The 45878-nt window shown below is 66.9% G+C and carries 16 protein-coding genes; 6 read left to right on the top strand and 10 right to left on the bottom strand.

Going from position 1 to position 45878, the window contains the following annotated elements:
• Positions 1–114: 114 nt before the first annotated feature.
• Positions 115–1389, bottom strand: coding sequence for a TetR family transcriptional regulator (locus AB0L58_RS36005; RefSeq protein WP_364394381.1), 1275 nt, complete (start codon positions 1387–1389; stop codon positions 115–117).
• A gap of 131 nt (positions 1390–1520) precedes the next feature.
• Here AB0L58_RS36005 and AB0L58_RS36000 point away from each other — a divergent pair, with 131 nt between their 5' ends.
• Both AB0L58_RS36000 and AB0L58_RS35995 read left to right on the top strand, forming a co-directional pair.
• On the top strand, positions 1521–2324 hold the full coding sequence (locus tag AB0L58_RS36000) for an enoyl-CoA hydratase-related protein (RefSeq protein WP_364394379.1): 804 nt from the start codon (positions 1521–1523) through the stop codon (positions 2322–2324).
• 61 nt (positions 2325–2385) lie between these two features.
• On the top strand, positions 2386–3408 hold the full coding sequence (locus AB0L58_RS35995; protein ID WP_364394377.1) for an SDR family oxidoreductase: 1023 nt from the start codon (positions 2386–2388) through the stop codon (positions 3406–3408).
• A 21-nt stretch (positions 3409–3429) separates the two neighbouring features.
• Here AB0L58_RS35995 and AB0L58_RS35990 read toward each other — a convergent pair whose 3' ends face one another.
• The 8 genes from AB0L58_RS35990 to AB0L58_RS35955 all read right to left on the bottom strand — a co-directional run bounded on the left by AB0L58_RS35990 (position 3430) and on the right by AB0L58_RS35955 (position 41780).
• A complete protein-coding gene (locus tag AB0L58_RS35990) occupies positions 3430–4680 on the bottom strand; it encodes an Nramp family divalent metal transporter (protein WP_364394374.1) in 1251 nt (416 codons plus the stop codon).
• A 231-nt stretch (positions 4681–4911) separates the two neighbouring features.
• Entirely contained in the window at positions 4912–5901 is a 990-nt protein-coding gene (locus tag AB0L58_RS35985) for an alpha/beta hydrolase family protein (RefSeq protein ID WP_364394391.1), read from the bottom strand.
• A gap of 267 nt (positions 5902–6168) precedes the next feature.
• Positions 6169–16800 carry an amino acid adenylation domain-containing protein gene (locus tag AB0L58_RS35980; RefSeq protein WP_364394372.1) on the bottom strand — a complete coding sequence of 3544 codons (10632 nt, stop codon included), beginning with the start codon at positions 16798–16800 and terminating at the stop codon, positions 6169–6171.
• A gap of 166 nt (positions 16801–16966) precedes the next feature.
• On the bottom strand, positions 16967–32812 hold the full coding sequence (locus AB0L58_RS35975; RefSeq protein WP_364394370.1) for an amino acid adenylation domain-containing protein: 15846 nt from the start codon (positions 32810–32812) through the stop codon (positions 16967–16969).
• Positions 32813–32986: 174 nt separating this feature from the next.
• Entirely contained in the window at positions 32987–40357 is a 7371-nt protein-coding gene (locus AB0L58_RS35970) for an amino acid adenylation domain-containing protein (protein WP_364394368.1), read from the bottom strand.
• A gap of 257 nt (positions 40358–40614) precedes the next feature.
• A complete protein-coding gene (locus AB0L58_RS35965; protein WP_364394366.1) occupies positions 40615–40908 on the bottom strand; it encodes a hypothetical protein in 294 nt (97 codons plus the stop codon).
• A gap of 262 nt (positions 40909–41170) precedes the next feature.
• Positions 41171–41503, bottom strand: a complete 333-nt coding sequence (locus tag AB0L58_RS35960) for a hypothetical protein (RefSeq protein ID WP_364394364.1) — start codon at positions 41501–41503, stop codon at positions 41171–41173.
• A gap of 85 nt (positions 41504–41588) precedes the next feature.
• A complete protein-coding gene (locus tag AB0L58_RS35955; RefSeq protein WP_364394362.1) occupies positions 41589–41780 on the bottom strand; it encodes a hypothetical protein in 192 nt (63 codons plus the stop codon).
• A gap of 231 nt (positions 41781–42011) precedes the next feature.
• Here AB0L58_RS35955 and AB0L58_RS35950 point away from each other — a divergent pair, with 231 nt between their 5' ends.
• The 3 genes from AB0L58_RS35950 to AB0L58_RS35940 all read left to right on the top strand — a co-directional run bounded on the left by AB0L58_RS35950 (position 42012) and on the right by AB0L58_RS35940 (position 43701).
• Positions 42012–42905: a helix-turn-helix transcriptional regulator gene (locus AB0L58_RS35950; RefSeq protein ID WP_364394360.1), complete on the top strand. Its 894-nt coding sequence runs from the start codon at positions 42012–42014 to the stop codon at positions 42903–42905.
• Positions 42902–43111, top strand: coding sequence for a DUF397 domain-containing protein (locus AB0L58_RS35945; RefSeq protein WP_364394358.1), 210 nt, complete (start codon positions 42902–42904; stop codon positions 43109–43111). Before AB0L58_RS35950 ends, AB0L58_RS35945 begins: the two co-directional genes overlap by 4 nt.
• A 95-nt stretch (positions 43112–43206) precedes the next feature.
• On the top strand, positions 43207–43701 hold the full coding sequence (locus AB0L58_RS35940; protein WP_364394389.1) for a DUF397 domain-containing protein: 495 nt from the start codon (positions 43207–43209) through the stop codon (positions 43699–43701).
• Here the strand turns inward: AB0L58_RS35940 and AB0L58_RS35935 are convergent.
• Positions 43672–44493 carry a DUF6585 family protein gene (locus tag AB0L58_RS35935; RefSeq protein WP_364394355.1) on the bottom strand — a complete coding sequence of 274 codons (822 nt, stop codon included), beginning with the start codon at positions 44491–44493 and terminating at the stop codon, positions 43672–43674. The genes AB0L58_RS35940 and AB0L58_RS35935 overlap by 30 nt on opposite strands.
• A gap of 309 nt (positions 44494–44802) precedes the next feature.
• Between AB0L58_RS35935 and AB0L58_RS35930 the strand changes: the two genes are divergently transcribed.
• The gene (locus AB0L58_RS35930) at positions 44803–45678 is read left to right on the top strand and encodes a DUF559 domain-containing protein (RefSeq protein WP_364394353.1); all 876 of its coding nucleotides are present in this window, start codon (positions 44803–44805) and stop codon (positions 45676–45678) included.
• Positions 45679–45878 lie beyond the last annotated feature (200 nt).

Raw genomic sequence — 45878 nt, 5'->3', positions numbered from 1 at the left:
ATGTGCGCCCGGCGCTCGAGTCGTCGAAGCGCATGCGACGAAGTCGCGAGTCTCGACGGCTCGGACGCGAGACTGAAGGGGGCCGCGAACACGCAGCGCCGAAGGCGCTGCCATTCAACACAGCACCGCCTCCATCAGAGCGCAGACTCGGGCCAGTTGTTCGGGGCGTGGGTCGAATTTGGTCAACCGGCCCACGTCGATCACCTGAGCGATGGCGGCGTGCACGCGGAAGCGCGCCTCCACCGGATCGCCGTCGAGCAGGTTGGCCCACTCCAGCACATTCTGGCGCTGGATGGCGCGCAGCTTGTGCTGTTCGGTCTGCGGCAGATTGCCGAATTCGGCGTAGTAGACCGGCATGATCTCGGGCATCGAGAAGGTGAGGCGGGCCTGGCGGTAGGCGATGCGCCGGACCGCGTCCGGACGGCTGGTGGCCTCGGCGAGCGCCTCGGTGATCGCGATGGCCACCCGGTCGCCGGTGCGGTGGAAGGCGGCGGCGAGTAGATCGGCCTTGCTGGTGAAGTACCGGTAGACGCTGGATGCGTTGATGCCGACGGCCGCGCCGATCTCCTCGATGCTCGCCTCGTGATAGCCCTGGCGACCGAAGATCCGGATCGCCTCGGTCAGCAGCTGCTCACGTTTCGAGGTGACCGGCAACCCGCGGGTCGCGGGTCCGGGTTCGGGCTCGGTCGGCGCGGGCGGCAGCTCGGCGCGCAGGATCGACCAGCTCATCTCGCGCAGCAGTGGCAGCAGCCGGGCGGTGGCGAGCGCGGTGCGATGCGCGGAGATACTGGCGATGGCACTGAGTACCCCGGCGGCGAGCATTGCCACATCGGCGGGTGGAGCGGTGGGACGCAGCAGTCCGATCGGTTCGGCCAGCGTCGCGTTGAGCGCGTCGTAGACCTTCCGGATCCGGGCGCGGTCGTCGGCCTCGAGATAGCGCCGCTCCCAGCGGTACAGTCCGGCCTCGCGGCGGATATCGATGGTGTGCTCGCTGATCGCCTTGATCAGGGCGTCCAGCCTGGCTTCCGGCCCCAGATCCGGGTCGTCCGCGGCCCGCGCGACCTTCAGCAGATGCAGTGCGCCTTCTTCGGCGGCCGCAACCAGCAGCGCGTACTTGTTCGCGAAGTGGCGATACAGCGCGGGCCCCGAGATTCCCACCTCCGCGGCGATCTCGTCGACGCCGACCGGGTAATACCCGCGCTCACTGAACGCGCGCGCGGCGGCCCGGATGATCTGGACCTTGCGATCCTTCGGGCGCCGCCGCACCGACTGGGCCGGCTCGGCACCCGTCCTGCTCCCACCCGCGTCAGGCCGCGCGGAAGCAGTGTCGTTTCGAGCGACCCGCGCGCGATCGCCAGCGATGCCGACCTCGCTGCGATCCGCGACCATGTACCTCTCCGTTCCAGGACGGCGCCGCTGGTTGACAGCGCCGGACAAATCATCCTAAGTTAACCACAATTCGCAAAGTTAACCACCATTCATGGGAATGGCCCCGCCGAATTCCACATCAGGAGCATCAAATGCCGAACCCCGATTCCGCGACCACACCCGTGGGTTTCAGCGCCGTCCACGACGGCAAGGTGCTCCGGGTCACCCTCACCAACCCCAAACGCAAGAACGCCGTCGACTACGACACCATGGTCGCACTCGGTGACGCCTTCCTGGCCGCCGCACAGGACCACTCGGTGCGGGTGATCGTACTGACCGGCGAGGGCGGCGACTTCTGCACCGGCGCCGATCTTGCCGCATCAGCCGCCGAGGCGCAGCGCGGGATCACCTCGGACATGGTGATGGACGCGGCCAACCGACTGGTGAAAGCCATTGTGGACGCACCGATTCCGGTCATCGCGCGGGTCGAGGGCGCGGCCGCGGGCGTCGGCGTCGGCATCGCACTGGCCGCCGATCTGGTCTATGCCGCCGAGGATTCCTACCTGCTGCTCGCCTTCATCAATATCGGGTTGATGCCCGACGGCGGTGCGGCCGCCATGGTCGCCGCCGCGGCCGGGCGACCACTGGCCGCCGAAATGGCTCTGCTCGGCGAACGGCTCCCCGCGCCCGCGGCCAAGGCGGCCGGGCTGTTCACCGCCGTGGTTGCGGGGGACGAACTCGATGCCAAGGTCGAGGCGGCGGCCGCCAAGATCGCCGCGGGCCCACGCCGCGCACTCGAACTCACCAAGAAGGCACTCAACGCCGCAACCCTCTCGGCACTGGACGCCGCCCTCGCCGCCGAGAAGACCGGTCAGAGCGAACTCCTCCAATCCCCCGACTTCTTCGAAGGCGCCACCGCCATGCTCACCAAGCGCAAGCCGGTCTTCGCGGACTGATCGCGGCGGAGCGTGATCCCGGACACAAGCGCGTCCACACGAGGGACTATGTTGATCGGCTATGGCTTACCTGGTTACCGGAGCAACTGGGTTTATCGGTCGGTTTCTCATTCCCGAGCTGCTGAAACGAGAGGGGGATATTCATGTGCTGGTCCGGCCGGGAGTTGATTCGGCGGACCGGTATACCTGCTGCGCTCGGGAGTGGATGGGTGGCGAGCGGGTACGGGCGGTGCGCGGGGATATGGGCGCGCCCGGTCTCGGTATCGATCCGGCCTGGATTGCCGAACATCGGGGCTCGATCGACCACATCTTCCATTTGGCGTCGAGCTATGACCTCGTCGAACGCGGCGCGACCAGACATGTCGTCGATGTCACGGCGCGATTGAAAGCCACTCTGCTGCATCATGTCTCGACGGTGGATGTGGCGGGCGGGTTCGGCGGTGTGTTCACCGAGGACATGTTCGACGCGGGGCAGATACTGAGTTCGCCCATGCAGCGGGCAAAATACGAGGCCGAGAAGATCGTGCGCGAATCCGGTTCGCAGTGGCGAATCTATCGGCCATCGATCGTGATCGGGCATTCGCGCACCGGTGAGATCGATCGAATCGAGGGGCCCTACTACTTCTTCCGGCTACTGCGGATGGCCGCGCAGCTGCCCAGGATTCTGCCGGTGCTGGTGCCGAAACTGGGCGAAACCAATATGGTCCCGGTCGATTTCGTGGCTCGCGCCCTGGCCCATATCGCGCACCGCCGCGATTCGAATGCCACCACCTACCACCTGGTGGATCCGCGCCGACAGCGCGCGGCCGAGGCGCTCAATCTGTTCGCCGACGAGGCCGGCGCGCCACATCTGGTGGAGGTGATGCCCAAGCGCACCCTCGAAATGATGCTGCGGGTCCCCGGCACGAGCTGGCTGCTGCCCCGCGTCGGCGTACCCCAGAATGTGCTGGAGCACAGCGAATTCAGCTGCTGGTTCGACTGCCGCAATGCCACCGCGGCCCTCGCGGGCACCGATATCAAGGTGCCGCCCCTGGCCGCCTACGCCCCGCTGATCTGGAAATACTGGATCGAGAACTGGGTTTGATCACCAGCGCGGCATGTTCGGCTAGCTGCCCGTGACCGTCAGGTAGATCAGAGCCACGTTCAGCAGGCTGATGATGATGGCGACGAGCCAGGCCAAGCTGGTGGTCACGCGATGGTTGACATCGGCGCCCATCAGCATGCGGTCGCTGGTGAAGCGGACCAGGGGGATCAGGGCGAAGGGGATGCCGAACGACAGCACCACCTGCGAAATGATCAGCGCGCGAGTGGGATCGATGCCGGCGGCGAGGATCAGGATGGCCGGAATCAGGGTGACCAGCCGCCGGACCAGGAGCGGAATCTTGCGATGCAGCAGCCCCTCCATGATCATCGCCCCGGCGTACGCGCCGACCGATGTCGATGCCAGACCGGATGCCAGCAGGCCGATCGCCAGCAGCAGCGCGGCGACCGGGCCGAGCGCATCGCCGACAGCGGCGTGCGCGCCCTCGAGGGTGTCGACATTCTCCCGGCCGCGCAGGGTATTCGCGGCCATCAGCAGCATGGCCAGATTGACCGTGCCCGCGAGCACCATGGCGAGTCCGACGTCGTATCTGGTGACTCGCAGCAGCCGGGTCCGCAGCGGACCGACCTCGGGCTGACCGTGGCGATCGCGGGCCAGTCCGGAATGCAGGTACACCGCGTGCGGCATGACTGTCGCACCGATCATGGCCGCCGCGAGCAGCACGCTCTCGGTGCCCTGGAAACGCGGCAGCAGACCACCGACGGTGCCGGAGACCGATGGCGGCGAAATCACCACGCTGGCCAGGAATCCGATGGCGATGACCGCGAGCAGACCGGTGATGACCCGTTCGAACGGCTTCTGCCCGCGGTGGTTCTGCACCAGCAGCAGCACCATCGAGACCACACCGGTGATCAGCCCGCCCACCAGCAGCGGCAGATCGAACAACAGCTTCAGTGCGATGGCGCCGCCGACCACCTCGGCCAGGTCGGTGGCCATCGCGACGGTCTCCGCCTGCACCCAATAGGCAAGGCGCACCGGACGACTCGACTTGGACCGCACCGCCTCCGGTAGCGACATCCCGGTGACCAACCCCAGCTTCGCGGAGAGGAACTGCACCAGTCCGGCCATCACGTTGGCCATCACGATGACCCACACGAGCAGGTAGCCGAACTGGGCGCCCGCGCTGATATTCGAAGCCACATTGCCGGGATCGACATAGGCGATGGCCGCTACGAAGGCCGGGCCGAGCAAGACACTGACAGATCTCGCCCGGGTCGTCGCGTTCCGCGCCGACTCGACCAGGGTTGTACTCATAGAACAGAATTTTACGGACTCCCGAACTTTTTGTTTAGCCCCATCTATGAAAAACAGACCGCCCTGATTGTGCGATAGCGCACAGCAGGGCGGTCGGTAGGAACGCAGCCTACTGCGGCGGTGCCCGATTCTCAGCTATGGCGGGCGGACCGAGACGACTGACTTGGTGCCACAAAAAGCACCAGGGCCCCGATCGCAAGGATCGGAGCCCTGGTGACTGTCAGGTGTCGCTCAGAGGCCGAGGCCCTTGGCGAGGGTCGGCCAGGAGGCGTGCAGTTCGTCGTTCCAGTAGCCCCAGGAGTGGGTGCCATTGGGGCGGAAGTTGAAGGTGGCGGGAATGCCGAGCGAATCCAGCTTCGCCTTCATGTTGTTGGTGCAGTAGTTGGTGCCCGCCTCGATGACACCGCCGATCAGGATCTGGTTGGCCAGACCACCGGGGCCGGGCAGGGTGTACTGACCGTTGAGGGTGTCGTACGGGCCGGGCAGACCGTTGCCGGTCGAGATGTAGAGATCCGTACCGCGCAGACCCTCGGCATTCACATAGGGGTCGTTCGCCACCCAGTCCGGCCCACCGACGGGGCCCCACATGTTCTCGACATCGCCGCCGCCCCAGACCTCGACGGTCAGCCTGACGAATTCCGAGCCGACCGGATCACTGGTCTGGGCGCAGCCGCTGTAGGCCGCGGCGGCCTTGTACAGACCCGGCTTGGCGATCGGCAGTGCGAGCACGGTGGTGCCCGAGGTGGACAGGCCGGCGATGGCATTGGTGCCGTTGGTGCCGAGCGCGCCATCGATCAGCGGCGGCAGCTCCTCGGTGAAGAAGGTCTTCCACTTGTTGCGGCCGAGTACCGGATCGTCCTTGATCCAGTCGGTGTAGTAGCTCCATTTGCCGCCGATGGGCTGAACCACATTGACGTCCTTGTCGCCGAGGAACTTCAGCGCATCGGTCTTGGCCACCCAGGACGCGCTGTCCTCGCCACCGCCCGCACCATTGAGCAGGTAGAGCACCGGACGCGGCACCGAGGCGTCGGCGGGGCGCTGCACATCGACCGGGAAGGTCCGGTCCATGGCCGCGGAGTAGACGTGCAGGCGGAGGCTGCGCTCGTCCTTGTACTCGGCCTTGGTGATCTTCGAGCCGTCCGGCGCGACCGGATTCGCCAGCAGCGTCTTCGAATCCATGATCGGATCTGCCGTCGCGGTAGATGCGCCGAAGCCGGACATGACTCCCGCGAATGCCGCGGTTGCCGCCATTATCGCCGCCGCACGTGTGCCGCGACGCCGGATCAGACTACGCATCAATTTCACACCTTCAGTTCGTATCGGGACTACGGGTGGGGCTTCACCTGGCCACGGACAGGTATTGCGGCCGACCATACGGCCTATTCTGTCGTCACAATAGTGGACATCGTTACCGCAATGTTGCTCCATCATGCCTGAGCGACCGGACTGTGATCACGGTCGCCCCGGAATTCGCGACGCTATCGATGATCAACGCACGCGCACCTGCTGACCGTGTTCGGCCAGCCCGCCGAGGGCCCGGATCCAGTGTTCGGCGAAGGTCTTGACCTCGTCACCACCGAATACCTCGGCCGCGTAGTCGAAGCGCACGAGCAGGCCGTCGGCGGTGGCGTCGGCGGTGATATCGAGCAGCAGATCCGTGGCCGGTGCGTCGGTGTGCACGCGCGCCGGGCGCAGATCTCGATAGCGCAGCGCGCACCGGCCGGTGGGGAGTGCGGTCAGGGCGGTAGCGGTATCCGGATTGAGATAGCGCAGCAGGCCGTAGCCGACCCCATAGGAAGGAACGGCGCCGGCGATCCGCTTGACCTGCTCGATCGCGACGCCCGCGGCGCGCCCGCCGACCAGCGCCTCCTGGATGTTCAGTCCCTCCAGTTGCAGCGGGAGCGGATAGTCGGTGGTGAAGGCGCCCACGAGGCTATCGGTCTCGGCCATCACCCGGCTGTCGGCGTGCAGCCGGATCACCGGGCCGATGGCTTCGGCGACGGTTTCGCCCGCGGCGGTGATCTGCGCGATGGCGAGAGCGGTGAGCAGCACTTCGTCGACGCTGGCACCGTGTGCGGCGGCCGCGGCGACGACCGCGGCGGTGCCCTCGGTGGTGATGGTCAGCGAGACCCGGCGCCGCGCGTGCAGGTTCTCGTTGGTGGCACCGGCCTTGGCGGCGGGGACCGCGCTCAGCGTGTGGTGCCACCACGCCACTTCCTCGATTGCCGCCGGGCCGCTGGCACCCTCGGACAGCACCCCGAGCAAGGCGGACAGTCCGGCCTCCGGGACGGCGGGCGTGCGGTGCCTGCCGCGCGACCAGGCCAGTGACAGTTTGTCGACGATGGTGCGCCAGGAGGTGTCGTCCACGACGAGGCCATTGGCGACGATGACCATGGTCGATGGCACCTCACGACCGCCGACCAGGACGAAGCGGATATTCCGGCCCTGTGCCGGATCGAGTTCGGTGGCGACCGCGCGCACCACATCGTCGACCGGCGGCGCTGTCTGATCGGCGCCGTATTCCAGGCTGAGGAAGGCCTCGTCGAGACGCTGTGCCTCGGCCGGGATCTCGAACACCGGATCGGTGCCCGCACCGGCACGGTGCAGGCGGACCCACAGCATCGGATGTTGTTCGAGCACCGTATCGACGGCGAATTGCACCGCTTCCGGTGAGAAATTCGACGGGATCTCGAGGGTGACCACGCGCAATTCGACACCGAAATCCAACAGCCGCACGGCATTCGGGGTCAGCGAGAGCGGGATAGCGGCGTCGTCGGGTTCGTCGGGGCGGTGCGGGACGGCGAATTCGATCGGGTCGTCGTGGATGACCGCGAACGGGACGCGCTCGGGTTGGTGGGCGATCTCGAATTCATCGTCGTCGAGTTCCAGTGCCGGGGCCTCGACCGTGGGCGGCAGGTCATCGGCCGATGCCGTGTCCTCGGTCGGCGCCGGGCTATCGATATGTATCGGGACCAGGACCGATGTCGGGTAATCATGTTCGAAGGCGGCCGGATCCTCCAGCGGTGCCGCGTATTGATATCCCTCCGGTGCCGGATACTCGTATCCGACCGGCGGCAATGTCTCGGCTTCGGTCGGTGCCATGGCCGGCTCGTCGGCGGGCTCGGGCTGCTCCGCGAGCAGTGACGCCAGCACCGGTCCGATTTCGGCGAAGGCCGCCGGTGAGGTCATCAGTTCATGGGTCGCCTCGACCGGATGCTCGTTGATCGTGCCGTCGACATACGGCCGCCAGGCCCGGGATTCGGCGGTGTGGCCGGTGGCGCTGAAGAAGTCGAGCGTGCCGTGGAAAACCTTGTGCTGATGGTTGATTCCGAGCTCCACCGAACGCACCGCGCCACGGTAGCTCTGGCGCAGGCGTCCCGGGGTCAGCAGCGCCAGTTCCGGTGGGATGTTGGCGTACAGTATCGCGAGCGCCTCTTCGGTGAGGTTTCGGATATTGGTGTCGCCCAACATATCCGGTCCGATGCCGAGTTCGGCGAAGGCCGAGCGCAGCTCTCCCCAGAAGTCGGCGATATTGCCGCCGGTGCGGCTGTCCAACATGGCGAGCAGGGCGACTTCGGCACCCGCGGACTGCAATTCGACCGCGACCGCATGCGCCAGCGCACCACCGAGCGACCACCCGAGCAGCCGGTACGGCCCCTCGGGTTGGACCGCGCGGATCTCCTCGACATAGCGCCGCGCCATGGCGTCCAGCGAATCCGGTAGGAAGTCCGATTCGGACAGCGCGGGCGATTGCACACCGAAGATCGGGCGGTCGGCGGGCAGGTACTGCGCCAGACCCGTATAGCACCAGGACAAGCCGGCCATCGGATGGATGCAGAACAGCGCCGCACCGCTGCCGTGCCGGATCGGCAGCAGCACATCGAGCGCGGCCTCGGCGTCCAATCCGTATTCGTAGGCCTCGGTTTCGTCGGCGGCTATGATGCGCTGGGTCAGCGCAGCGACGGTCGGATCGGTGAAGAACCACTGCACCTGCACGGCGATACCGGTCAGCTCGCGCAGCTTGTGCACCGCGCGCATGGCGGCCAGCGAACTGCCGCCGAGTGCGAAGAAATCGTCATCGGAGCCGACGCGGTCGATGCCCGATCTTTGGAGATCCAATACGTCGGCGTAGACATCGGCGACGGCCTGTTCCTGCGCGGTCGACGGCGCGAGATAGGGGCGCGGGGCGAACTCGGGTGCGGGCAGCGCCGCGCGATCGAGCTTGCCGACCGGGGTCACCGGCACCTCGTCGAGTACCACCACCGCCGACGGCACCATATGCCGCGGCAGGCTGTGCGCCGCGAATTCGCTGAGCGCACCGGTATCGATCGAGCGCCCCGCCACCGGAAGCACATAGGTGACGAGCATCTTGTCACCCGTCGGGGCTTCCCGACCGATCGTGACGGCGAACTCGACATCGTCGTGGCCGCCGAACACCGCATCGATCTCGCCGAGTTCGATGCGCAGACCCCGGATCTTGAGCTGGAAGTCCGTGCGACCGATGTATTCGAGTTCCCACTCGCCCGCCTCGCCGACCCAGCGCACCAGATCACCGGTGCGATACAGCCGTGCGCCGGGCGGACCCCACGGGTCGGCGACGAAGCGTTCGGCGGTCAGCGTCGGACGGTTGTGATAGCCGCGCGCCAGCGCGGTGCCCCCGAGATACAGCTCACCGACCGCCCCCGGCGGCACCGGCCGTAGCCGCGAATCCAGTACCACCATCGGCGTTCCCGGCACCGGGGCGCCGATGGTGATGCGCTGTCCGGCGATCATCTCGCTCCAGGACGCGGCCACCGTGGCCTCGGTCGGGCCGTAGCCGTTGATGAAGTGCCGTCCCGGTTGCCATTTGGCGACCAACTCCGGCGAGGTGGAATCGCCACCGCAGCACAGGAATCGGAATTCGTCCAGTCCGGCCGGATCGACGGTGCCGAGCACGGCGGGGGTGAAGATCGCGTGCGTGACCCGCTCGGTGCGCAGCAGCGCGGCCAGATCCGGTCCGCCGAGGATGGTGGACGGCACGATGACCAGCGTCGCGCCGTTGCGGAAGGTGCACAGCCACTCCAGAATCGACGGATCGAAGCTCGGCGAGCACAGGTGTAGGAACCGATGCTGTGGACCGAGTTGGAATACGGCGGTGGCGTTCTCGACGGCACCGCCGACGCCGACCTGGCTGACGGTGACGCCCTTGGGTGTGCCCGTCGAGCCGGAGGTGTAGATCACGTACGCCGGATGCTGCGGCAGCAGCGTCGCCAGCCGCTCGGCATCGGTGATCGGCGACGGCGACTTCCCGGCCACGGCGGTGTGGATCGCGGGATCGTCGAGCTGTAGCCAACTGGTTTCGGTCGAGTCGGCGGGCAGCCGCTCGGTGTAAGTAGAGGTGGTGATGCCGAGGACGGCACCGGAATCGATCACCATGTGCCGGATCCGGTCCGCCGGATAGCTCGGGTCGATCGGCACGTGCGCGCCACCGGCCTTGGCGACCGCCCAGAAGGCGGCGACCATCTCCAGGGAACGCGGGAAGGCAAGTGCGACAAGGGTCTCGGGTCCGACACCGCGATCGATCAGGACCCGAGCCAGCCGCGACGAGTATTCGTCCAGTTCACGGTAGGAGATCGAGCGACCGGCGGTCCGCACCGCGACATGTTCGGGATCGACGCTGACCGCGCTGGTCAACAGGTCCGGCAGCAGCCGGACGGCGGGCGTCGCACCGCGGCGCACCGGTGTCAGAGCCTGTTCTTCGGCCGCGCCGAGCAGCGACAGATCGCCGATCGCCGCGTCCGGCCGGGCGACGATTTCGGTCAGCAGCCGGGTGAACCGGGCGGCGAACATCTCGATCGTCTTGTCGTCGAACAGATCCCGCGCGAAATTGAACTCGCCGCGCAGGCTGTCCTCGGCGGTACCCGGCGCCCACATGGCCAGCGAAAGATCGAATTTCGCGGTGTCGACGGCGAAATCGAAGGTCTTCGCGTGCAATCCGGGCAGTTCGAAGGTGCTGGCAGGCAGGTTCAGATACGACATCGACACCTGGAACAGCGGGTGCCGTGCGGTCGAGCGCGGCGGATTCAGCAGTTCGACCAACCGCTCGAATGGCAGGTCCGCATGCGAAAAGGCCTGTAGGTCGATGTCTTTGGCCTGGGCGAGCAAGTCGCCGAAACTGCGATCGTCGGGTACCCGCAGCCGCAGCACCAGCGTATTGACGAACATGCCGATCATGTCGTCGAGTTCGGCCGCGCCGCGACCGGCCACCGGGGTGCCGATGGCGATATCGTCGGTGCCGGACATACGCGCCAGGAACACCGACAGCGCGGCGTGCACCACCATGAACATGGTGACGTTGTGTCGGCGGGCCAGGCGCACCAGACCGGTGTGCACCAGCGGGTCGATCTCGAATTCGGTGCGCCCGCCGGTGAATGTCCGCAGCGCCGGGCGCGGCCGGTCGGCGGGCAGGTTCAGTTCATCGGGCAGGTCGGCGAGCGCGGTCCGCCAGTAGTCGGCCTGGGCCGAGATCAGACTCTCCGGATCGTCCTCGGAGCCGAGCACAGTGCGTTGCCAGACACTGAAATCCGCGTACTGCACCGGCAGCGGCGCCCACCCGGGCAGTTCACCCGCGCTGCGGGCCGAGTAGGCCAGCATGACGTCGCGGACCAGCGGCGTCATCGACCAGCCGTCGGCGCCGATGTGATGGGCGACGAACACCAGGATGTGCTCACCGCTATCGAGCCGGAACAGCGTGGCGCGGAAGGGCACCTCGGCGGTGACATCGAAGCCCGCAGCGACGATCTGCCGCACTTGCTCCAGCGCGGCCGATTCCGCGATCGGAATCGGGACCAGATCGATCGGCACTTCGTTGGGTGCGAGCACCTCCTGCACCGGTCCGTCGGCGGTCTGCGGGTAGACGGTGCGCAGCACCTCGTGCCGCGCCACCATGTCCGCGACCGCCGAACCCAGTGCGACGACGTCGAGTTCGCCGGAGAGCCGGATCGCCACCGGAATGTGATAGACCGCCGAGCCGGGGTCGAACTGGTTGATGAACCACATCCGCAACTGCGCCAGCGACAGCGGGATCTGCTCCGGCCGCAGCCCGGCCACCAGCGGCTGTTGCCGACCGGAACCGGCATGGGTTTCGACCTGGGCGGCGAGTCCGGCCACGGTCGGTGTCTCGAAGATCGAGCGCACCAGCACCTTGGTGTCCAGTGCGTCGCCGATCCGGGCCGCCACCTGCGTGGCAAGCAGCGAATTACCGCCCAAGGCAAAGAAATCGTCATCGCGGCCGACGCGCGCCGCACCGACCACATCGCCGTAGACACCGGCCACGATTTCCTCGACCGGTGTCGCGGGCGCGCGGTACGCCTGGGTCTCGAATGCCGGATCGGGCAGCGCGGCGCGATCCAGCTTGCCGTGCGCATTGCGCGGCAAGGCCGTCAGTGTGACGAATGCGTTGGGCATCATGTACGACGGCAGCACGGCGGCCAGCGCCGCCTTCAGTTCGGCCGCGACCACCGGGATCGCCGCATCGGCCGGTACGACGTACGCCACCAGCCGATCACCCATCCGCGCATCGGATTTGACTCCCACCGCGGCCTGCGCGAGCTCGGGCCGGGCGAGCAGCGCGGTCTCGATCTCGCCGGGTTCGATGCGGAAGCCGCGAATCTTCACCTGGAAATCGGTGCGGCCGTGGTATTCCAATTCGCCGTGCCCGTTCCAGGACACCAGGTCGCCGGTGCGGTACATGCGAGCGCCCGGTTCGAAGGGACTGGCCACGAACCGCTCCGCGGTGAGATCGGCCCGCTCGAAGTAGCCGCGCGCCAATTGCGCACCGGCCAAGTACAACTCGCCGGATACGCCGACGGGCACCGGTCGCAGGCGTGAATCCAGTACGTAGACATGACTGTTCCACTCCGGCGTACCGATCGGCACCGAGTGCGTGTCGGCCTCGGTCACCCGATGGCTGGTGATCGAGACCGCGGCCTCCGTCGGGCCGTACAGATTGGACAGTTGCGCGCCGTTGTCCTGGCGGAATCGCTGTGCGGTGCTGGCCGGTAGCGTCTCACCGATGGCCAGAACCCGGCGTAGCGATCGGGACAGCCGGCCCGTCGACAGGGCGTCCAGCATCGACGGCACGGCGTGCAGGGTCGTCACCGACTCGCGTGCCATCAATTCGTTCAGATAGGCCGGATCCCGATGACCATCCGGCGCGGCGATGACCACCGTGCCACCGCATACCGCCGCCGTCCAGAACTCCCAGACCGACAGGTCGAAGGTGGCCACCGTCTTCAGCAGCACCACATCATCGGCGCCGAGACCGAATTCGGCCGTCTCCCAGAGCAATTGGTTGACGATCGCGCCGTGCGGAACCGCCACCCCCTTCGGCTGCCCGGTCGAACCCGACGTGTAGATCACGTACGCGGTATTGCCCGGCAGCAGCGCGCCGCGGCGTTCGTGCGCGGTGAGCGGGGCATCCGAGTAGTGCGACAGGTCGAGCTCATCGATCGTCACGGAATCGACGGCGTCGGTATGGAAGCCGTCGGGTACGGAGCTGAGCAGGCAGACCGGTCGCGCGGCCCGCAGGATGTGCTCGACGCGTTCGGTGGGCTGATCCGGATCGATGGGGACATACGCCGCACCGGATTTCGCCACCGCGTACATGGCGACGATCAGATCGACGGACCGGCGGATGCCGAGTGCCACCCGATCCTCCGGGCGCACACCGCGCTCGATCAGATACCGCGCCAACCGGTTCACCCGGGCATCGAGTTCGCCGTAGCTGAGCTTGTGCCCCGGCTGATCGGCGACCACGGCCACCGCATCCGGCGCGGCGGCCACCGTCGCATCCAGCAGCGACACCAGGGTCGCCGTCGCATCGATCGGGTGCGCGGTGTCGTTCCAGTCCGCCAGCATCCGCGCACGCTCGGCACCGGTCAGCAGCTCGATCTCGCCGACCCGCACCGACACATCGGCGAGCACGGCATCGAGCACCCGGACGAACCGGTCGGCGAAGTTCGAGACCGTCGTCTCGTCGAACAGGTCGGTGGCATAGCCGAAGTCGGCCACCATCCCGGCGGGCGCGCCGTCCTCGGTGTAGTGGTCGGCCAGTGAGACGTGCAGATCCGTCTTGGCCAACTGCAGCTCGACATCGACCGTGGTGACCGAAAGTCCGGGCAGCTCCAAGGTGGTTTCGGCCAGGTTCTGGAAGGAAAGGCCCACCTGGAACAGCGGATTGCGGGCGATCGAGCGAACCGGATTCAGCGCCTCGACGATGCGCTCGAAGGGCACATCGGCATTGGCGAAGGCCTCGAGATCGCGTTCGCGCACATCGGCGAGCAGGGCGGCGAAGGTGTCACCCGGACGCACCCGCGTCCGGAACACCAGCGTGTTGACGAACATGCCGATCAGATCGTCGAGTTCGCGCTCACCCCGACCGGCGATGGGCGTGCCGACCGCGATGTCGTCGGTGCCCGACAGTCGTGCCAACAGCACCGCGAGCGCCGCGTGCACGACCATGAACAGCGAGGCGTGATGGGCCCGCGCCAGCGCATGCAGTCGCGCGTGCCGATCCGCCGAGATCTCGAACCGCACCGATCTGCCCTGGAATGACTGGGCCGGTGGGCGCGGACGATCGGTCGGCAGCTCCAACTGGTCCGGCAACTGTGCCAAGGTCCGCCGCCAGTAGGCGATCTGCCGTGCGGCGGGCGATTCCGGATCGTTCTCGTCGCCGAGAACCTCGCGCTCCCACAGCGCGTAGTCGGCGTACTGCACCGACAGCGGCTGCCACTGCGGCGCCTGCCCGTGCATCCGCGCGGCATACGCGACCATGAGATCGCGGGCGAGTGGGCCCATCGATGCGCCGTCGGCCGCGACGTGGTGCACGGTCAAGGCGATCACATGTTCGTCCGGCGCCAGGCGCAGCAGCGCGACCGCGACCGGAACCTCGACCGTGACATCGAAGGTCAGCACGGCGAATTCCATGATCCGGCGTACCAGTTCGTCCTCGGTCACCTCGACCGGCACCATGGCGAACCGCGTCTCCGGCACCGGATGGATGATCTGATGCGGCCGCCCGCCGGTGCTGGGATAGGTGGTCCGCAGTACCTCGTGTCGGGACAGCACATCGCCGATGGCCAGTCCGAGCGCCGTCGCATCCAGGTCACCGGTGAGCCGCACGGCGAGCGGGATATTGTCCACCGCCGACGTTTCGGTATCGAACTGGTTGAGAAACCAATATCGCTGCTGCGCCAGCGACAGCGGAATGAACTCGGGCCGCTCCCCCGCGACCAGCCGCGGCCGACTCCGGCCGGATCCCGCGGTGCGTTCGACCACGGCGGTGAAGGCGGCGACCGTCGAGGCGTGGAACAGATCGCGGACCGCCAGCTGGGTATCCAACGCGGCATCCAGCCGTGCGGTCACCCGGGTGGCCAGCAGCGAGTTGCCGCCGAGTTCGAAGAAGTCGTCGTCCAGGCCGACGCGCGCGACACCGAGCACGTCACCGAAGGTGCCCGCGACGATCTCCTCGACCGGCGTCGCGGGTGCGCGGAATACCTTGGCCGCCAAGACCGGCGCGGGCAGCGCCCTGCGGTCCAGTTTGCCCATAGGTGTCAGCGGCACCTTGTCGAGCACCGTAATGCTCGCGGGCACCATGTGGGCCGGCAATTTCCGCTCTACCAGGGCCTTCAGCTCCACCACATCGACGGTCCAGCCGTCGACGGGGTGCACATACGAGGCCAGTACGGTGCTTCCGCTGTCGAGTTCGTGCCCGACGGTGACCGCGAAATCCACGCGATCATATGCGCCGAGTACCGCGTCGATTTCGGTGAGTTCGATGCGGAAGCCGCGGATCTTCACCTGGGAGTCATTGCGGCCGAGGAACTCCAGTTCGCCGGTCGCGGTCCAGCGCACCAGATCGCCGGTGCGGTAGAGCCGGGTGCCCGGTTCGAACGGGTTGGCCACGAATCGGGTCGCGGTGAGCGCCTGTTGGCCCAGGTAACCGCGCGCCAGTTGCGCACCGGCGACATACAGTTCGCCGACCACCCGGTTCGGCACCGGCGCCAGCCGATCGTTGAGCACATATGCGGCGATGCCGTGGATCGGCGGACCGAGGGTCACCGGTTCCCACGGCACCATCGGCGCGGTGATGTTGGTGGCGATGGTGGCCTCGGTCGGACCGTAGGCGTCGAAGAATTCGCGCAGCAGCCCACCCGCGATCGGTAATACCCAGCGCCGCACCAACTGCGGCGGGCAGGCCTCACCACCGGTCACCACGACCCGCAGTTCGTCGAGTCCGGCGGGCTCCACCGAGGCCAGTGCCGCGGGGGTCACGAAGGCGTGGGTCACCCGCTCGCGCCGCAGCACCGCGGCCAGTTCCGCACCGCCGTAGACGGTCGGCGATACCACCACCATGGTGGCCGCACCGCCCAATGCCAACAGCAGTTCCAGCACCGACGCGTCGAACGAGGGCGAGGCGAAATGCAGTGTCCGGGCGGCGCTTGTCACCCGGTATCGGGTCCGCTGCTCATCGCAGAAACCGGATAATCCCTGGTGGGTGACCACTACGCCCTTGGGGACGCCGGTCGAGCCCGAGGTGTAGATGACGTAGGCCGGATGTGCGCCGTGCAATGGTCGCACCCGATCCTGATTGGTCACGCGGTCCGCCGGATACTGCTGTAGCAGTTGCGCGGTGATCGGGTCATCGAGCGATAGCCATTCCGCATAATCGGGCAGGTCGCGGCGGACCACGCTGACGGTCAGGCCGAAGCTCACACCGGAGTCGGTCAGCATATGCGCGACCCGATCCGCCGGATAGTGCGGATCCACCGGCACGAATCCGGCGCCGGTCTTGGCCACCGCCCACACCGCGAGCACCGAATCCACCGACCGGGGAACGGCCACCGCGACCAGATCCTCCGGTCCGACACCACGCTCGATGAGCAGGCGCGCCAGCCTGGTCGAACGCTCATCCAACTCGGCGTAGGTCAGCTCGCCGGAAGTGGTATCGGCATCGGCGAATACGACGGCGAGGCCGCCGGGATTCGCCTCGACGGCGGCCGCCAGCAACTGCGGCAGGGTGATGACGCGCGTGCGCTGTCCCCGTGTCCGTGCCGGTCGCACCCGGGCTTGGCGCGTCACTCGAGCACCGCTTCCTCATGCCGACGTTGTGCAACCACCCGAAACATGAAGGAGCTCACCTACCCTGTAATCCCTAAAAGTGCTCCCCACCCTGCGCGTTACTCAGAAGCATCGCATGGTCAGACGCCGATCGTTACCGCAATGGTCGCTTGTTCACGCCGACTATCTACCCGCTTTCCCCGCCCGATCGCAACCGCTCAGGGGTTTCGAGCAGCTCAGCGAGCCGGGGACCGATCTCGGCCAACGCTTCGGCAGAGGTCATCAACTCGTGCGTCGCCCCGATCGGGCGATCGATGATCTCACCGGATACGAAAGGCCGCCAGTCGGCGGGGGCGCGATCCGCTCGGGCCTCGGCATCGACCGTGGCGCGGAAGAACTCGAGCGTCCCGTCGAATACCGCGGGCCGATACCGCGACTCCAGCTCGACCGTGCGCATGGCCGTGCGGTAGACGCGCCGCAGGCGTTCGGGGGTGAGCACGTCCAGGCCCTGGCCCACGGCCATCGCGTGCAGCGCTGCCACGGCCTCGTCCCCGATTTCCTGCAGATTTTCCGGCGCGGGCAGCGCCGCGGCGTCCAGTCCCAATTCGGTGAAGGCCGCGCGGATCTGGCTCCGGAAATCGGTGAAGTCGCCGCCGGGGTAGGCGTCCAGGATCGCGAGCAACTCGACCTGTGCGCCGTCGGCCTGCAGTTCGGTCGCCACCGCGTGGGCCAGTTTGCCGCCGAGCGACCAACCGAGTATCCGGTACCGGCCCTCGGGCTGCACCGCCCGGATCTCGGCGACATAGCGGCGCACGATCTCGGCAACCGAGTCCGGGTAGTAGTCGTCCTCGGTGAGCGCGGGCGTCTGGATGCCGTAGATCGGCTGGTCGGCCGGAAGCACGCGGGCCAGTCCGGCATAGGACCACGACAGCCCGGCCAGCGGGTGCACACAGAACAGCGGCGGCCTGGTGCCCGCGGCGCGAATCGGGAGGAGTACGCCGAGTGCGGCGGCGGAGCTGGATTCGACATCGTGTCCGTGCTCGAGTACCGCGAGGATCTGCTTCGAGATGCCGAGCACCGTCGGCTCGGTGAAGAACCAGGCGACCTTGATCTGCGCGCCGGTCACCTTGCGTAGTCGACCGGCGACCTGGGCGGCCAGCAGTGAATTGCCGCCAAGGCCGAAGAAGTCGTCGTCGATGCCGACCCGGTCGACGCCGATGACCTCGGCGAAGATATCGGCGACGGTCGATTCGAGCGGCGTCGTCGGTGCGCGGAACTCCTTTGCCGCGAATGCCGGTTCGGGCAGCGCCCGGCGATCGAGCTTGCCATTGGGGTTCAACGGCATGACCTCGACTACGACGACGGCGGCCGGAACCATGTAGGACGGCAGATGTTCGGCCACCAGGGTCCGCAGTGTCTCGGCATCGACCGTGGCGCCGCTCGCGGGGACGACGTAGGCGACGAGCTGGTCGCCGACATCCGAACGCACCAGTGCCACCGCCTGAGCCACCGAATCGTGTGCGGTGAGAACGGTTTCGACCTCGCCGAGTTCGATGCGCAGACCCCGCAGCTTGACCTGGAAGTCGGTGCGGCCGAGATACCCGATCGAACCGTCGCCCTTGCGGGTGACCAGGTCGCCCGTGCGGTACATCCGGGAGCCGGGGGCACCGAACGGATCGGCGACGAAGCGATCCGAGGTCAGATCGGTACGACCGGCATAGCCGCGCGCCAACTGCGCACCGGCCAGGTACAACTCGCCGGCCACCCCCGACGGCACCGGATGCAGCCGGGAATCCAATACGAATGCTCGGGCATTCCAGACCGGCAGACCGATCGGCACCGCACCCGCGATATCGGCGGGAACCGGACTGTGGGTCGCGTGCACGGCGAATTCGGTCGGTCCGTAGAGGTTGTAGAGCTCGGCCGAGCTGACCTTGCGGATGGCCCGTACCGCGTCTGCGGTGCATGCTTCACCGGCGACCAGTAGGGCGCGCAGCGAGGCGAGGGCGGAGCCGTCGACCGCACCCGCGAAGACGGACAGCATCGAGGGCACGAACGAGGTCATGGTGACCCGTTCGGCCGCGATGACTTCCGCGAGGTATTGCGGATCACGATGGCCCTCCGGTGCGGCCACGACGATTCGGCCACCGGTGGACAACGGGCCGAACAGCTCCCACACCGACACGTCGAAGGTGGCCGGTGTCTTGAACAACACGATGTCATCGGCGCCGATGCCGTATTCACCGGTGATCCAACGAATCTGGTTCACCACCGCCGAATGCGGCACGGCCACCCCCTTCGGCCGTCCGGTCGAACCGGAGGTGAAGATGACGTATGCCGGATTGCCCGGCCGCAGCGGCGAAATCCGTTCGATATCGGTGACCGGCTGCTCCGGGTAGCCGGAAAGGTCCAGCTCATCGATCGTGATGGTGGGCAGACCGGTCTCGAAGTCGTCGCGCGAAGTGGTGAGTACGCATACCGGCGCGGCCGACTCCAGCACGTACCCGATCCGCTCCGCGGGCTGCCCGAGATCGAGCGGCACATAGCCGCCACCGGCCGCCTGCACGGCGTAGGCGGCGATCACGAAATCGACCGAACGCCGCAGACCAAGGGCGACAAGCTTTTCCGGTCCGACACCGGTCTCGATCAGCCGCCGCGCCAACCGGTGCACGCGCACCGCGAACTCGGAATACGTCCACGATGTGCCGGTCGCCGGATCCACGATCGCGACCGCGCCGGGCGTTTGCGCGGCCTGCCTGGCGAATTCGTCGACCAGCGTGCCGACCGCAGCGAGTTCACGTGCGGTGTCGTTCCACCGCCACAGCACCTCGGCCCGTTCGGTATCGCTGAGCAGATCGATATCGCCGACCGGTGCGTCCGGGCGCTCGACGAGCTGTTCCAGCAGGCGGACGAACCGATCCGCGAAACCCTGGACCGTGGCGTCGTCGAAAAGATCCCTGGCGAAGGACAATTCGGCGAACATACCGTCACTGCGTCGGGCCTCCTGAATGGTCAGCGCCAGATCGAATTTCGCGGCATCGATCTCCAGATCGACCGCACCGATGCGCAATCCGGGCAGTTCGAATGAACTGTCCGGCAGATTCTGGAACGACAGCATGACCTGGAACAGCGGATGCCGTGCGGTCGAGCGCACCGGGTCGAGCAGGTCGACCAGTCGCTCGAACGGAATGTCGGCATGTGCGAAGGCCCGCAGATCCGCATCCTTCGTCTGTGCGAGCAACGCACCGAAACTCCGCTCGCCGGATATCTCGCTGCGCAGCACGAGAGTATTGACGAACATGCCGATCACATCGTCGAGTTCGGCCTCACCGCGACCGGCGACCGGGGTGCCGATGACGAAGTCCTCGGTGCCGGACAGCCGCGCGAGCAAGACCGCGAATGCGGTATGCACGACCATGAAGATGGTCGCGTTCTCGGCGCGCGCGAGTTCCCGCAGCCCTTTGTGCAATGCGGTGCCGATCGAGAAGGCCACCCGACCGCCGCGGAAAGACTGCGTCGTCGGCCGCGGCCTATCCGCGGGAAGATTCAGTTCATCCGGAATTCCGGCGAGCGTGTTGCGCCAGTAGTTCGCCTGGGCGGTGATCACACTGTCCGGATCGGCTTCCGAACCCAGCACCTCGCGCTGCCAGCTGCTGAAATCGGCGTACTGCACCGGAAGTGGCGCCCAAGCCGGTGGCGCACCGGCCGAACGGGACGCGTAGGCGATCATCAGATCGCGGGTCAGCGGGCCGATGGACCAGCCGTCCGCGCTGATGTGATGCGCCACCAGCACGAGTACATGTTCTGTGTCGTTTCGAGCGACCTGCGAGCAATCGCTGGCGGTGGGCTCGACTCGGAAGAGCTCGGCCCGCACCGGAACCTCGGTTGTCACATCGAAACCGGCCGAGGCGGTGGCGATGACGCGCGTGGGCAGTTCGGCCGTGCTGACCGGCACCGGCGTCAGATCGGGCAGCGCCCGCACGGCGGGCACGATCACCTGCACAGGGCCGTCGTCGGTCTGTGGATAAACGGTGCGCAGTACCTCGTGCCGCTCGATCAGATCCGCGACGGCCAGGTCCAGCGCGGCCAGGTCCAGCGCACCGGTCAGGCGCACCGCGGCCGGGATATTGTGCACCGCCGAGGACGGATCGAGCTGGTTGAGGAACCACATCCGCTGCTGTGCCAGCGACAGCGGAATCCGTTCCGGGCGCGGACCGGCCATCGGCGCCCGGCGACCACCGGATCCGGCATGCTGCTCGATCTTGACCGCGAGCCCGCCCACCGTCGCGGCCTCGAACAGGGTGCGCACCGGCACCCGGCCGCCGATCGCGGCACCGAGCCGGGCCACCACCTGGGTGGCGATCAGCGAATTGCCGCCGAGGGCGAAGAAGTCGTCGTCGACGCCGACCCGCACCAGGCCGAGCACATCAGCGAAGACGCCCGCCACGATCTCTTCGACCGGTGTTGCCGGAGCGCGGAATTCGCGGCTGGCGAAGGTGGGTGCCGGCAGCGCCCTGCGATCCAGCTTGCCGCTGGTATTCAGCGGGAACGCGTCGAGCGCCACAATGGCGGCCGGAATCATATATGCCGGAAGGGTGCCCGCGATCGAGGAAAGCAGGTCGGCCTGATCGATCCGGTGACCGGGGGTCGGCACCGCGTACGCGACCAGTTGATCGCCAAGCGCGGACGGCAGCACAACGGCCACAGCCTGGCCTACCGAAGTCTCGGCCAGCAGCACGGTTTCGATTTCGCCGAGTTCGATGCGCTGGCCACGGAATTTGACCTGGGAGTCGGTGCGGCCGCGGTAGTCGAGCACACCGCCGGTCTCGGTGGCACGCCAGACGACCAGGTCACCGGTGCGGTACATGCGGGTGCCGGCGCCGAATGGATCGGCCACGAAGCGGTCCGAGCTCAGCTCGGGTCGGCGCACATAGCCGCGGGCCAGCTGGTCACCGGCCAGGTACAGCTCACCGGCCACGCCCGCGGGCACCGGCCGCAGACGCGAATCCAGCACGTATACCTGGGTGTTCCACTGCGGCCGGCCGATCGGGACGCCGAAGCGGTCGTCACCGCGCGCCTCCCAGTAGGTGACCGAGACCGCGGCCTCGGTCGGACCGTAGAGGTTGTGCACCCGGGCATCCGAGATGGCGCGCACGGCGTCGACGGTTTCCGGCGCCAGCGCCTCGCCGATCACGAAGATGTTCCGCAGCGTCGGGCAGGAGCCTGCCGGGGTGTGCGCGGCGAAGACCGTCAACATCGACGGGACGAAGTCGGTGACGGTCACGCCATGTGCGGCAATGGCTTCCGCGACATAGGCCGGATCGCGGTGGCCGTCGTGGGTGGCGACGACGAGTTTCGCGCCCGCGCGCAGCGGCATGAAATAGCCCCACAGCGAGACGTCGAAGGTGGTAGCCGTCTTCTGCAGGTATACATCGTCGACGCCGAGCGGATATTCGGCCAGCATCCAGCTGGTCTGGTTGTGGATGGCCGCATGCGAAATCGCCACGCCCTTGGGACGTCCGGTCGAGCCCGAGGTGAAGATGACGTAGGCCGGGTTCTCCGGACGCACCGGGCGCAGCAATTCATCGGCGCGCACCGGGTTCGCATCGAATCGGTCCAGCTCCAACGCGTCCAGGTGCAGCACCGGCGTATCACCGGGCACCGCAACAGCATCCGTGCTGGTGGTCAGTACGCACGCGGGCCGGGCGGTTTCCAGGATGTGCGCGATCCGCTCCACCGGATGATCCGGATCCAGCGGCACATACGCACCACCGGCCGTCACGATCGCATACATGCCGACGACCAGATCCAGCGAACGCCGAATCGCCAGGCCCACCAGCGATTCCGTGCCGACACCCCGGCCGATCAGCACCCGCGCCAAACGGTTGACCCGCTGATCGAATTCCGCATAGCTCAGCGTCGCGTAGCGACTCGTTGAGGGGCGGTGGTCGGGCGACGGGTGGGCCAGCTCGGCGCCATCGTAGACCACCGCGACCGCGTCGGGATGCGCCGCGAGCGCGCGGCGATAGCCGTCGAGCAGCAGTTCCGGCGCCACGGGAGCGGCCGTCCGGTTCCAGTCGACCAGGATTCGCGCCCGCTCGGCCGGGGCCAACAGGTCGAGTTCGCCGACCGGGATATGCGGTGCGGCGATGATCCGGTCGAGCAGGCGGGTGAAGCGCTCCGCGAAGCCCTCGACCGTCGCCCGGTCGAAAAGGTCCTTGGTGTAGACGAATTGCCCGGCGATACCGGCGGGCGCGCCATTGGCATCGTAGGCGTCGCTCACGATGAGGTTCAGATCGAACTGCGCGACCTGGATGTCGATACCGACACCGGACACGGTGAGTCCGGACAGTTCGAGGCTGGACTGTGCCAGATTCTGGAACGACAGTCCGACCTGGAACAGCGGATGCCGCGCCGTGGAGCGGACCGGGTTGAGCACCTCGACCAGCCGCTCGAACGGGATATCCGCATGGGCGAACGCCCGGAGATCGGCCTCCCGCTGGCGCGCGGTCAGTTCGCTGAAGGTCGCACCGGCATCCACCCGGGTGCGGAACACCAAGGTGTTGACGAACATGCCGATCAGATCGTCCAGCGCGGCCTCACCGCGACCCGATATCGGGGTACCGATGGCAATGTCATCGGAACCCGAGAGCCGCGCCAGCAGTACGGCCAGCGCGGTGTGCACGACCATGAACAGCGTCGCGCTTTCGGCACGGGCCAATTCGACCAGCGCACGATGGGTTTCGGAATCGATGCGCACCTCGACGGTGCCGCCCGCGAAGGATCGCACCGCGGGACGCGGCCGGTCCGCGGGCAGATCCAGCTGTTCGGGCAGATCGGCCAGGGCGTCACGCCAGTAGGCGATCTGCTCGGCCGCCAACGATTCCGGATCGTCCTCGCTGCCGAGCAGTTCGCGCTGCCAGCTGCTGTAGTCCGCGTACTGCACGGTCAGCGGTGCCCAGCCCGGTGCGGCGGCCACGGAGCGGGCCGCATATGCCAGCATCAGGTCGCGGGTCAGCGGCGCGACCGATGAACCGTCACCGGTGATGTGGTGCACCACCAGGGCGAGCACATATTCGTGTTCGATCGCGGAGTCCAGCGGGCCGTGCGCGGCCACGCCCGCTACCGTCTCCGTGCTCTCCGCTTCCGCCGCATCGGCATCGGCAGCGACAACGGCATCAGCAGCAGCAGCGGCGGCAGCTTCCGCACCGGCAGCCGCATCCGCACCGGCAGCAGCATCCGCACCGGCAGCCGCATCCGCACCGGCAGCCGCACCGGCACCGGCAGCCGCACCGGCACCGACTTCCGCACCGGCACCGGCACCGGCACCGGCACCGGCAACATCGAACAGCACTACCCGGACCGGGACCTCGCTGGTCACGTCGAAGATCGTCGAAGTCAGCTCGACCACGGCGGATTCGAGTTCATCCGGTGCGACCTCGCGGACCTCTAGTTTCGGTACGTCCGCATCCGCGGGCAGGATCAGCTGGACCGGACCCGCATCGGTCTGCGGGTAGCGGGTACGCAGGATTTCGTGCCGCTCGACCACATCGGCGACCGCCCGGCGCAGCGCCACCACGTCGAGGGAGCCGGTGAGCCGCACGGCGATCGGGATGTTGTAGGCCGAGGAGTCGGTATCGAACCGGTTGAGGAACCACATGCGCTGCTGGGCCAGCGATAACGGAATGTGGTGCGGCCGTGGGCCGGCCGTCAATGCCGGACGAGCGCCGCTACCGGCGAGCTGTTCCAGTTTCGCCGCTAGTTCCGCGACCGTGGACGCATCGAAGAGCACGCGTACGGGTACGCGGGTATCCAGTGCCGCACCGAGTCGCGCGACCAGTTGCGTTGCCAGCAGCGAATTTCCACCGAGTGTGAAGAAGTCGTCGTCCAGGCCGAGATAGCGGCTGTCCTCGGCGCCGGTACCGATGCGCAGCACCGCGGCGAAGGTGCTCGCCACGATCTGTTCGGTATGGGTCTTCGGCGTACGGAAGGCCGCCTGCTCGAAAACCGGTTCCGGCAGTGCCTTTCGATCCAGCTTGCCGACCGGCGTCAAGGGGATCTCGTCGAGTACGACGACCGCGGACGGCACCATATGCGGCGGCAGGCGCCGCGCCGCATGCTCCACGAGCACGCTCGGCTCGATGACCCGGCCGGACACCGGCAGCACGTAGGACACCAGGATCGTGACACCGGCATTGCTCGGCCTGCCCACGGTGATCGCGAACTCCACATCGGCGTGCCCGCCGAGCACGGCGTCGATCTCACCGAGTTCGATGCGATAGCCGCGGATCTTCACCTGGAAGTCCGAACGGCCGACATATTCCAGCGCCCACGGTATCGACGGCAGCGCAGCATTGCCCGCACGCACTTCGGGTTCGGCGAACCAGCGCACCACGTCGCCGGTGCGGTACATCCGTGCCCCCGGCTCACCCCACGGATTGGCCACGAAACGCTCCGCGGAAAGTCCGGGACGGTTGTGATATCCGCGCGCCAGTGCGCAACCGGACAGATACAGCTCTCCCGCGACACCCGGCGCAACCGGGTGCAGCCGAGCATCCAGTACCAGCGCCGCGATCCCGTATACCGGTGTGCCGATGGTGATCGGCGCACCCGCCCGCAGCGTCGCATAGGAGGCGATGACCGTGGCCTCGGTCGGTCCGTAGCCGTTGTGGTACCTGCGGCCCGGCTGCCACTTACCGAGCAGTTCAGGTGTGGTGGCATCGCCGCAGACCATGAGCATTTCGAGTTCATGGAGCCCGACCGGATCCACCGAGCCGAGCACCGCGGGGGTGATGATCGCGTGCGTAACGCGCTCACCGCGCAGCAGATCACCCAGCTCCGGACCGCCGATAATGGCCGGGGGGACGATCACCAGCGTCGCGCCGACCGAAAGCGCGACAAGCCATTCCAGCACCGATACGTCGAAGCTCGGCGAACAGATATGCAGGAGCCGGTGGTTCGGCGCCAGCCGGTACAGGCCGACCGAATGGTCGACCAGGCCGCCGAGGCCGGCGTGGGTCACGGTGACGCCCTTGGGCATACCGGTGGAGCCCGAGGTGTAGATGACATAGGCCGCATGGTGCGGCCGCAACGGCGTGATCCGGTCCACATCGGTGACCGGCGCGGCGGATCGGCTGGCGCACAGCGCATCCGTCTCGGCATCGTCGAGCGCGAGCCAGTGCACATCGTCCGGCAATTCCGCCAGGAATGCCGATGTCGTGAGACCGACGAGCGCACTCGAATCGGTCAGCATGTGCCGCACCCGATCCACCGGGTAATTCGGGTCGACCGGCACATGCGCGCCACCGGCCTTCGATACCGCCGATACGGCGGCGACCATCTCATAGGAGCGCGGCAGCGCCAGCGCCACCAGGCGTTCCGGGCCGATACCGCGATCGATCAGCACCCTTGCCAACCGCGACGAATACTCGTCCAGTTCGCGATAGCTGATCGAGCGCCCTTGGTAGCGGATGGCCGTACGGTCCGCACCTCGACGCAGCCCGCGCACCAGCAGATCGGGCAGCAGCCCAGCGGCCGTCAGCTGATCCGGCTGCACCCGGGTCAGGAATATCGCCTCGGATTCGGCCAGCAGCGGCAGATCACCCACCGGCAGCTCCGGCCGGGTCGTGATCGCTTCGAGCAGCCGCACGAACCGATCCGCGAACACCCGAACCGTGGACTCGTCGAACAGGTCGCGCGCGAAGGAGAACACGGCGTACATACCCTCGGACTTGCCCGGCAGCTCGGTAATGGCCAGCGACAGATCGAATTTCGCGGTGTCGATCTCGAGATCGATCGCATCGACCCGCAATTCGGGCAGTTCGAAGGAGATGTCCGGCAGATTCTGAAATGACAGCGCCACCTGGAACAGCGGATGCCGCGCCGTGGACCGCTCCGGATTCAACAGATCGACCAGGCGCTCGAACGGAGTATCGGCGTGTGCGAAGGCCTGCAGATCGGTGTCCCGCACCACGGACAGCAATTCCGCGAAGGTCGCGTCGCCGCGCACCGGGGTCCGCAGCACCAGCGTATTGACGAACATGCCGATGACATCGTCCAATTCGGCCGCGCCACGACCGGCCACCGGTGTGCCGATGGCGATGTCCCCCGTGCCCGACAGGCGCGCCAGGAATACCGCGAGCGCGGTATGCACCACCATGAAGATCGTCGCGTTGTGTTCCCGGCCGATCTCCTGCAGCCTGCGGTGCACCCGCGGTTCGATCGTGAAAGCGACGGTGCCACCGGCGAACGACTGCGTCGTGGGGCGCGGCCGGTCGGCGGGCAGGTTCAGCTCGTCGGGCAGTCCGGCCAGCGCGGTGCGCCAGAACCGGGTCTGCGCGGTGATCAGGCTCGCCGGATCGTCCTCGGAACCGAGCACTTCCCGTTGCCAGAGACTGAAATCCGCGTACTGCACCGGCAGCGGCGGCCAGGCCGGCGGTGTCGCGGCCGCGCGCGCCGCGTAGGCGAGCATGAGATCACGGGTCATCGGTCCCATCGACCAGCCGTCCGCGCTGATGTGATGGGCCACGAAGACGAGCACATACTCATCCGATAGGCCGCCGTCGGGCGCGACCACCTGGAACAGCGCACCGCGCAACGGCACCTGATCGGTGACATCGAATCCGGCGGCAATGATCTCGACGACCCTGGCGTGCAAGGTGTCCGCCGTGACGGGCTGGGGTGTCAGGTCCGGAACTGCGTGTGCCGCAGGCACGACCACCTGCTGCGCGACGCCGTCTCGATCGGCTGGATAGGCGGTGCGCAGCGTTTCGTGCCGCTCTACCAGATCGGCGATGGCCTGCTGCAATGCGGCGATATCGAGCGCCCCGGTCAGCCGGACCGCGACCGGCAGATTGTTCACCGCCGATTCGGTATCGAACTGGTTGAGGAACCACATCCGCTGCTGGGCCAGCGACAGCGGAATCCGATCCGGGCGCGGACCGGCCACCAGCGGCACCTCGCGGCGCCGCCCGACGCCCGACGCGACCGCGGCGGCCAGCGCCGCGACTGTCGACGCCTCGAAGACGGCGCGCACCGGGACGCGGCTGCCGATCGCGGCACCGAGCCTGGCCACCACCCGGGTGGCGATCAGCGAATTGCCGCCGAGGTCGAAGAAATCGTCGTCCGCACCCGCGCGTTCGATGCCGAGCACATCGGCGAATACCGTCGCAACGGTGCGTTCCAGCGGTGTCGACGGCTCCCGGTAGGGCCGACCGATGAACTCCGGTGCGGGCAGCGCCTTGCGGTCGAGTTTGCCGCTCGCATTGAGCGGCAGGGCATCCAGCCGCATGATCGCGGACGGGACCATATACGACGGCAGCGCCGCGCGTGCGTGCTCGAGCAGGACATCGTCATCGACCTGTGCGCCGGGCGCGGCCACTACATAGGCGACCAGCCGATCACCGGTACGCCCCGTGACCAGCGCCACCGCCGCGCGCTGCACCGCGTCCAGACCGAGCAGCACCGCCTCGATCTCACCGGGTTCGACGCGCTGGCCGCGCAACTTGACCTGGAAGTCGCTGCGGCCCAGATATTCCAGGGCGTATCCGCTGTCGTGCCCCGGCACCCAGCGCACCAGATCGCCGGTGCGGTACAGCCGCGCGCCATCGGTGTGCGCGACGAACCGCTCGGCGGTCAACGCCGGTGCGTTCAGATAGCCGCGCGCCAATTGCACACCGGCGATATACAACTCACCGACCGCGCCGACCGGAACCGGTCGCAACTGCCGATCGAGCACATGCACCCGGGTATTGGCGACCGAGGCGCCGATCGGAATCGCAATGCGCCCATCGGCTTCGGCGGGATATGCGGTGACGACCGTCGCTTCGGCGGGGCCGTACCAGTTGAACAGGTCCGCATTCGGCAGCAAGGCGCGTACACGCGCGGCCGTGTCCGCCGACAGTGCCTCACCGGCGGCGAAGACCCGCCGCAGCGCCGGGTACGCGGTTTCGTCGGCGGGTGCGCCATCGAGGAACGCGTCGAGCATCGATGGCACGAAGTGCGCCGTGCTGACGGAGTACTCGTCGATCACGCGCGCCAGATACGCGGTGTCGCGATGTCCATCCGGTGCGGCGATGATCACCGCCGCACCGGTCTGCAGTGGCCAGAACAGCTCCCAGGTGGAGATATCGAAGGTGATCGGCGTCTTGTGCAGCACCACATCACCGGGACCGTGCGGGTAGGTCCGCTGCGCCCAACGGAATTGGTTCGCCATCTGCCGATGTGTGATCACCACGCCCTTGGGCCGACCGGTCGAGCCGGAGGTGTAGATGACGTAGGCGGCGCTGTCGGGAAGCGGTGCTACGACGGTGTCGGTCAGCACGTCACCGGAGATCGAGGCGCCGGCCGGACTCGCCGCGTCGCGACTGTTCGCGGCTGGCTCGAAACGAGCAGCGTCCAGGTAGACCAGCGGTGCGCCCGTCTCGGTTTCGAAGCCGGTCGCGGTCGTGGTCAGCACGCATACCGGAGCCGCGCTGGACAGCACATAGGTGCTGCGTTCGGCCGGATGGTCGGGATCGATCGGCACATACGCGCCACCGGCGCGCAGCACGCCGTAGATTGCGACGACCAGCTCGATACCGCGCCGCATCGCCACCGCCACCAGCGATTCCGGGCCGACGCCGCGCCCGGCCAGCGCCCCGGCCAGCGCGCGCGAACGCGCGTCGAGTTCGCGGTAGCTCAGCGTGGTATCGCGATAGCTCACCGCGGGTGCATCCGGGGTGCGGGCGACCTGTGCGTCGAACAGCGTCAGCAGTGTCGAATCATCCAGCAGGTCGCCGACTTCGGTGGCGTTGACGGTCTCGAGTACGGCGCGATCGGCGGCGGTCAGCGCATCGACCTCGGCGATCCTGGCGAACGGATCGGTCAGGAAGCGTCCGAGCAAGTTCGACAAGCGCTGGGCCAGTGCCTGTGCCGCCGTCTCGTCGAAGACATCGCGCAGGTATTTGAGGGTGAAGTGCATCCGTACACCGGGGACGATCACCACGGTGACCGGATAGTGTGTGCCGTTCACCGCGACCGCGCCCTCGATGCTCATACCATCGAGCGCACCGGCCGCCTCGGTGAGCGCCGTCTCGTCGATCGGAAACGATTCGAAGACGACGAGGGTGTCGAAAAGCCCTTCCACGTCGACGATTTCCTGAATTTCGCTCAGGCCGAGGTGGTGGTGGTCCAGCAGCGCCGCCTGTTCGGTCTGCAACTGCCGCAGCAGTCCGGCGAGGGTGTCGTCGGCGTCCAGGCGCACCCGGACCGGAATCGCGTTGAGGAACAACCCGACCATGGTCTCGATGCCGTCGAGCTGCGGCGGCCGCCCGGAAACGGTGGCGCCGAAGACGACATCGTCGCGGTCCACACTCCGGCCGATCAACAGCCCCCAGGCCGCCTGGATGACGGTATTGACGGTGACCCCGGCATCAGCGGCCAATCGGCTCAGTGCCTTGGTGTCCGCCTCGGACAATTCGAAATCGACTTCGCCGACGCCCGCGGTGATTTCGCGGGCCGGATCGACGGCGGCCAGCGGTGTCGGCTCGGTGATACCGGCCAGCACCTCGCGCCAGGCCGCGCGCGCGGCGCTGTGGTCCTGCGCACCGAGCCAGGCCAGATAGTCGCGGTAGGAGCGGGCCTGCGGCAACTGGCTCGCATCACCATCGAGCACGTAGAGCGTCAGCAGATCCTGGGTCAGCAGTGGCATCGACCAGCCGTCGATGAGGATGTGATGGCTGGTGACCAGCAGGTGGTAGGCATCGGTCGTCGAACGGATCAGGGTGAACCGCAGCAGCGGCGCACTGCCCATATCGAAATGGTCGGCCAGCTCCGTGGCCATGATCCGCGGCAATTCGGCGGCGGCCTCGGCCGGTGCGCGATGGGTGAGATCGACCGCACGCCAGGGCACTTCGACCTCGTCCAGCACGACCTGCAGCGGATTCCCGGCGGCATCCTCGGCGAATGCCACCCGCAGGTTCACATGCCGACCCACTACGGCGACCGCCGCCGCCCGTAGTCGCTCGGCATCGACATCGCCACCGAGATCGACCATGAACTGGGTCATGTACGCATCGACCGATGACTCGGCCAACCGCGCATGGAACAGCATGCCCGACTGCAGCGGGGTCAGCGGCCAGACATCCGCCAGCTTCGGGTACCGCCTTGCCAGCCGGTCATGATCGGCCTGCGACAGCTCGACCAGCGGACCGGTCGGCTGCGCGCCGGTCTCGACCGGCGCCCCCGCAGTGGCGAGCGGCGCGAGGGCCGCGACCGTGCGCGATTCGAAAACGTCTCGGGGTGTGAAGATCACCCCGCGCGCCCTGGCCCGCGACACCACCTGGATCGAGGTGATGCTGTCGCCGCCGAGTGCGAAGAAGTCGTCGTCGAGACCGATGCGCTCGATAGCGAGCACCTCGCCGAGTACCTCGGCGATGATCTGTTCGATGTCGGTCTCCGGCGCCCGGTACCGCTTGGTCTCCAGCACCGGCGCGGGCAGCGCCCGCCGATCCAGCTTGCCGACGGGAGTCAGCGGAATGGTCTCCAGGACCGTGATGACGGTCGGCACCATATGCGCGGGAAGTGCGCGTTCGGCGAAGGCGGTCAGCTCGCCGGTATCCACCACCGCATCGCCGGCCGCGTGCACATAGGACGCGAGAATCGTTGCGCCGGTGTCGAGTTTGTGTCCGATGGTGACGACGAAATCCACACTGTCGTGCGCGCCGAGCACCGCATCGATCTCGCCGAGTTCGATGCGGAAGCCGCGGATCTTGACCTGGAAGTCGTTGCGGCCCAGATACTCGATCTCACCGCCGGTCGTCCAGCGCACCAGGTCACCGGTGGCGTAGAGCCGAGAGCCACTGGGATCGAACGGATTCGCCACGAAACGCGACGCGGTCAGCGCGGGCCGTGCGTGATAGCCGCGCGCCACCTGGGAACCCGAAATGTACAGTTCGCCGACCACGCCGCTCGGCACCTGATTCAGCCGGTCGTCGAGTACGTATTCGGTGACGGCGCGGATCGGGCGGCCGATGGTCACCGTCGCACCGGGTGTCATCGGCGGGCTGATATTGGTCATGATCGTGGTCTCGGTCGGCCCGTAACCGTTGCAGAACTCACGCGTCCGGCCGTCGGAGATCGGTAATACCCAGCGCCGCACCAGATCCGGCGGACACGCCTCGCCACCGGCGACAACGACCCGGAAGTCGTCGAGCCCCGTCGGATCGACCGAGGCGAGCGCCGCCGGGGTGATGAACGCGTGCGTCACCCGTTCCCGGCGCAGCAGCGTCGCCAGCTCGTCGCCGCCGAAGATATTCGGCGCGACCGCCACCATGGTCGCCGCACCACCGAGTGCGAGCAGCAGCTCGAGCACCGAGGCGTCGAAGGACGGCGAGGCGAAATGCAGTGTGCGCGACTGGTTCGTGACGCGGTATCGATCGCGCTGTTCATCGCAGAAGCCGGACAGTCCGGCCTGGGTGACGACGACACCCTTCGGTTTACCGGTGGAGCCGGAGGTGTAGATGACATAGGCCGGGTGCTCCGCCCGCACCGCACGGATTCGGTCCGCATTGGTGATGGCCCCGCCCGAATACCGCGCCAGGCACAGTGCGAATTCGGGCGCATCGATGACCAGCCACTCGACCCGATCCGGCAGTTGCGCCGCCACCTCGGCGACCGCGAGGCCGAGCACCGCACCGGAATCGGTCACCATGTGATCGACGCGCTCGGCCGGGTAATCGGGGTCGACCGGTACGAATCCCGCACCGGTCTTGGCCACCGCCCACACCGCGACGACCGACGCCAGCGACCGCGGAATACCCACGGCGACAAGATCTTCCGGACCGACACCGCGTTCGATGAGCAACCGGGCCAATCGGGTGGACCGATCGTCGAGTTCGGCGTAGCTCAGCTGTCCCAGCGTCGCGGTGGCATCGGCGAAGACGACGGCGATACCGGCCGGATTCGCCTCCACCGCGGTGGCCATCAGCTGCGGCAGGGTGGTGACTCGCGGCTGGCGGGTCCGGACCGGACGGGTACGGGATGGCCGGGTCACGCCAGCGGCCCCCCTCCGATACCGCGCGGCCGCGCCAGATCCTGTCCCACCGATCGGTATCCCGGCACCCCAACCATACGAACTTCCTCCCCTTGCTCGTCGTCACCACGCGGACCGGTCGACACCGGTAGCGGCCCATGCGAGCACGGGCCGGCCGATCTCCCGGCGGGAAGATCAACCCGCGTCCGGAACGCCCAACAGCGCACCGAGGTCGACGACAACCGGGACGGACCCGAATTCCGGCGCGGGCGCACCATCATCGAGCACCACGGCGTGCAGGTCCTCCAGCCCCGTCACCTCGACCGGGCCGAGACCGGCCCGGTCGATGAACAGGTGTGTCACCCATTCGTCGGCCAACAGTGCCGAAAGCGTTACGTTATCCAGGTCACCGGCGCTCACCACTACCGACGCGCCGTTCTCGCCGGCCGCGACCACTTCCAGCAGCGCCGCCGCCGAATCCGCGCGGCCGTGCCGGAACAGCCGGGACTCGAAGGTGAGTTCGGCGCGCGCCCGCAATCGCTTCGTCGCGATGGAAATATCGTTGTAGGACAACGCAACCGCGGCGACGAAGGCCGGATCCTCGCCGCGCAGTGCCTGGGTCCGGTTGGCGTAGGTCACCGGGCGCGGCGATTCGGCGGCGATCTCGGCGAGCACGTCCGGATCGTCGAGCGCCAGCCAGTCGATGCCGTCCCCGCCGGCTGGCGTCCCCCAGGCTCGATAGGGCCGCGCGCCGTTGGTCAGTCCGACCTTGACCTCCAGACCAATCGGCAGCGGTGCGTCGACGGCGGTAACCGGGGTCAGTGCGGCACCGGCCTTGAGCACCGCCCAGGTGGCGACCACCGCGTCCACACCGCGATCCAGCCGGATCGCGACACCGGTACGCGGACCGCAGCCGCGCCCGATCAGCACCCGTGCCAGTCGCGAGGACCGCGCGTCCAGATCCTGGAAGGAGATCACGTTCTCGCCGAGGACCACCGCGGGCCCGTCCGGATCGTCCTCCACCGCGGCGGCCAGCGCCTGGGTCAGCGCCGCACCGCTGGTGACCGGCACGCCATCGGCGGTCGGCACCGGCGCACTCTCCGGCGCGGCCAGTGCGCGATCGCGTTCGGCGGCATCGAGGATATCGATATCGCCCACGCTGACCTGCGGGTCCGCGACAACGGCGGAACAGATCCTGGTCAGCCTGCGGCCGAATGCCTGCACCGTAGTTTGGTCGAAAAGATCTGTGGCGTAATTGAATACCGCCACGAGCTCGCCGGCTGCGCCGTCCGCGCCGTGCCGTGGCTCGACGGTAAGCTGCAGATCGAACTTCGCCGCGACCGCACCGGTATCCAGTGCCGTCACCGTCAGACCGGGCAGCTCCAGCTTCGGCTGTTCGAGATTGTCGAACGACAGCACCACTTGGAACAGCGGGTTCTGTGCGGTCGCACGGTTCGGCAGCACTGCCTCGACCACCCGCTCGAACGGGATATCGGCATTGCCGAAGGCCGAAAGGTCGGTCTCGCGAACATGTTCGACGAGCGCGTCGAAGGTGGTCCCCGATTCGATCGTGGTACGCAGTGCCAGGGTATTGACGAACATGCCGACCAGATCGTCGAGCGCGCGTTCACCACGGCCCGCGATGGGCGTGCCGATCGTGATATCGGAACTGCCGGACAGGCGCGCCAACAGCACCGCGAGCACCGCGTGCACGACCATGAACAGCGACGAATTATGTTCCCGGGCAATGCGAATCAGTCCGGCGTGCACCTCGGGCGAGAGCGTGCAGGCGGTCGATGCGCCGCGCATGGACGGCACCACCGGGCGCGGCCGGTCCAGCGGCAGCTCGAGCGCGCCGGCGTGTCCCGCCAGTTGATCGCGCCAATAGGCCAATTGCTGTGCGGCGACCGAGTTCTCGTCGTCATCGCTGCCGATGACCTCGCGCTGCCAGATCGCGAAGTCGGCGTACTGCACCTCGAGCGGCGTCCAGGTCGGGATATCGCCGGCACAGCGCGCGGCGTAGGCGAGCATCATGTCACGAGCCAGCGGGGCCATCGAGGCACCGTCGGTCGAGATGTGATGTACCACCATGGCGAGCAGATGACGGTCCGGACTATCGCCGCGCAGCAGTACGCCGCGTACCGGAACCTCCCGGGTCACATCGAATCCGGTCGACATCAGCTCGGTGATGCGGACGATGGGATCGGCGTTCGACTCGACCGCGAGGCCACCCGGCCAGGCCTCGGCGACCGGCAGTATCTCCTGGTACGCCTGCCCGCCCGGCCCCGTCGACGGGTAGCGGGTGCGCAGCGCCTCGTGCCGCTCGAGCACATCGGCGATCGCATCGCGCAGTGCCTGCACATCCAGTGCACCGGTGAGGCCGATGCCGAGCGGGATGTTGTAGGCCGCCGAGCGGGTGTCGAACTGATTGAGCACCCACATGCGCTGCTGCGCCAGCGACAGCGGCACCCGATCCGGGCGCGCCGCCACCGCCAGCGGCACTCGGGTTCCGGTCGATGATCCGGGGACGATCCGCGCGGCCAGCGCCGAAACGGTCGAGGCCTCGAACAGTTCGCGCACCGAGACATTGGCGTCCAACGCCTCATTGATCCGGCTGACCGCCCTGGTGGCCAGCAGCGAGTTACCGCCGAGGCCGAAGAAATCGTCGTCCAGGCCGACATCGCGGACGCCGAGCAGTCCCGCGAATACCTCGGCGACCGCCTGCTCGATGGGGGTCTGCGGGGCGCGGTAGGCGGCGCTGCCGACGAATTCCGGTGCGGGCAGCGCCTTTCGGTCCAGTTTGCCGTTCGGGGTGAGCGGCAGCGCGTCCAGTATCACGATCGCGTCCGGAACCATATAGCCGGTGAGGAATTCGCCGATCGTGGTGCGCAGGTCAGCGCCATGTACCGGCGAATCCGTTTCGGCCACCACGTATCCGACCAGACGGTCACCGGCGTGCTCATCGGAGCGCACCAGCACGACGGCTCGACTCACACCGTCACAGCGCAGCAGCGCGGATTCGATTTCACCGAGTTCGATGCGGAAACCGCGCAACTGCACCTGCTGGTCGCTGCGCCCGACGTATTCGAGATTCGCATGGCCGGCGAAACCGGCCCAGCGGCCGAGGTCGCCGGTGCGGTACATGCGAGATCCGGGTGCCCCGAACGGATTCGCCACGAAACGGGTCGCGGCCAGTCCGGGCTGCCCCAGGTAGCCGCGGGACAACTGCGCACCGCTGACATATATTTCGCCCGCGACGCCGACCGGAGCGGGATGCAGCCGGTCGTCGAGCACATAGCTCTCCAGACCGGGCAATGCCCGACCGATGGCGCTGGCCGGATTCTCGGCGAGCTGCTCATCCAGGGCCAGGAACGATACGTGCACCGTGGTTTCGGTGATGCCGTACATATTGACCAGCCACGGCGCGTCGAAGGCGTGCCGCTCGTACCAGCGCCGCAACTGACGCAGATCCAGTGCCTCACCGCCGAAGACCACATAGCGCAGCGCGAATTTGCCCTGATCACCGGCATGTGAGGCGCGATCGGCCTCGGCGAGCTGATAGAACGCCGATGGCGTCTGGTTCAACACCGTGACCTGTTCGCGAATCAGCAAGTCGCGGAACTGTTCCGGTGAACGGGAGGTCAGGTAGTCGACGACGACCACGGTGCCGCCATTGGCGAGCGCACACCACAGTTCCCACACCGAGAAGTCGAAGGCGAAGGAGTGGAACAGCGTCCACACATCGGTATCGTCGAATTCGAACATCAACTGGGTGTTGGCGAACAGCTCCACCACATTGCGGTGCGCGACGCCGACGCCCTTCGGGACACCCGTGGAGCCCGAGGTGTAGATGACGTAGGCCAGGTTGTCCGGGCGCAGCCGGGACGTGCGCTCGATATCGGTGATCGGCGATTCGCCGAAGCCCGCGGTCTCGTCCAGCAGCACCACCGGAATATCCGACGCCGGAATATCGCCGAGCAGATCGAACGTAGTCAACACACAGGTCGGCTGTGCGTCGGTGAGCATGAACTCGAGTCGCTGGGCCGGGTAGCTGGTGTCGATCGGCAGATATCCGGCACCGGCGATGAGCACACCGAGCAGTGCGACGGGCAGCTGCTCGGACCGCCCGACGGCAACGGCGACCAGTGCTTCCGGCCCCGCGCCGCGCGCTATCAGCGCGCGCGCCACCCGGTTCGCGCGCAGCTGCAGTTCGCCGAAACTCAGTGCGGTATCACCGAATCGGATCGCGATCGCATTCGGACGACGGCGCGCCTGTGCCTGGATCAGGTCGACCAGCGTCACATCGGGCACCATCGCCCCGGTCGAATTCCATTCGTGCAGTACCAGATCGCGCTCGCCGGGGGCGAGTAGATAGATATCGCCCAGTACCGCATCGGAATCGGCCGCCACCGCGGAAAGCACCCGCTGGAAGCGATCGGCGAAGTCCTGCACGGTGGCGGCGTCGAACAGGTCGGTGGCGTAGGTGAAGGTCGCCGACATGCCTTGCGTCGCGATTTTTTCCGCGATCTCGAGCTGCAGGTCGAATCTGGCCATCGGCAGCGCGTGATCCACGGCGGAGACCGTCAGGCCCGGCAGCTCCAGTTCGGTGCGCGCCAGATTCTGGAAGACCAGCATCACCTGGAACAGCGGATGCCGCGCGGCCGAGCGCACCGGATCGAGCAGCTCGACCAGCCGCTCGAACGGCACGTCGGCGTGTCCGAAAGCCGCGATATCGACCTTGCGCACCACACGCAGCAGATCGTCGAAGGTCATGGCGGGATCGATCTCGGTCCGCAGCACCAGGGTGTTGACGAACATGCCGATCAGATCGTCCAGCGCCGCCTCACCACGACCGGCCACCGGGGTGCCGATCGCGATATCGCGGGTGCCCGAAAGCCGGGCGAGCAACACCGCGAGCGCCGCGTGCACGACCATGAACAGCGTCGAATTGTGCTCGTGCGCAAGCCGGTCGAGTCGCGCGTGGGTCTCGGCATCGATATCGAAGGTGACGACCGCACCGGTGTTGGATGCGGCCGCGGGCCGTGGCCGATCCGCGGGCAGATCCAATTGTTCCGGCAGCGCGGCCAATTCGTTGCGCCAGAATTCCATCTGCTGCGCGAAGACCGATTCCGGGTCGTATTCGCTGCCGAGGGTTTCGCGCTGCCAGATGGTGTAGTCGGCGTACTGCACCGCGAGCGGCGGCCATTCGGGTCGTCCGCCGCGCATGCGATCGGAGTAGGCGGCCATCAGATCGCGGGCCAGCGGACCGAGCGAGAAACCGTCCCCCGCGATGTGGTGCACCACGCACACCAGCACGTATTCGGATTCGCCGAGCTGGAACAGCCGCAGGCGCAACGGCGGTGCGGCAGTCACATCGAATCCGGCCAGCATCTCGGCACTGATCAGTTCGAAAAGTTCCGGTGTCGCAGCGGCGGTCACCGGCAGTTCCGGCACCGCGCGCGCATCGGTTACCGGCAGGACGACCTGGAAGCCCTCACCATCGATATCCGGATAGATGGTGCGCAGCAACTCGTGCCGCTCGATCAGATCGCGCGCCGCCGCGCGCAGTGCGTCGACATCCAGTCGTCCGAACAGCCGTACCGCGAGCGGAATATTGTTGACCGCGCTGTCCGGATCGAAGCGGTTCAGGAACCACATCCGCTGCTGTGCGTACGACAGCGGAATCCGATCGGGACGGATCTGGGCGGTGAGCGGCCGGCCGACGGCCGAACCGGCGTGCTGTTCGACCCGTTCGGCCAGTACCGATACCGTCGAGGCCTCGAAGATCAGCTGCACCGGCACCCGGATGTCGAGCGCGAAACCGATGCGCGCGGCCGCCTGGGTGGCCAGCAGCGAGTTGCCGCCGAGTGCGAAGAAGTCGTCGTCGCCGCCGACGCGCACGTCCGTCCCACTACCGAGCAGCAGCGCAGCGAAGACATCGGCCACGATCTCCTGGACCGGTGTCGCCGGCGCGCGGAACCGGCGTGCGGCGAAGACCGGTTCGGGCAGTGCCGCCCGGTCCAGCTTGCCGACCGGGGTCAGCGGAATCTCGTCCAACACCATGATGGCGGCCGGAATCATATAGTCCGGCAACGATTCTCCGATATGCGCCGCGAGCTGACCGGTGTCCAGGGTGGCGCCGGCACGCGGCAGCACATACGCGACCAGGGCGGTTGTCCCCGAGGGCAGGGTCCTACCCAGCGTGGCCGCGAATTCGACATCCGGATGGGTGGTGAGCGCGTTATCGATCTCGCCGAGCTCGATGCGCAGACCGCGGATCTTGACCTGGAAATCGGACCGGCCCAAATACTCCAGCGCGCCGTTTTCGGTGCGCCGCACCAGATCTCCGGTGCGGTACAGGCGCGCACCCGGGCTGTCGGCATCCGCGCCGAACGGGCTGGCCACGAAGCGTTCCGCGGTCAGGTCCGGTCGACCGAGATAGCCCTGTGCGAGCACCGCACCCGAGACATAGAGCTCGCCGACGACTCCGACGGGTACCGGACGCAACCGCGCGTCGAGAATGAAGGCACCGACGCCCGCGATGGCCGAGCCGATGGTGACGTGCTCATCGGTCCGCAGGTCCTCGGTGCTGGTCACCATGACGGTCGCCTCGCTCGGCCCGTACGCATTGAATACCGATCGGCCGCTACGGGCCCAGCGCGCCACCAACTCCTCCGGGAGCCGGTCCCCGCCCGCCACCACGACCTGCAGATCATCGAGATCGACGGTATCGAGCGATTCCAGCGCACCCGGAGTGATCAGCAGATGGGTGACCTGCTCGCGGCGAAGCAGATCCGCGAGTTCGACGCCGCCGAATACCGTCGGCGGCGCGATGACCAGCGTCGCGCCCACCGAGAAGGTGAACAGCGTCTCCATCATCGAGAAGTCGAAACTGGGCGAGCTGAGATGGGAGACGCAGGAATCCGCGTCGATCAGATAATGCTCGCCGATCGCCGCCAGCCCGGCCAGCCCGGTGTGGGTGACCGCGACGCCCTTCGGCTTGCCGGTGGAACCCGAGGTGTAGATGACGTAGGCCGGATGGTTTTCCTCGACCATGCGCACCCGATCGGCATAGGAGACCGGGTGATCGGGCCGGACGGCGATGCGCTCGGCAACCACCGGATCATCCAGTTCGATCCAATAGGCCGAGGTGCCCAGCTTGGCGCGATGCGCCGAGGTGGTCAGGCCGTGTGTCGCACCCGAATCGGTCACGATGTGCTGGATCCGGTCCGCCGGATAGTTGGGGTCGACCGGAACATAGGCCGCACCCGTCTTCGCGATCGCCCACAGCGCGATGATCGATTCGACCGAACGGGTGATACCCATCGCGACGCAGTCGCCCGCGCCGATCCCGCGATCGATCAGCTCGCGCGCGACCCGGGAAGACTTGGCATCGAGTTCGCGATAGGTGAGTTCACGCTGATCCGCCGGATCTCCGGTCGGGTTGAAGCGGATGGCGACCGAAGTGGCCGCGGACTCCACCGCGGCCGTGAGCAGTTGGGCGAACAGCGGGCTGCCCGACCTGCGGCGACGGCTCCCACGGACGGATCGACGGGCAGTATCCATTCGAGTGCAATCACCTCTCGAGTCGAGCTAGGACCTGCCCCCACGCCCCTTCGAGAGGAGGTAGCACCGGGGCCGAACCCATCTTATAGGCCTGCAGCAAAGCACAGTTACGCCTCCGCCCAAAGGGCGCAGACGCGACAGCTGTGTATCGGTCTCAGACGGTCTGTGTTGCGATGCGACCCGACTCAGTGAACTACGTCACATACCGGATGCCCGTCTCCGGCGCGGATCCCCCGTGGCAGAACCACACCCACACCTCATTCGTCGAGCCACCGCTCGATCTGCTCGAGGTCCGTGGACGAATAGATATTCGTGCCATCTTCGGCGTCGAGCAGCATCCAGTCGAAGGGCACCCTGGTGGCGCGCTCGAGCCGATATCCCGCACGTCCGGCGCGCGCGGTGAGTTGTCGAATCCGAATCGCCGTGGGCTCGGTCGGCACCGCTGTGAGCTCGGGCAGCACCGCCGTGGGCTCGGGACACACCACCGCAGGCGCAGGCGACACCACCGCAGACTCGGTCGGCACCGGCCGAAGCCGCCTTTTGTCGCTCATTGCACGAACCGCCCTCGTGAATTCCGCAGGGGCGGAGTGAATTCCGCCCAGTACTCGTGCCGGATTGCATCCCATAACCGCGCGAGCTTGGGAAATCGCTCTCGCATCTGCACCAGGTCCGGGGCCGAAGCCACCGGGAACGAAGCCAAGGGTTCCTCGGCCCCGCCGCATACCAGCGTGATCCGAATGCGGTGCCGGTCTACCCGCCACTCGGCCGACCAGCCGTCCACCTCGGTGCGATGCTCGCCCGTCCCCGCCACCCCTATCGGACTCGCGAGTCGTACGGTTCGCATGCCAGCGACTCGAGCCTGTCCAGCACCTCACGCAACGTGGCCGGTGTATGGCCGCTGTGCGACAGTGCGTCGATCTCGAGTGCCGCCGGGTAATCGATACCTCGCGCGGCGGCACGCTCACGCGGACTCATCGACTGCGGAACCAACCGCCCGGCGAGCACGAGCGTCTGATACGCCGCCGCCTTCCACACGCACCGATTGATACGACACGCACGATGCCGTTGCCACAGCCCGTGCGCCAGCGTCATATCCACGGCGTCGCACAGCGGCGGCGCGGTAACGAGTATCTGTTGTCGGGTCATTCGTCCGCATCCGTTCGAGCCGCCGATATCGTTGGGAGACAGACGGTTTCGACATCACGGTTCGCACTCTCGATGCGCAATTCCCTCACACCTCCAACTGCCCGAAGTCGATCGCCTTCGTAGCCAGGGTGTTTCGGCCCAACTGTGTGATCTGGTAGCGTCCCCGCCTCCCTAGGGTGGTCACAACGAGGGCGCGGCCGGTGAGATTTGCCAGGGCTTGGCGGGTCCGCCAACCCGCGAGGCCCGCCGTCATCTTGATCTGCTGTTCTGTAAGCATCCCACCGCAGCTCAGCGCCCGTAAGATCCGCGCGTCGGCCACGTTGAGGCTTCCGTGTTGCTCGGCCATGTGGTTATGTTGCGCCTCGCACACGGCGTCAGTAGGTCCGATGCGGACAGTCCAATCAAAGTTGGCGGTACTCCCAGAATTCGGACCGGTCAACATCCGGGATAAGTCCGAATCGGACTGCGCCCTGGACCGTTTCGGACCGAACAGGGGTAAAGGGGAGCCATGGTGAGGGAGGATCAACCGGACTCGACGCTGCCGCGTCGCCAACTCGGCCGCGCGCTGCGAGAGGCCCGCGAGGGTGCCGGCTTCACGCTCGAGCAAGCGGCGCGCGAGATGGAGATGGGGAAGACCTCGGTGATCAGGGTCGAGAAGGGGCACAACGACAAGGTCAAGATGCGCGACGTCGAGGGGTTCGGGCGCGTTTACGGCCTAAGCGAGCAACGGATCGAGGAGCTGAAATCCCTTGCGCAAGAGACCGCGACGAAGTCTTGGTGGCAGGGGTATCGCCATTTGATGCGGTCTGGGTATGGCACATACCTTGGGCTCGAATCCGGCGCATCACGGCTGACCGTCTACCAACCGGTGATCGTTCCCGGACTGCTTCAGTCGATCGACTATGCCCGCGCCATCGAGCGACCATTTCTACCGGGTGACACACCAGCAGATCTCGAGCGCCGAGTAGAGGTGCGATTGCGGCGAACTGCGATTCTGACTCGGCAACATAACCCGATAGTTGCTGACTTCATCCTGCATGAATGCGTTCTACATACCGTTATCGGCTCGCGCGAGATCATGGCCGCCCAACTGAGGCATATGGCCGATATGAGCACCCGACCGAATATCACCATGCGGATATTGCCTTTCGCGGCTGGACTTCCGGGCAATGCGACTCCGGTCTTGCCGTACATCATTCTCGATTTCCCGATAGACAGTCGAAGTTTCGGGACGGAGCCTCCGGTCGTCTACACCGAACACACAATCGGAACCATGTTCTTCGAGGACCAAGCCGACGTGGACCGCTACCGCGAGATCGACAACGACATCCGTTGCGCCACACTGGACGAGCAAGCCTCGAGGGACCTGCTCCGGCAGGTAGCAAGGAGATACGACCCGTGACCATAAACCTGGCCGGCGCCGAATGGTTCAAGTCGTCGCGCAGTGGTTCGGCCGGTGAGTGCGTCGAAGTCGCCTGGCTCGAAGCCGGTCATGTCGGAGTCCGCGACTCCAAGAACCCCACCGGCCCCGCACTGATCTTCACCTCAACCGAGTGGCACACCTTCACCACTGACGTGCACGACGGCAAGTTCGACCGACGCACATAATCCTTGCGCCACACTGAACGACACCACCGGCATGCACACCGGCGAGTTCAACCAACTCAACCCCTGAAGAACGCAACCACAGCCAGTCGAGCGAGCTGGAAGCCGCATGCCTGCCCACCCGACTGCGGAAGGTAAGCCGGGTACGCCACCCGACGCGCCCAGCACTGCACCGGCAAAACCACAGAACGCCAAACCGTCCGAGTCCAGCACCCCCGAAAAGTCGGTGCAGAACAACAGGACCCACCGCAGCAAAACCAACCCGAACGCCACCAGCCAACGCCTATGTCGAAGTCCTCTGCCTCGACGCCGGCCATGTCGAAGTCCGCGACTCCAAGAACCCCTGCCCCAGCCTGATCTTCACCCCAACCGAGTGGGACACCTTCACAACACGCATCCACCCCGGAGTGCACACTTACCCGCCCAAACCCCGAAGCAACCTCCGCCGAGCGCCCCACCTGCTGGTCCCGCGCATTGTCTCACACGCCACGCACCTTTTCACCGAGCAAATCCGCTCGCGCGCGAAAATGTGTGCAGGGCAATGTCATCCACTGACGGCGAGTTCAACCGGTGCGCGTAGCGTCGCTTCGTAGCGTTTCTACCAGCGCCACCAGAAGCGCCAGGTTGGGGATGTCGTCGTCGAACCCCACGTCCAGTTCCTCGGTACCCGAGTGGGCCAGCGATATGCTGCCGAGACTGAGGAGGGAGACGTACACGAAGCCGGATACGTCGGGCCAACGCACCGTTTTATCCTCGGCGGTCACACCGTGCCGGTCGACGACGACTGACCCGAACTCGAGACGACGACCTTCGGCGATATCGTGCATCATGTTCGGCAGGCGTACCTGGGTCACATTGTGCTGGATCTTTGAAATCAGCTCGGCGCCTTGGGTAATCGAGTCCTCGGTAACCTTCAGTTCCGCGCCATCGAGGTTGCGCACCCTGATGGCGGGGTCGAGCCGGATCGACCGGTCGAGTCGAGCGCCATAGCTCTTGACGTGCCGACTGATTTCGCCATGGAGCTCGACGTCTTCCCAGCGGAACACGCGGGCGTTCTTGGTCGGATGCAGATGTACGAACCCGCCGTCGAAAAGGTGGATCCGGTTGCCTGTCGCGGCGAGCACGACATATAGCGCGTACAGGCTGACAATCGCGATCAGCAGCCCGAGTGCGAGGAACACCACCCAGCCGAAGACCGGAATCTCGTTCCCTATATCGAGGGCGAAGAACAACACGATGAGCGCTGTCAATGCGGTTACGCCAATCGCGACCCTCCACAAACCCGCGACGATCAGCGCACCGCCGGCACGATACCGGCTGCGCTCGGCACCGAGCCGAGCCTCTTCGACAACGCCGGCCAGCCCAGCCTCGAGCTTCGCGAGCACACTGTTCTGCCACAGAATGAACGGCAACGCCACCAAACCGACAACCCCGAGCACGAAAACGACAACTACATAACCCGCGACTTCCGACACGCCCCCCCTCCCTCGAAACTCCATACCACCCCAACAACTTCGCGCCGCCAGTCTAAATCGATCCCCCCATCCCCACGTCCGGACTGGACAGGTGATCACGTGGAATCTATGGCGGCATCGCCCGAGAAGCCCCGCCGCCAGTGCCACCTGATCTTGATCTACACCAGGCTCGCAGAGGTTCCACCCCGGGTTGTCGGTGGGGGTGGGGATAGTGGGGGGATGGGGGTATTGGATGAGGTGTTCGTGGGGTCGTGGGCGGTGGCGGCGGGGTTGGTTACGCGCTGGGAGTTGCGCCACAACTTTGTGCGGGTGTTTCCGGATGTCTATATGCGGAAAGGGGGGTCGCTCGACGCTAGAGGGCGGGCCCGCGCCGCGGCGCATTGGGCGAAGGGTGATGGTGTGCTGATCGGTTGCTCCGCGGCCGCGATGCATCACACCAAATGGCTCGATGGAGATCGATCCGCGGAGATCGCAAGGAGCGGACACTGTCGCCCGCCTTCCGGGATTCGTGCCGTCCGCTCGGTTATCGAGCCGAGCGAATGCTGCGACGTCGACGGGTTCACGGTCACAACACCGGCGCGCACAGCATTCGACCTCGGCCGTCGCCTGCCGCGGGACAGGGCGGTGCCGATTCTGGACGCGCTGTGCGCGGCCACCGGACTCGAACCGAGTGAGGTAGCTGCCTTCGCGTCGAGACATCCGGGCGCACGCTTCCTCAACCGCTTGCGCACAACGCTCACCTTCGTAGACCCGGGCGCGGAATCCCCACCCGAGACGCATACCCGCCTACTCCTCATAGACGACGGCTTACCGCGCCCCGAAACACAATTGGTGATCCGCGATCACTACGGCGAATTCGTCGCGCGCGTCGACCTCGGTTGGCGAAAATGGCGAGTAGCCGTCGAATACGACGGCGCCCACCACTGGACCGACCCCACCCAGCGCACCAAGGACATCGACCGCATAGCCCGCATCGAAGCCCTCGGCTGGCGCGTAGTCCGCCTCAATGCCGCCCTCCTCCACCACCGCCCCCACGTAATCCTCGACCGCGTCCGCACCGCCCTCACCACCCAGGGCGCGCGACTACACAAATGACCACGCGGAAACCATGGCGGCAAACCACACACAATCGCCGAAACGCACGCACCCCCACCACCCACCGCGCGCGACTACACAAATGACCACGCGGAAACATGGCAGCAAACCACACACAATCGCCGAAACGCACGCACCCCCACCACCCACCGCGCGCGACTACACAAATGACCACGCGGAAACATGGCAGCAAACCACAA

The organism is Nocardia sp. NPDC052112 (genome assembly GCF_040680135.1).
Taxonomy (GTDB): Bacteria; Actinomycetota; Actinomycetes; order Mycobacteriales; family Mycobacteriaceae; genus Nocardia.
The sequence above is the reverse complement of the archived record's forward strand: the minus strand, read 5'-3'. Positions and strand labels throughout refer to the sequence as shown.

Excerpts from the sequence above, each read along its gene's own strand:
- AB0L58_RS36005 (WP_364394381.1), bottom strand. The coding sequence starts at position 1,389 with ATGGTCGCGGATCGCAGCGAGGTCGGCATCGCTGGCGATCGCGCGCGG.
- AB0L58_RS36000 (WP_364394379.1), top strand. The coding sequence starts at position 1,521 with ATGCCGAACCCCGATTCCGCGACCACACCCGTGGGTTTCAGCGCCGTC.
- AB0L58_RS35995 (WP_364394377.1), top strand. The coding sequence starts at position 2,386 with ATGGCTTACCTGGTTACCGGAGCAACTGGGTTTATCGGTCGGTTTCTC.
- AB0L58_RS35990 (WP_364394374.1), bottom strand. The coding sequence starts at position 4,680 with ATGAGTACAACCCTGGTCGAGTCGGCGCGGAACGCGACGACCCGGGCG.
- AB0L58_RS35985 (WP_364394391.1), bottom strand. The coding sequence starts at position 5,901 with ATGTCCGGCTTCGGCGCATCTACCGCGACGGCAGATCCGATCATGGAT.
- AB0L58_RS35970 (WP_364394368.1), bottom strand. The coding sequence starts at position 40,357 with ATGGATACTGCCCGTCGATCCGTCCGTGGGAGCCGTCGCCGCAGGTCG.
- AB0L58_RS35965 (WP_364394366.1), bottom strand. The coding sequence starts at position 40,908 with ATGAGCGACAAAAGGCGGCTTCGGCCGGTGCCGACCGAGTCTGCGGTG.
- AB0L58_RS35960 (WP_364394364.1), bottom strand. The coding sequence starts at position 41,503 with ATGACCCGACAACAGATACTCGTTACCGCGCCGCCGCTGTGCGACGCC.
- AB0L58_RS35955 (WP_364394362.1), bottom strand. The coding sequence starts at position 41,780 with ATGCTTACAGAACAGCAGATCAAGATGACGGCGGGCCTCGCGGGTTGG.
- AB0L58_RS35950 (WP_364394360.1), top strand. The coding sequence starts at position 42,012 with ATGGTGAGGGAGGATCAACCGGACTCGACGCTGCCGCGTCGCCAACTC.
- AB0L58_RS35930 (WP_364394353.1), top strand. The coding sequence starts at position 44,803 with ATGGGGGTATTGGATGAGGTGTTCGTGGGGTCGTGGGCGGTGGCGGCG.